53 protein-coding genes and 1 pseudogene are annotated in these 53873 nt (G+C 41.7%); 25 read left to right on the top strand and 29 right to left on the bottom strand.

All coding sequences use genetic code 11. The annotated features are described in order from the left end of the window. Positions 1-347 (bottom strand): annotated as a pseudogene (locus G2999_RS12380) (ketol-acid reductoisomerase); the annotation flags it as partial. 185 nt (positions 348-532) lie between these two features. Between G2999_RS12380 and ilvY the strand changes: the two are divergent. Further along, on the top strand, positions 533-1387 hold the full coding sequence (gene ilvY, locus G2999_RS10625; RefSeq protein ID WP_010181540.1) for an HTH-type transcriptional activator IlvY: 855 nt from the start codon (positions 533-535) through the stop codon (positions 1385-1387). 40 nt (positions 1388-1427) lie between these two features. Here ilvY and G2999_RS10620 read toward each other — a convergent pair whose 3' ends face one another. Next, positions 1428-2984 carry a YifB family Mg chelatase-like AAA ATPase gene (locus G2999_RS10620; RefSeq protein ID WP_010181538.1) on the bottom strand — a complete coding sequence of 519 codons (1557 nt, stop codon included), beginning with the start codon at positions 2982-2984 and terminating at the stop codon, positions 1428-1430. Between the two features lie 375 nt (positions 2985-3359). Between G2999_RS10620 and ilvD the strand changes: the two genes are divergently transcribed. Continuing rightward, positions 3360-5207: a dihydroxy-acid dehydratase gene (ilvD, locus tag G2999_RS10610; RefSeq protein WP_010181536.1), complete on the top strand. Its 1848-nt coding sequence runs from the start codon at positions 3360-3362 to the stop codon at positions 5205-5207. Between the two features lie 3 nt (positions 5208-5210). Then, positions 5211-6749: a threonine ammonia-lyase, biosynthetic gene (gene ilvA / locus G2999_RS10605; protein WP_010181534.1), complete on the top strand. Its 1539-nt coding sequence runs from the start codon at positions 5211-5213 to the stop codon at positions 6747-6749. A 4-nt stretch (positions 6750-6753) separates the two neighbouring features. Here ilvA and plsB read toward each other — a convergent pair whose 3' ends face one another. Then, positions 6754-9192 (bottom strand): glycerol-3-phosphate 1-O-acyltransferase PlsB, encoded by a 2439-nt coding sequence (gene plsB, locus G2999_RS10600; protein WP_010181532.1) that lies wholly within the window; start codon positions 9190-9192, stop codon positions 6754-6756. A gap of 132 nt (positions 9193-9324) precedes the next feature. Between plsB and lexA the strand changes: the two genes are divergently transcribed. The 5 genes from lexA to G2999_RS10575 all read left to right on the top strand — a co-directional run bounded on the left by lexA (position 9325) and on the right by G2999_RS10575 (position 14573). Beyond that, a complete protein-coding gene (gene lexA / locus G2999_RS10595) occupies positions 9325-9948 on the top strand; it encodes a transcriptional repressor LexA (RefSeq protein WP_010181530.1) in 624 nt (207 codons plus the stop codon). 403 nt (positions 9949-10351) lie between these two features. Then, the gene (gene coxB / locus G2999_RS10590) at positions 10352-11467 is read left to right on the top strand and encodes a cytochrome c oxidase subunit II (RefSeq protein WP_050751053.1); all 1116 of its coding nucleotides are present in this window, start codon (positions 10352-10354) and stop codon (positions 11465-11467) included. A gap of 12 nt (positions 11468-11479) precedes the next feature. Then, positions 11480-13078: a cytochrome c oxidase subunit I gene (gene ctaD, locus G2999_RS10585; RefSeq protein ID WP_010181525.1), complete on the top strand. Its 1599-nt coding sequence runs from the start codon at positions 11480-11482 to the stop codon at positions 13076-13078. Between the two features lie 25 nt (positions 13079-13103). Further along, the gene (locus G2999_RS10580; protein ID WP_010181523.1) at positions 13104-13679 is read left to right on the top strand and encodes a cytochrome c oxidase assembly protein; all 576 of its coding nucleotides are present in this window, start codon (positions 13104-13106) and stop codon (positions 13677-13679) included. A gap of 12 nt (positions 13680-13691) precedes the next feature. Beyond that, a complete protein-coding gene (locus tag G2999_RS10575) occupies positions 13692-14573 on the top strand; it encodes a cytochrome c oxidase subunit 3 (protein ID WP_010181521.1) in 882 nt (293 codons plus the stop codon). An 84-nt stretch (positions 14574-14657) separates the two neighbouring features. Here G2999_RS10575 and G2999_RS10570 read toward each other — a convergent pair whose 3' ends face one another. Continuing rightward, positions 14658-14867 (bottom strand): DUF2909 family protein, encoded by a 210-nt coding sequence (locus G2999_RS10570; RefSeq protein WP_010181519.1) that lies wholly within the window; start codon positions 14865-14867, stop codon positions 14658-14660. A gap of 38 nt (positions 14868-14905) precedes the next feature. Between G2999_RS10570 and G2999_RS12375 the strand changes: the two genes are divergently transcribed. From G2999_RS12375 to G2999_RS10545, 5 genes are read left to right on the top strand one after another with little or no spacing between them, the layout of a single operon-like run. Continuing rightward, entirely contained in the window at positions 14906-15640 is a 735-nt protein-coding gene (locus tag G2999_RS12375) for an SURF1 family protein (RefSeq protein WP_010181517.1), read from the top strand. Between the two features lie 19 nt (positions 15641-15659). After that, entirely contained in the window at positions 15660-16253 is a 594-nt protein-coding gene (locus G2999_RS10560; RefSeq protein WP_010181515.1) for a hypothetical protein, read from the top strand. A 9-nt stretch (positions 16254-16262) separates the two neighbouring features. Next, a complete protein-coding gene (locus tag G2999_RS10555; RefSeq protein ID WP_010181514.1) occupies positions 16263-17240 on the top strand; it encodes a heme A synthase in 978 nt (325 codons plus the stop codon). A gap of 11 nt (positions 17241-17251) precedes the next feature. Next, a complete protein-coding gene (cyoE, locus tag G2999_RS10550) occupies positions 17252-18169 on the top strand; it encodes a heme o synthase (RefSeq protein WP_010181512.1) in 918 nt (305 codons plus the stop codon). A gap of 23 nt (positions 18170-18192) precedes the next feature. Further along, positions 18193-18879, top strand: coding sequence for an SCO family protein (locus G2999_RS10545; RefSeq protein WP_010181510.1), 687 nt, complete (start codon positions 18193-18195; stop codon positions 18877-18879). A 51-nt stretch (positions 18880-18930) separates the two neighbouring features. Here the strand turns inward: G2999_RS10545 and G2999_RS10540 are convergent, their stop codons facing one another. Together G2999_RS10540 and nfuA are read right to left on the bottom strand one after the other, a co-directional pair. Beyond that, positions 18931-20064, bottom strand: coding sequence for a polysaccharide deacetylase family protein (locus G2999_RS10540; RefSeq protein WP_010181508.1), 1134 nt, complete (start codon positions 20062-20064; stop codon positions 18931-18933). A gap of 127 nt (positions 20065-20191) precedes the next feature. Then, positions 20192-20770: a Fe-S biogenesis protein NfuA gene (nfuA, locus tag G2999_RS10535; RefSeq protein WP_010181506.1), complete on the bottom strand. Its 579-nt coding sequence runs from the start codon at positions 20768-20770 to the stop codon at positions 20192-20194. 180 nt (positions 20771-20950) lie between these two features. Between nfuA and G2999_RS10530 the strand changes: the two genes are divergently transcribed. Next, complete coding sequence (locus G2999_RS10530; protein WP_232222452.1) at positions 20951-23665, top strand: M14 metallopeptidase family protein; 2715 nt, start codon at positions 20951-20953, stop codon at positions 23663-23665. 7 nt (positions 23666-23672) lie between these two features. On the opposite strand, the gene G2999_RS12705 is transcribed toward G2999_RS10530, so the two are convergent. Further along, positions 23673-24398, bottom strand: coding sequence for a ComF family protein (locus G2999_RS12705; protein WP_010181502.1), 726 nt, complete (start codon positions 24396-24398; stop codon positions 23673-23675). A 43-nt stretch (positions 24399-24441) separates the two neighbouring features. Between G2999_RS12705 and bioH the strand changes: the two genes are divergently transcribed. Beyond that, positions 24442-25236 carry a pimeloyl-ACP methyl ester esterase BioH gene (bioH, locus tag G2999_RS10520; RefSeq protein ID WP_010181500.1) on the top strand — a complete coding sequence of 265 codons (795 nt, stop codon included), beginning with the start codon at positions 24442-24444 and terminating at the stop codon, positions 25234-25236. A gap of 36 nt (positions 25237-25272) precedes the next feature. Here the strand turns inward: bioH and G2999_RS10515 are convergent, their stop codons facing one another. Continuing rightward, positions 25273-27645 carry a Tex family protein gene (locus G2999_RS10515; RefSeq protein ID WP_010181498.1) on the bottom strand — a complete coding sequence of 791 codons (2373 nt, stop codon included), beginning with the start codon at positions 27643-27645 and terminating at the stop codon, positions 25273-25275. A 126-nt stretch (positions 27646-27771) separates the two neighbouring features. Between G2999_RS10515 and greB the strand changes: the two genes are divergently transcribed. Continuing rightward, a complete protein-coding gene (greB, locus tag G2999_RS10510; protein ID WP_010181495.1) occupies positions 27772-28251 on the top strand; it encodes a transcription elongation factor GreB in 480 nt (159 codons plus the stop codon). Positions 28252-28315: 64 nt separating this feature from the next. Beyond that, complete coding sequence (locus G2999_RS10505) at positions 28316-28825, top strand: GNAT family N-acetyltransferase (RefSeq protein ID WP_010181492.1); 510 nt, start codon at positions 28316-28318, stop codon at positions 28823-28825. A gap of 151 nt (positions 28826-28976) precedes the next feature. Here the strand turns inward: G2999_RS10505 and G2999_RS10500 are convergent, their stop codons facing one another. Then, the gene (locus tag G2999_RS10500) at positions 28977-29729 is read right to left on the bottom strand and encodes an FKBP-type peptidyl-prolyl cis-trans isomerase (protein ID WP_010181491.1); all 753 of its coding nucleotides are present in this window, start codon (positions 29727-29729) and stop codon (positions 28977-28979) included. A gap of 239 nt (positions 29730-29968) precedes the next feature. Here G2999_RS10500 and G2999_RS10495 point away from each other — a divergent pair, with 239 nt between their 5' ends. Next, entirely contained in the window at positions 29969-30211 is a 243-nt protein-coding gene (locus tag G2999_RS10495; protein WP_010181489.1) for a SlyX family protein, read from the top strand. Positions 30212-30233: 22 nt separating this feature from the next. Here G2999_RS10495 and G2999_RS10490 read toward each other — a convergent pair whose 3' ends face one another. Then, positions 30234-30467 carry a TIGR02647 family protein gene (locus G2999_RS10490; protein WP_010181487.1) on the bottom strand — a complete coding sequence of 78 codons (234 nt, stop codon included), beginning with the start codon at positions 30465-30467 and terminating at the stop codon, positions 30234-30236. A 179-nt stretch (positions 30468-30646) separates the two neighbouring features. Then, positions 30647-30850 (bottom strand): YheV family putative zinc ribbon protein, encoded by a 204-nt coding sequence (locus G2999_RS10485; protein ID WP_010181485.1) that lies wholly within the window; start codon positions 30848-30850, stop codon positions 30647-30649. A gap of 195 nt (positions 30851-31045) precedes the next feature. Between G2999_RS10485 and G2999_RS10480 the strand changes: the two genes are divergently transcribed. From G2999_RS10480 to G2999_RS10465, 4 genes are read left to right on the top strand one after another with little or no spacing between them, the layout of a single operon-like run. Next, complete coding sequence (locus G2999_RS10480) at positions 31046-33001, top strand: ATP-binding cassette domain-containing protein (protein WP_010181483.1); 1956 nt, start codon at positions 31046-31048, stop codon at positions 32999-33001. Continuing rightward, positions 32998-33549, top strand: a complete 552-nt coding sequence (locus tag G2999_RS10475) for a TIGR02444 family protein (protein WP_010181481.1) — start codon at positions 32998-33000, stop codon at positions 33547-33549. Before G2999_RS10480 ends, G2999_RS10475 begins: the two co-directional genes overlap by 4 nt. Then, positions 33549-34550, top strand: coding sequence for a hydrolase (locus tag G2999_RS10470; protein ID WP_010181479.1), 1002 nt, complete (start codon positions 33549-33551; stop codon positions 34548-34550). The genes G2999_RS10475 and G2999_RS10470 overlap by 1 nt, the downstream gene beginning before the upstream one ends. Further along, positions 34547-34777: a YheU family protein gene (locus G2999_RS10465; RefSeq protein WP_010181477.1), complete on the top strand. Its 231-nt coding sequence runs from the start codon at positions 34547-34549 to the stop codon at positions 34775-34777. Before G2999_RS10470 ends, G2999_RS10465 begins: the two co-directional genes overlap by 4 nt. On the opposite strand, the gene cysQ is transcribed toward G2999_RS10465, so the two are convergent. Further along, positions 34778-35605, bottom strand: coding sequence for a 3'(2'),5'-bisphosphate nucleotidase CysQ (gene cysQ / locus G2999_RS10460; protein ID WP_010181475.1), 828 nt, complete (start codon positions 35603-35605; stop codon positions 34778-34780). A gap of 40 nt (positions 35606-35645) precedes the next feature. Next, entirely contained in the window at positions 35646-36224 is a 579-nt protein-coding gene (nudE, locus tag G2999_RS10455) for an ADP compounds hydrolase NudE (RefSeq protein ID WP_010181474.1), read from the bottom strand. A gap of 76 nt (positions 36225-36300) precedes the next feature. Here nudE and yrfG point away from each other — a divergent pair, with 76 nt between their 5' ends. After that, on the top strand, positions 36301-36987 hold the full coding sequence (gene yrfG, locus G2999_RS10450; RefSeq protein ID WP_010181472.1) for a GMP/IMP nucleotidase: 687 nt from the start codon (positions 36301-36303) through the stop codon (positions 36985-36987). On the opposite strand, the gene G2999_RS10445 is transcribed toward yrfG, so the two are convergent. From G2999_RS10445 to gspC, 13 genes are all read right to left on the bottom strand, one after another. Further along, positions 36984-37979 carry a diguanylate cyclase gene (locus G2999_RS10445; protein ID WP_010181471.1) on the bottom strand — a complete coding sequence of 332 codons (996 nt, stop codon included), beginning with the start codon at positions 37977-37979 and terminating at the stop codon, positions 36984-36986. The genes yrfG and G2999_RS10445 overlap by 4 nt on opposite strands. A 123-nt stretch (positions 37980-38102) precedes the next feature. After that, the gene (locus G2999_RS10440) at positions 38103-38858 is read right to left on the bottom strand and encodes a type II secretion system protein N (protein ID WP_010181468.1); all 756 of its coding nucleotides are present in this window, start codon (positions 38856-38858) and stop codon (positions 38103-38105) included. Then, positions 38855-39340 (bottom strand): type II secretion system protein GspM, encoded by a 486-nt coding sequence (gene gspM, locus G2999_RS10435; protein WP_010181466.1) that lies wholly within the window; start codon positions 39338-39340, stop codon positions 38855-38857. The genes G2999_RS10440 and gspM overlap by 4 nt, the downstream gene beginning before the upstream one ends. 5 nt (positions 39341-39345) lie before the next feature. Continuing rightward, positions 39346-40581, bottom strand: coding sequence for a type II secretion system protein GspL (gene gspL, locus G2999_RS10430; protein ID WP_010181465.1), 1236 nt, complete (start codon positions 40579-40581; stop codon positions 39346-39348). A gap of 3 nt (positions 40582-40584) precedes the next feature. Continuing rightward, entirely contained in the window at positions 40585-41574 is a 990-nt protein-coding gene (gene gspK / locus G2999_RS10425) for a type II secretion system minor pseudopilin GspK (protein WP_010181462.1), read from the bottom strand. Next, positions 41571-42290 (bottom strand): type II secretion system minor pseudopilin GspJ, encoded by a 720-nt coding sequence (gspJ, locus tag G2999_RS12365; RefSeq protein ID WP_010181460.1) that lies wholly within the window; start codon positions 42288-42290, stop codon positions 41571-41573. Before gspJ ends, gspK begins: the two co-directional genes overlap by 4 nt. Beyond that, a complete protein-coding gene (gene gspI / locus G2999_RS10415; protein WP_010181458.1) occupies positions 42290-42688 on the bottom strand; it encodes a type II secretion system minor pseudopilin GspI in 399 nt (132 codons plus the stop codon). Before gspI ends, gspJ begins: the two co-directional genes overlap by 1 nt. After that, on the bottom strand, positions 42685-43302 hold the full coding sequence (gene gspH / locus G2999_RS10410) for a type II secretion system minor pseudopilin GspH (protein ID WP_029257523.1): 618 nt from the start codon (positions 43300-43302) through the stop codon (positions 42685-42687). Before gspH ends, gspI begins: the two co-directional genes overlap by 4 nt. A gap of 18 nt (positions 43303-43320) precedes the next feature. Next, positions 43321-43749 (bottom strand): type II secretion system major pseudopilin GspG, encoded by a 429-nt coding sequence (gene gspG / locus G2999_RS10405; protein WP_010181456.1) that lies wholly within the window; start codon positions 43747-43749, stop codon positions 43321-43323. After that, the gene (gene gspF / locus G2999_RS10400; protein ID WP_010181455.1) at positions 43749-44975 is read right to left on the bottom strand and encodes a type II secretion system inner membrane protein GspF; all 1227 of its coding nucleotides are present in this window, start codon (positions 44973-44975) and stop codon (positions 43749-43751) included. Before gspF ends, gspG begins: the two co-directional genes overlap by 1 nt. Before the next feature lie 6 nt (positions 44976-44981). Next, positions 44982-46430 carry a type II secretion system ATPase GspE gene (gene gspE, locus G2999_RS10395; protein ID WP_010181454.1) on the bottom strand — a complete coding sequence of 483 codons (1449 nt, stop codon included), beginning with the start codon at positions 46428-46430 and terminating at the stop codon, positions 44982-44984. An 11-nt stretch (positions 46431-46441) separates the two neighbouring features. Next, complete coding sequence (gene gspD / locus G2999_RS10390) at positions 46442-48523, bottom strand: type II secretion system secretin GspD (protein ID WP_010181453.1); 2082 nt, start codon at positions 48521-48523, stop codon at positions 46442-46444. A gap of 42 nt (positions 48524-48565) precedes the next feature. Further along, positions 48566-49486 carry a type II secretion system protein GspC gene (gene gspC, locus G2999_RS10385; protein ID WP_010181452.1) on the bottom strand — a complete coding sequence of 307 codons (921 nt, stop codon included), beginning with the start codon at positions 49484-49486 and terminating at the stop codon, positions 48566-48568. 140 nt (positions 49487-49626) lie between these two features. On the opposite strand from gspC, the gene hslR reads away from it, so the two are divergent. After that, positions 49627-50004: a ribosome-associated heat shock protein Hsp15 gene (hslR, locus tag G2999_RS10380; protein WP_010181451.1), complete on the top strand. Its 378-nt coding sequence runs from the start codon at positions 49627-49629 to the stop codon at positions 50002-50004. A gap of 40 nt (positions 50005-50044) precedes the next feature. Further along, on the top strand, positions 50045-50950 hold the full coding sequence (gene hslO, locus G2999_RS10375) for an Hsp33 family molecular chaperone HslO (RefSeq protein WP_010181450.1): 906 nt from the start codon (positions 50045-50047) through the stop codon (positions 50948-50950). A gap of 29 nt (positions 50951-50979) precedes the next feature. On the opposite strand, the gene envZ is transcribed toward hslO, so the two are convergent. From envZ to G2999_RS10360, 3 genes are all read right to left on the bottom strand, one after another. Further along, on the bottom strand, positions 50980-52281 hold the full coding sequence (gene envZ, locus G2999_RS10370; protein WP_010181449.1) for a two-component system sensor histidine kinase EnvZ: 1302 nt from the start codon (positions 52279-52281) through the stop codon (positions 50980-50982). A 12-nt stretch (positions 52282-52293) separates the two neighbouring features. Further along, the gene (gene ompR / locus G2999_RS10365; RefSeq protein WP_010181448.1) at positions 52294-53019 is read right to left on the bottom strand and encodes a two-component system response regulator OmpR; all 726 of its coding nucleotides are present in this window, start codon (positions 53017-53019) and stop codon (positions 52294-52296) included. A gap of 124 nt (positions 53020-53143) precedes the next feature. Next, on the bottom strand, positions 53144-53873 hold a 730-nt coding region (locus G2999_RS10360; RefSeq protein ID WP_010181447.1), incomplete at its 5' end, for a phosphoribulokinase.

Genomic DNA, 53873 nt, shown 5'->3' with positions numbered 1-53873 from the left:
TCAACTACTGATGCGTGTTGCTTATCAGGAGTGAGGTTATATACGATGTCAGCTGTTGGGATAAGCTCTTGGTAAGTACCCACAGTAAACCCATTTTCTGATGCGCGCTGGAACGACTCACGTTTTTCGTCGATAGCAGCTTGGCGTAATGCATAAGATACATCTAAACCAGAATCACGCATGTTAAGACCTTGGTTAAGGCCCTGTGCACCACAACCTACGATGACGATTTTCTTGCCTTTCAAGAAATCACAACCTGTTGCAAATTCTTCTCTATCCATAAAACGGCATTGACCTAGTTGGTCAAGCTGAACGCGTAAAGGTAATGTATTAAAATAGTTAGCCATGGTGATTTCTCGTGTTGTTCAAACTAAAATGGGTTCGCTCAGGGTGGAATAATGCACCCATCAAATAATCAGTGACGATTGGTGTGGAATATAAACTAAGATTTATGTGTTGAAAAATGATATATTTGCAAAACTGTGTTGCATTAATTGCAAGATGTTGTTTATATTGATTTTTAGGTGTGTTAATGGATATTAAATCTCTCGCGATGTTCAATCATTTGGCCCAATCACTGCATTTTGGGCAGACCGCGAAAGCGATGTTTGTTACTCCTTCAACACTCAGTCGTGCGATCCAACGGCTAGAACAAGACGCAGGTGCCACACTATTTCAGCGTAATAATCGTAAGGTCTCACTGACGCCAGAAGGACGACTGTTTTTATCGTTTAGTATTGAGACAGTGCAGCAATGGCAATCACTGCAATCACAGTTAGCGCAACAAACACAGTATTTAACGGGTGAGATGAGCGTATACTGCTCGGTCACGGCGGCACATTCACACTTACCTGGTATGCTGAATCAGTTTCGTGCTCAGCACCCTCAGGTCGATATTAAACTGGTGACCGGCGATCCTGCATTATCCATTCAAAAAGTGCTTGATGGACAGGCTGATGTCGCGATATCGATAAAAACACCGCAAATGCATCCTGATATTCGTTTTAAAGCCATTGATGATGTGCCGTTAGTATTAGTCGTGCCTAAGTCGCTAGGGATCAGGCACTTACGTCAAATAAAATGGGATCAGCATCAAATAATCATGCCAGAATCTGGGCCCTCAAAACGCATTGTGCATCATTGGTTTGCTGAGCATAATATTCGACCAAAAGTCTATGCTTCCGTCGGGGGAAATGAAGCGATCGTGAGTATGGTGGCTCTAGGTTTTGGTATCGGAATTGTACCATCGATTGTGCTTGATAATTCCGCACAATCAAACCAAGTGATTGCGATAAACATTGACGATATTGAGTCATATCAGATTGGGTTATGTTGTCATACCCGAAAGCAAGACGAGCCGATGATTAAAGCCATGTTTGAGTTGTAAGTGAGACCGCGTCGGTTCTATCAACAACTGCAGATGTCATTTACACAATTTTTTCATATTGAGTATAGTGGTGCACAAAGCGATCAAATGCGCGTAATTTTAAGGCATCACGAAGATGCTCAAAATCGATGTTCTCTGCAGAATGACAATCGGCGATTGTTCGCGCGACTTTTAAAACGCGCTGGTAGACCCTCGCTGATAACTCCAATTCTTCGATAGCGCGATTAAAAAACTCAGAAGATAATTCGTCTAACTGACAAAACTCTTTGATTTGAGAGGCGTCTAAAGCATCATTCAAACAGCCTTGTCGTGAAATTTGTCGAGCTTGAGTATCAGCGACAGTGGCTTTTAAAGTCGCTGAAGATGTTCGTGATTGAGTGCTTGGAGAGGTTTGGCTAAGTGTACTAAGTTCACTGATGGGCACTTTTTTCACCTCTATTTGAATATCAATGCGGTCTAATAAGGGGCCGGAAACTCTTTGCAAGTATCGAACCGTTTGATCATAGGTACTGCGATTATTATAAATATCACCAGTAGGGCTTGGATTCATTGCTGCAATGAGTTGGAAATGAGCGGGTAGGATGAGGTGATACTGAGCGCGAGCAACGGCAATCGTATTCGCCTCTAAGGGTTGTCTAAGATGGTCTAATGCATGGGCCGAAAACTCCGCCAATTCATCTAAAAATAACACCCCATGATTTGCTAGGGTCATTTCTCCTGGGCAAAACTTCACACCGCCGCCAGTTAACGCAGGGATTGATGAACTATGGTGTGGTTGACGAAATGGTCGTCTGCCCCAGAGCGATGCAACATCTAATCCAGCCACTGAGTGAATGGCTGCATTTTCAATAGCTTGAGTTTGTGTGAGCGGTGGCATGATCGAAGCAATACGTTCTGCGAGCATTGTTTTACCAGAGCCTGGCGCACCGTAGAGGAGTAAATTATGACCGCCAGCTGCAGCGTATAAGCAGGCATTGATTGCGTGAGGTTGACCTAACACATCCCTAAAATCGGCTTCAGTATTGTCGCTGTGAAAATGCCTGGGAGTAGGCTTAGCAGGATTAGAGATAATCGTTGAACCAGCATGAGCGTGATCATTAAAAAATGTGATGATATTTTGTAAATGTGCCGCATAAAATGATTTAAGATGAGGGATGACACTTAATTCGTCTTGATGCTCGGAGCAGGTTATCAAGGACTTAGTCCGTGGTAATGATAACGCCGCAATAAAGGCACCAGCAACCGGACGTAGCTCTCCTGATAGAGCAAGCTCGCCCATAAATTCATAGTGATGTAATTGATTAATTGGGATTTGTCCACTGGCAGCTAAAACGCCCACGGCAATGGCGAGATCAAATCGTGCGCCCTGTTTAGGTAGGTCGGCCGGTGATAAATTGATGGTAATGCGCTTGGGAGGAAAGGTTAGGCCCGAATTCAGAATAGCGCTGCGGACCCGCTCTTTGGCTTCGGAAATGCTACGATGAGGTAAACCTACGACATTAAAAGCCGGTAGCCCTGCGGATATATGGACTTCAATCGTGATGAGAGGCGCTTTAATTCCAATAGCACTGCGCGCATGGATAACGGATAAGGGCATCGTCGCTCCTATGAATGGATAAATGGTATAGGGTTAAGCATAGCCAAAATGGAAGATGAAGAAGATCAGGATATGCAAATTAGGTATAAAACAGGTCATCAGTTCAGGAAAGTGAATCAACTTATCGTAAGGTGACGAATCGCTTGCAATTCTACTTAAAATAAGGCTTACTATAAAAAGAGCGTTCGCTCAATCAGTGACCACATTTAGAGAATATATTGATAAATAATCAATGTATTCACTTACATACCAAACTAAATAGATATCTTTAGTACTATGAACCTGCCCTACCGTAAAGGTAAGTTAAGGTGTATTATCATGGTAACTAATTCCAGTAATTAAACCGTTTATTCGTTTTGAAAAGAGAGATTAATTATGCCTAAACTTCGTTCGGCAACGACTACTCAAGGTCGTAATATGGCTGGTGCACGTGCATTGTGGCGCGCGACTGGAATGAAAGATAGTGATTTTGGGAAACCGATTATTGCGGTAGCCAACTCATTTACTCAATTCGTACCAGGGCATGTGCATTTAAAAGATATGGGGCAACTAGTTGCGCGTAGTATTGAAGCGGCCGGTGGTGTGGCGAAAGAATTCAACACCATTGCCGTTGATGATGGTATTGCGATGGGTCATTCGGGGATGCTTTATAGCTTGCCGTCGCGTGAAATCATTGCTGATTCGGTCGAATATATGGTGAATGCTCATTGTGCTGATGCGATAGTGTGTATTTCTAACTGTGACAAAATCACGCCTGGGATGTTAATGGCTTCAATGCGCTTGAATGTGCCTGTGATTTTTGTTTCAGGTGGTCCGATGGAAGCAGGTAAAACGAAACTCTCTGACCAAATCATCAAACTTGATTTGGTGGATGCAATGGTGGCTGCGGCAGATGATAAAGTCTCCGATGCCGACTCTGATGAAATCGAACGTTCAGCCTGTCCTACCTGTGGATCCTGCTCAGGTATGTTTACCGCGAACTCAATGAACTGCTTAACCGAGGCGCTAGGCTTATCATTGCCTGGCAATGGTTCTTTACTTGCGACACACGCCGACCGTGAGCAGCTATTTATTCGTGCGGGTCAAGAAATCGTGAAATTATGTCAACGCTATTATGGCGATGATGATGAAAGTGCTCTACCTCGTAATATTGCGAACTTCAACGCCTTTGAAAACGCCATGAGTTTGGATATTGCGATGGGTGGGTCGACGAACACCATTTTACATTTATTAGCAGCCGCTATTGAAGGTGAAGTGCCATTTACCATGGATGATATTGATCGTCTTTCTCGTAAAGTGCCTCATTTATGTAAAGTGGCGCCTGCTACACCGCAATACCATATGGAAGATGTCCATCGTGCCGGTGGTGTATTGGGTATTTTGAACGAGTTAAATAAAGCGGGTCTGTTACATGCGGATAATCCACATGTTTTAGGCACCAGCATTGGCGAAGTGATTGCGTCGATGGATATCACTCGTGATAATCCTGAAGCAGACAAATTCTATCGAGCAGGTCCTGCTGGTATCAGAACTACACAAGCGTTCTCGCAAAGCTGTCGCTGGGACGACAGTGATAATGACCGAGAAAAGGGCTGTATTCGTTCCATTGAACATGCGTATAGCCAAGAGGGTGGCTTAGCAGTCTTAACTGGTAATCTCGCCGAGAAAGGTTGTATTGTTAAAACCGCTGGGGTGGATGAATCTATCCACAAATTCACAGGACCTGCACGTATTTATGAATCTCAAGATGACGCAGTGAAAGCGATTTTAAATGATGAAGTAAAAGCGGGTGATGTCGTCGTGATCCGTTATGAAGGCCCTCGCGGTGGTCCAGGTATGCAAGAGATGCTATATCCAACCTCTTACTTGAAATCTAAAGGGTTAGGAAAAGATTGTGCATTGATCACCGACGGTCGTTTCTCTGGAGGCACTTCGGGTCTATCGATTGGGCATTGTTCACCAGAAGCGGCCAGTGGCGGCGGTATCGCCTTAGTCGAAGAGGGTGATCAGATTGCCATTGATATCCCGAATCGTACTATTGACGTGTTGGTATCAGCGGAAGAGCTTGATGCTCGCCGAGTGAAAATGGAAGCGCGCGAGCGTCCATATAAGCCAGTGAACCGTGAACGTAAAGTGTCACTCGCATTACGTCAATTTGCCATGTTAGCGACCAGTGCCGATAAAGGTGCGGTGCGTGATCCATCAAAATTAGAAGATATCTAAATTATGAGCCATGTAAGCGCCAGTGAATATTTAAAGAAGATCCTACTCGCACCTGTCTATGAGGCGGCTGTTAATTCTGATTTTGATTTAATGAATCGGTTATCGGGAGAATTGGGTAATCAGATTTATTTAAAACGAGAAGATCAGCAGCCGGTTAAATCATTTAAATTACGTGGCGCTTATAATCGTATTTGTCAGTTGTCTCAAGCGCAATTGGAAAAAGGAGTGATTGCTGCATCAGCAGGGAACCATGCTCAAGGGATGGCTTACGCGGCGAAGAAGAAACAAATTCATGCCACGATTGTCATGCCGGAAACCACGCCAGATATAAAAGTTGATGCTGTGCGCCGTTTTGGCGGTGAGTGGGTTACTATCGTCCAACACGGAACCAGTTTTGATACCGCATCGCAATTTGCACAGCAGTTGTGTATCGACAAGGGCTTAACCTATATTCCACCGTTTGACGAGCCTGATGTGATTGCTGGTCAAGGAACCATTGCCCGTGAGATGTTAGAACAACAGCCGGATTTGGATACTTTATTCATTGCGGTTGGCGGGGGTGGTTTAGCTGCTGGTATTGCGGTGTATGTTAAACAGCTCAAGCCGGATGTAAAGATCATCGCGGTTGAATCAGCCGAATCTGCGTGTTTAGCCGCTGCATTAGAAGCTGGTGAGCCAGTGATGTTACCGACGGTGGGCATTTTCGCCGATGGTGTCGCAGTCAAGATCATGGGCCAAGAAACGTTTCGTCTTTGTCAGCAATATGTCGATGAAGTCATGACCGTAAGCAATGACGAAATCTGTGCCGCAATCAAAGACATTTTTGATGACACTCGTGTGATTGCAGAGCCTGCAGGGGCACTATCAGTTGCCGCTATACGCAAGTATTGTCAAGCCAATAACATCAAAGGTCAGCATATCGGTGGCATTTTATGTGGTGCGAATATTAATTTTCACACATTGCGTTATGTGTCTGAGCGCTGCGAGTTAGGAGAAGGAAAAGAAGCCGTATTTGCGGTTAAAATTCCTGAGGTTACAGGTTCATTTAAACGTTTTTGTGAAGTGCTTGGCGGTATTAATATCACCGAATTCAACTATCGCTTTGCTAATGCCGAACAGGCTTATGTGTTTGTCGGTGTTAAATTGAAACGTGGTTTAGAAGAATATGCTGAGCTAACCGCTACTTTGGCTCAAAATGGTTATGAAGCTGTAGATTTGTCAAACGATGAGCTTGCTAAATTACACGTGAGACATATGGTGGGTGGAAAACCGCCAGTAGCGATTAAAGAGCGAGTGTTTGGTTTTGAGTTTCCTGAGTATCCTGGCGCATTAATGCACTTTTTGAATACCTTAGGTGAGCGTTACGATATTACCTTGTTCCATTACCGCAACCACGGTGCAGCTGAAGGATTAGTCTTAGTAGGTTTTGATTTACCTGAAGATGCGTCTTTAGATTTTGAAACACACCTTGATGCTCTTGGTTATATCTACCAAGAACATACCGGCAATGCTGCGTATCAATTTTTCTTAGGCAGTCACTAACTGCCTAAATCTTTTGTAAATGTTGCACGATTTCTGGCCAGACAATTTCGTTGACTAAATCGTGCAGTGCCGTTGAATTATCATTTAAATGCAGCGAACCACTTTCATCCGATTCTAATAGGTCGTTTTCACGTAAACTATTCACGAGCATAGCAAAGACATTTTTATCAGAAAATTCAGGCGAGCTGACACCATATAGGTTAGATAAACGTTCAGCAATTTTGCGCGACTCTCGTTCTAATTCTCCGCGACTGACACCCTTATTACTTCCTAATACGGTCAATACGACCGCATAACGCTGCCAGGTGTCTTGCATTACGCGAGACAACAACCAAGCACTATGGAAATGTGGTGTTGAAGCTGAAGGTGGGACAATTTTTCGACCTGATTGGATAAGTAACCCTTGGGCTTTTAGCTGTGTAATACAAGCTTCTGTATAAGTGAGTGCTTCTTCAAGCGTAAAATAAATAAATAGCTCATTACGCAGCAGCGGATAAATGGTTTTAACCGTTGTCATGATGTGAGATTTTTCACAACCATTTTTAGAAAATACTAAAGCTGTGATAAGGCTAGGCAATGCAAATAAATGAATAATGTTATTACGATAATAAGTCAACGCAACAGCTTTGCCTGCAAATGGTGATACAAGAGATCCATATTTATCTTTTTTAACTTCGAGTCGTTTTAAGGCTAGTACATCGTTGACAAGCTCTGGGGCAGAATATGCTGGAATTGACATCGTGTCTGAAAAAGGTAGCGCCTTAAATAACATTAAATAGTCATTAATCGATTGTTCTATCTCTGTTTGACTCATTGTCATCGTTTTACTGGCAAGTAAGCATAAAGAAACCATTGCCATGCCATTAAGCGCAGCTGATTTATTGATCTCTAACATAATATTATCAGCTAAACTGTTTACCGCTGGGGTCAGCCATTGTGGTTTTTTAGTTAGGTCATCTGCATCTATATTATTGCTCCATTCAGGCGCATGTTGGTCGAGAAATTTATTCAATTGAATAGGTTCACCAAAATTCAAATAACCATGACCATAATTACGTAGTTTTTTAATTGCACCAAGCACTTGTAGTGGCGATTCTTTCTTTTTAGATTTACCTTTAAGCTCTTTAACATAAGAGCTTACTTCCATGACATTTTCATAACCAATATACACCGGCACTATGCTCACAGGTCGATTAATACCTTTAGTCATTGCCTGAACAGTCATTGCTAACATACCGGTTTTAGGAGGCAGTAATCGCCCTGTTCTGGAGCGGCCCCCTTCAGGATAATATTTTACCGAATATCCTTTATTAAATAATAACTCTAAATATTCCCGAAAAACTGCTGTGTAGACTTTGTTCCCGGCGAAACTTCGACGCAAAAAGAAAGCGCCAGCACGTCTAAAAATCGGCCCTGCTGGCCAAAAATTCAAGTTAATCCCTGCGGCAATATGTGGAGTAACTAGACCTTCATGATAAATAACATACGTTAATAACAGGTAGTCCATGTGAGAGCGATGACATGGTACATAGATGATTTCGTGACCGTTACGGGCAAGTTCGCGGACTTTGGCTGCATTTGAAACAGATATACCGTTATAAATTTTATTCCATATCGGAGTGAGGATGCGATTGGCGAAACGAACTAAGCCTTCACGATAATCAGCGGCAATTTCATCAAGGTATTGATGAGCGTCTTGTTTCGCTTTTTCTGGCAAGACATTTTTGGTGCGGACTAAATCGCGCATCGCCAGTTTTACTGAGTTAGAACCGATGACTGCAGAATGTAAGGTTTGTCGTTCTAATAATGTTGGACCAATAAGTCCTTGGCGTTTACGTTGGAAATGGGTCGCGGCTACACGAAGGAGTTTCCGTGCAATTTTATTATCGTCACCATGTTGTTGCGCCATGAACTGAGAAGATACAGATCGAGAGTAGGATACAAAATTATCTCTACCTAAAAATAACACAATAAATAATTTACGTAGCCAACTCGGTGAAGCGACATCGACAATAAGATCAGAAAATCCTGGTTTAGATTTTTCGGGAGCGCGACCCCAAGTGATGTAAACAGGAACTATTTGAATGTCTAAATCTGGTTGCGCTCTATGGGTATGGAAGAGTGCAGTAAATTGCATTTCAATTTTTGTTTTCGGAGGCGTTTTGCTAAATATAGGTGTTGGAGAATACAGATATAAACACGATGGATGTTGCGAGTCTTTAAGTTTAACTGGAGATAATGGACTTGGTAATCCAAGCTTTTTAGTCGAATAGGCTAAGGCAAGTTGATCGGCGATGGAATCAGTATGCAATAAATAAATGATAGGCTTAGTAGGCTCAATACCCAGCTCACCACTGACATCGGCAGGGATCGTATGTGGTTTAACTAAGATCCTGATAGGCCAATATAATAACGAAATTAAGCATTTTTTAAAAAAAGACATGAACTACGATGTACCCTTCAATATTTTTACCAGATTATACATGACAATTTCGGTTAGGGATATTTATCAGGGGTTGTAATTTAGATAATACTGGATATACTAACAGTAACTGTATTAATTAACAGGCTGTTTATGCGTCCACTAACTCCCAGACAACAAGAAGTTCTCGATTTAATCAAAGCAAAAATGCTTGACACGGGGATGCCCCCCACTCGTGCTGAGATTGCACGGCAATTAGGATTTAAATCGCCAAATGCTGCTGAAGAACATCTCAAAGCATTAGCCCGAAAAGGTGTTATCGAAATTCTTGCAGGGACGTCTCGTGGCATTAAATTGAATATTCCATTAGATGACACACCTGAGGAGTTAGGTTTGCCTTTAATTGGTCGGGTGGCTGCCGGAGAACCGATTCTTGCGCAAGAGCATGTTGAATCTCATTATCAAGTCGACCCGAATTTATTTCATCCTCAAGCTGATTTCTTGTTACGAGTGAATGGTATGTCGATGAAAGATATTGGCATTTTAGATGGGGATTTATTGGCTGTGCATCGGACTATCGACGTGCATAACGGGCAGGTTGTCGTGGCACGTGTTGGAGAGGATGTCACGGTTAAGCGTTTAGAGAAAAATGGTCAGCATGTACTATTACATGCAGAGAATGAAGATTTTGATCCTATCAAAGTAGATTTAGCTGAAGAGCCCTTTAATATCGAAGGAATTGCCGTAGGGGTAATTAGAAATGCTGACTGGATGTAATTTTATTTATGATAAAGATTAATATGAGAAGGTAATTCACATATTTATCAATTATAAAAAGAGTGTTGGTTTGTTTGACCAGCACTCTTTTTTTTGCTCAAAAATTCGCGAACTGGTAGCTAATAAAAAAAGTTCAACGTTTATATTGAGTAGAATTAATAGGTGTAAGAATTTTTGTACTGGTGTTTTCTATGAATCCTTCTAGCTAATTGAAAATAAACAATAAAAAAGTTGTGTATTTATCATACATTGTTTAACATCATGTTTACATAAGTGGTAGTTATGCTTAACAATTGGTGTAAAACATTAACAAAATTATGATTTGCCAAGGTTTTGCTTTGTTTAATTTTCTTGGAGGTGGTTAGTGAACCTACTCACAAAAATTGGGACATCATTGTTTGCAATGTGCCTTTCATTACCTACATTGGCTCAGTCCGTTGAGTCAGAAGGAAGAAGTGACCTCAACTTACGTCAAGGTGTCACGGATATCAGTAGCCAAGTGTATGATCTGCATATGTTGATGTTTATGGTCTGTATAGGTATTGCTGTTGTTGTATTTGGTGTCATGTTTGTGTCTATGTACCTTCACCGAAAATCTCGAGGTGCTAAACCTGCAAACTTTCATGAAAGTGTCAAAGTTGAGATTGCCTGGACGGTAATACCTTTTATTATTTTGATTTTAATGGCTGTACCTGCGGCGAATACACTTATTGCAATGGAAGATACATCGGATGCCGATTTGACAGTTCTTGTTACAGGCTCCCAGTGGAAATGGCATTATAAGTACATGGACTCAGATATTGAGTATTTTTCAAATTTAGCGACTCAGCGCGAACAGATATCCAATAAATTTTCTAAAGGGGAGAATTACTTACTTGAAGTAGATCGCCCATTAGTCATTCCTACTGGACAAAAAGTACGTTTTTTAATTACTTCAGATGATGTGATTCATTCATGGTGGGTACCTGATTTTGCGGTGAAGAAAGACGCTAATCCAGGATTTATCAACGAAGCATGGACTAATGTAAATGAACCAGGCGTATACCGTGGTCAATGTGCCGAGCTATGTGGTAAAGACCATGGGTTCATGCCAATTGTAGTTATTGCTAAAGATCCAGCAGATTATGAAGCTTGGAAAAATGAAAAAATTGCCGCAATCCAAATTGCTAAAGAAGAAGAAGAGCGTTTATTAGCAATGAATATGAGCATGGATGAGTTAATGACGACAGGTAAAAAGGTATATTTGGCAAAATGTGCTGCATGTCACATGCCAAATGGTGAAGGTTTACCGGGTGTATTTCCTGCTATTAAAGGTAGTAGTCTAGCACTCAATGATCGCTCAGGTCATATTGATATCTTACTCAATGGCCGAACAGGCACCGCAATGCAGTCATTTGCAAAACAGCTCACACTATCTGAGATTGCAGCGGTAATCACATATCAACGTAATGCATGGGGCAACAATACTGGTGATATTGTACAAGCGTCTGAAGTGCATACTTATGCTAATGGTAAATAGGGGGCACTGAGAATGAGTACTGCTACCGATACACTTCATCATGACGAACATGATGACCATCACCACCACATTCCAACTGGGATTAAGCGCTGGTTATTTACAACCAACCATAAAGACATAGGCAGTTTATACCTATGGTTTTCTTTCATCATGTTTTTAACAGGTGGAGCGATGGCCATGGTAATCCGAGCGGAATTATTCCAGCCCGGTCTGCAAATTGTTGATCCTAATTTCTTTAACCAAATGACCACTGTTCATGGTTTGATCATGGTATTTGGTGCCGTTATGCCGGCATTCACAGGTCTAGCGAATTGGTTAATTCCGATGATGATTGGTGCGCCTGACATGGCGTTACCGCGAATGAATAATTGGAGCTTTTGGATCTTACCATTTGCGTTCTTGATTTTATTATCATCCTTATTTCTAGAAGGTGGTGGTCCAGCATTTGGTTGGACATTCTATGCTCCTTTATCTACTACTTATAGCAGTGATAGTACGGCATTGTTTGTGTTCTCTGTCCATATTATGGGTATTTCATCTATCATGGGTGCGATTAATGTGGTCGTGACCATTTGGAATATGCGCGCGCCAGGTATGACATGGATGAAAATGCCAATGTTTGTTTGGACATGGTTAATTACTGCATTTTTATTGATTGCAGTCATGCCGGTACTTGCTGGTGTGGTGACTATGGTTTTAACGGATAAATATTTTGGCACTAGCTTTTTCAATGCTGCAGGTGGCGGCGATCCGGTGATGTTCCAACACATATTCTGGTTCTTTGGTCATCCTGAAGTGTATATTATGATTTTACCTGCGTTTGGTATTATCTCGCACATTATCCCTACATTTGCTCGTAAGAAGTTGTTTGGGTATGCCTCTATGGTTTATGCAACTGCATCAATCGCATTGTTATCCTTTATTGTATGGGCTCACCATATGTTTACCACCGGGATGCCAGTAGCTGCTGAAATGTTCTTCATGTTTGCTACTATGCTGATATCAGTTCCAACCGGGGTAAAAGTCTTTAACTGGGTCGCTACAATGTGGCGTGGTTCTATGACATTTGAAATCCCAATGTTATTTGCCATTGCCTTTGTCGTCTTATTTACGATTGGTGGGTTATCCGGATTAATGCTTGCCATTACGCCGGTAGATTTCCAATACCATGATACATACTTTGTCGTTGCACACTTCCATTATGTGCTAGTAACGGGTGCTGTGTTCTCAATAATGGCAGCAGCTTATTATTGGTTACCTAAGTGGACTGGTGTGATGTACGACAATACATTGGCCAAATGGCATTTTTGGGCATCATTAGTGTCTGTTAACGTGCTGTTCTTCCCTATGCATTTTGTTGGCTTAGCGGGCATGCCTCGCCGTATCCCTGATTATGCATTACAGTTTGCCGACTTTAATAAATGGATAAGTATCGGTGGTTTTGCATTTGGTTTATCACAGCTAATTTTCTTAGCGTTACTCATCAAAGCATGCCGTAAGCAAGGTGAACCAGCAACAGACCAAGTATGGGATGGCGCTGAAGGGTTGGAGTGGGAAATACCTTCACCAGCGCCGTATCATACGTTTGATACACCCCCTGTAATTAAGTAAGTATTACATTTATAGGGAACAGGTAATGAGTGAACAATACAACGAAAGTCCAAATAAGAAACTAGTCATTAAACTAGTCGCGATTGTCTTTGGAATGTTCACTTTTGGTTTTGCCTTGGTCCCTCTGTACGACGTGTTCTGTGATATCACAGGCATTAATGGAAAAACGAATGAAACTGCCATTGTTTATGAAGCAATAGATATAGACAAAGATAGGCTCATCACTGTGGAATTTATAACAAAAACAACCACAGGGATGCCTTGGGCATTTGAAGCAAGAACTGAGCGTATTCAGGTACATCCAGGTGAGCTAAATACGGTTGAGTTTTATGTTCGAAATCCTGCGTTCCGAGATATTGTTGGACAAGCAATTCCATCCGTATCTCCTGGGACAGCGGCGATCTACTTGAATAAAACTGAATGTTTTTGTTTTAATAATCAACCACTTCCTTCTGGCGAGGAGGCAGTGATGCCGATGCAGTTTTACGTTGATCCACAAATTCCCGAAGAATTAACCACATTTACTGTTCAATATACTTTGTATGATGTGACTGCTGCGGCTGAAAAAGTCGCTGCTGCTCAAGCAGAAGTATCTGAGTAAAGGAGTCCTTTAATGGCACAGCAAGAACAATACGAAAAATATTATGTCCCTGAACAAAGCATTTGGCCCATTGTAGGCGCAGTTGCATTATTTTTAATTGCCGTAGGGGCAGGTAACTTCACTATTGAAGTATCTAAAGGTAAAGAAGGGTTCGGTGGATGGATTTTACTTGCTGGGATTGTGATGCTAATCGTCATGGTAACAGGCTGGTTTCGTAATCAAATACACGAATCTATGTCAGGGTTGTATTCAGCTCAACTTGGCCGCTCCTATCGCCAAGGTATGGCATGGTTTATCTTCTCAGAAGTGATGTTTTTTGCGGCCTTCTTTGGTGCATTGTTTTATGCTCGTATGATTGCCATACCATGGTTAGGCGGTTCATCGAATAATGCGATGACAAATGAAGTGTTATGGCCTGGATTTGAGGCTGTATGGCCATTATTGCAAACACCAGGTGGTACTGAATCAACACAAATGGGCTGGTTTGGATTACCACTCATAAACACATTGCTGTTATTAACATCATCAATCACATGCCATTATGCGCATGTTGGTTTAGAGCAGAATAAACGCAAACAGTTATCATGGATGTTAGGTCTTACCATCATCTTAGGTTGCATTTTCTTAGCATTACAGGTTGAAGAATATATCCACGCTTATGATATTGGTTTGACTTTAGATTCTGGTCTATACGGTAATACGTTTTTTATGCTGACTGGTTTTCACGGTATGCATGTTACTTTAGGTACTGTGATATTAATTGTATTGTGGTTTAGAGTGCAAAAAGGACACTTTACGCCTGATAACCATTTTGCTTTTCAAGCAGGAAGCTGGTATTGGCATTTTGTCGACGTAGTTTGGGTAATGTTATTTTTCTTTGTATACATTCTGTAAACAAATAAAAAGCAGCTATATCGTTTGATATGGCTGCTTTTGTCTTTAACTAAATATTAAATTTTAAAAAAATAAAGATACGACTTAATAAGGTCTAGGATTAGCTTCAATTAATCCAGTCGCCACCCCTATAATAATTAGTAATATAATAATAGCTGAGAGTAATACGCGTCGGCCAATAAACTTTGACATGTTTGTTTTCGCATGATCCCCTTGCATCATCACACGCATAGCTTGAAACAAACTGTACAACATAAGTAGTAATAAACCGCCAATAAGAATTTTTATAAGCATGAGTCACCTTAATATGACCAAATGTCAGAGAAATATGGATGCCTAATAATAGCAAGGTTTTAACAATTGTTTCACATTTAATTGTTGCTTTAGTGGTAAGCTTACTTTGTGGTCTTGGTAGTTGGCAGGTATCTAGATATATAGAGAAACAAGAACGTATTACTCAAATCAATATTCGACAAGCCCAAGGTCAGATCTCACATAGTATTTTAGCAACACTTAATTTAGCAGATGTAAGAGATGTCATCATCAACCTAACCCCGCTTGAGCATAGCGATAAATTATTATGGCTTGATAATCAACAATCGAATGGACAAGTTGGATTTAAATTAATTGTGCCGGTAAGAACGGCCGAAGGCTGGTTATTAGTTAATATGGGCTGGGTTAAAGGACGCAAAGATCGTTTGGCATTACCTAATATTCCTTCACTGGAAGAACTTTCCAGGCCATTAGCTGGTGCCATCAGTATTCCTGGGCTGAATCGATTTGTTACTGAGACTGCGCTGAATGACGGCATATTTCCTAAAATTATCCAGCAAATAGAATTTACTGAAATAGCTAAATTGTTAGATAAGCCACTATTACCTTATATGCTGACTGTGACTCAACCTTCTCAAGATTATATAAGAGAATGGACACCAGTAGTGATGGCGCCTGAAAAACATATTGGTTACGCAATGCAATGGTTTGGATTAGCGATTGCAGCGTTAATTATTTATATCGTGGCGCGACGAAAAAAACGCGTTGTAGAAGATGAGTCTAAACTAAAGTAACAACAGAAGAGCGAAACATATGACAGAAAATAAAAATAAAATAGCAATTATCGCACTTGTAGTCGTTTTTGTACTTCCCGTAATACTCGCGAAAGTGGCATTAGAAAATGATTGGTTTAATAAAGGTGCGACCAATCAGGGTGAATTACTTACCCCTCCTGTTGATTTGTCGAAAGGTTTTTCCGAATTGCCACCATTGTGGCGTTTAGTGTATGTGTTGCCAGAGGAGTGTGATGCTAAATGCACTAATGCCATATATGCTTTAGGGCAAATTCATATTGCATTAGGAAAGCACATGGATCGTGTTGAACCACTTATTATAACAACAGAAACCAGCCAGTTATCCGCTTTAGATGTAACGCTAGATACAAGTCAAAAAAGCAATAATACTCCCTTAGATAGGATGAAACAGATTAAAACGTTAAATTTAACCAAAGAAAATGTAAATGAAATGTTTAAAAGTGTATCATCTGATGGTATTTTTATTGTTGATACATTGAATAATGGCATGTTAAAGCATGAGCTGTATTCAAACAAAGAAGAAGCAGTACAAGCAAGTCGAAGTATTCTTTCGGATATAAAAAAACTGCTCAAATTATCTAGAATAGGTTGATGTAAATTAATGAAAAAATTGGCACTAGCAAGTGTTTTACTTGCTTTAATTGTTATTGTATTAGGTGCATATACCCGCTTAACTGATGCAGGTTTAGGTTGTCCGGATTGGCCAGGTTGTTATGGACTAATTGGTGTTCCTATGACAGAACAGACTATTGATGCTGCTAATCAAGCGTTTCCAGAGAGACCGGTTGAGGTAGAAAAAGCCTGGAATGAAATGATCCACCGGTATTTTGCAAGTACGTTAGGATTATTTATTTTAATCATCGCAGGTATCGCGCTGTTCAAACGTAAAATAGGTCAACCGATTAAGTTACCCATCATCTTACTAGCCTTAGTATGTTTTCAAGGCGCCTTAGGCATGTGGACTGTGACTCTTAATTTACTACCTGCAGTGGTGATGGGGCATTTGTTAGGTGGCTTTACAGTGATTTCTTGTGTGTTTTTATTGTATTTAAGGCTGACCCCTTATCAGTTGCCAATGGGCAGCGGACATATGCGTGACTATGCAAAATTTGCTCTCATCGGAACATTATTATTAGTGGGACAAATTGCTTTAGGTGGATGGACGTCTGCAAATTATGCGTCATTAGCTTGTACCGAATTACCTATTTGCCAAGGGGATTGGCAATCACGGCTAGATTTTGCTGGTGCGTTTAGCATTCCAGAGGCTGATAATTACGAGTTTGGTGTGCATTCGTATGATGAGCGCATGACAATGCATATTATCCATCGTATCGGTGCCATTGTGGTAAGTGCATATTTAATTTGGTTAGCATTTGTTTTGTTTAGTAAATCAAACTCAAATCTACTACGTAAATTAGGTGTGACGATTGTCGTTGTGCTGACAGCTCAAGTATTACTTGGTATCAGTAATGTTGTTTACTCTTTACCATTAACCGTCGCAACGCTGCATAATGCAGTGGCAGCTTGTTTATTATTGGTCATGGTAATGACCACATATACCCTTTATCGACGAGTGTAGGAGATTTTTTCATGGCCAATAGTGCATCCATAGCCAAACCCACAGCTAAAACGACTCAACGTGCCGCATGGCGCGATTATTACGAAATGACTAAACCGAATGTGGTGTTACTGCTACTTCTTACTGCACTAGTCGGGATGTGTTTAGCGAGCGAAACTTGGATCCCTGCGCAGACGTTGATCATTGGGTTATTTGGTATTGGGGCGTTGTCATCTGCTGCCGCTGTCGTCAATCATGTTGTTGATCATGAAATCGATAGTAAAATGGCACGAACAGTCAATCGCCCCGTGGCGAAAGGTCGAGTGTCGAGTAAACAAGCATTAATGTTTGCATTGGTCCTCGGGGTACTTGGATTTGCTGCATTAGACTTGTGGATTAACCGTTTAACAGCCGTACTTACACTGGCTGGTTTAGTCGGTTATGCGGGCATATATACATTATTTTTGAAACGCGCTACGCCTCAAAATATTGTTATTGGAGGGTTAGCAGGTGCTATTCCGCCATTACTTGGTTGGACAGCTGTTACCGGTGAAATTCATGCGTATCCATTATTGTTAGTATTAATTATTTTCACGTGGACACCGCCACATTTTTGGGCTTTAGCTATTCACCGTGAAAAAGACTATGCTAAAGCTAAAATCCCTATGTTACCAGTGACGCACGGTGTGGAATATACCAAAACCTTTGTATTGCTATATACCGTCTTACTTTTCCTAGTATGCTTATTACCTTATTTGGCAGGAATGGCAGATTTAATTTACTTAGTTGGTTCGAGTGCCTTAAACACTGGGTTTTTATATTATGCTTATAAATTAAAATTTAATGCCACAGAGCAAACTGCTATGCAGACATTTAAGTTTTCGATTATTCATTTAATGGTCCTATTTGTAGTGTTATTATTAGATCACTACATCCCTATTACTGTATAGGTGATAATTTCAAGGAACTAGACATGAATACGATCATTAAAATTATCATAGGGCTAGCCTTTGTGATTGGTATTGGATTTGGTGTAAGTATTTATGAAACATCGGATAGTCAACCGGTTAGTACATCGTATAATCCTGATGCTCACCCTTCCGGTACTCAATATATGCAGTGGTACCCTAAACCGCGAAAGCTCAGCGACTTCACCTTGACTAACCATAAGCAAATGTCCATGACAAATGCTGATTTATATAATCAATGGACATTGGCATTTGTGGGCTATACCTATTGCCCTGATATCTGTCCCACAACGTTAGCGGCGCTTAACCAAGCATATCCAAGTATTATTGAACAAGCGCAAGATCAGCCCATTAAAGTATGGTTTTTATCCGTTGATCCTAAGCGCGACACAATTGAGAGATTAGCTGAGTATATTGGTTTTTTTAATCCAAATTTTCTCGCCGCGACAGCCGAGCATAAACAGCTCTACCCACTAGTGCGTAGCATGGGAATGATGTATTCCATGTCACAAAGTACGGATGATCCAAATTATTTAGTGGATCATTCTGGCTCGGTTGTGGTGATCAACCCTTTAGGCCAAGTGATAGGACGTTTCAAACCTAATCATACCCCAGGTCAAATTGCGATTAGCGATACACAGCAAATCATTGCAGATATGCCAAAAGTAATTAATTTTGCTGCAGGTAAATGAAGTTTACGTAAAATACCGAATGAATGTGACTACGCAAAATAAAGCGACACATTAATCAATATACAAGCCGTTTTGATTCGCTTTGAAAAACGGCTGTGATAACCAATAATATCGGTCTTTTTCACTTTTACTCCGCGCAGTGCAATTCATACGTGAACGCCCCACAGGAATGTTATCACTTAATTGTATAATTAATACATCATCGTTAATTGTGATTGGTTGAAGTTCACCTTGGTAAAAGCAATTCACATTGCTGAGGTTAAAATCTTTAGCATCTAATGTGAGACGTAATTCATTGGGGGTACTTTCAGATAATTCAGGATCACTGATTTTAGACTCTAATACTGGCATCGCTAAACTGTTAAGTTTTATTTTTAACGTGTCTAATTTAGCGTATCTTCCTGCCGCAGGGTAGCGAGGTAATGCTGAAAAATCACTTTGACTACTTATCCCACCAGAATGCTGGGCGAATCCCACATAATCAAGCTTGTTTAACGCATCGCTCAGCGTACGATTAAACTCGCCATAAGGGTAGGCTAGATATCGTAATGAATATCCTAATCGCCCTTTTAATATGGCTTCTGCTTGTGAAATGTCATTCAGGACTCGAGTCAACCATTGTGCCTCATTCTCTATAGCTTCATACTGATTGTGACTATTATTCGATTTCAGTTTTTGCCGATTTAATAAATGTTGGTGTTCTAATGTATGATTTGCAAAGGTTACCCCTTCTTGACTCATCTGCGTAACTTCTTCCCATGTCAGCTGTTGGCTACTGCGACCAATCAGAGCTGGATTGATAAAAATTGTATAGGGGAAATCATATTTGCGTAGTAAAGGATGGGCATTTATCAGGATATTATCAAAACCATCATCAAAGGTAATCGCAACAGATTTATCTGGTAACTTAGTGCCATTTTGCAGAGCGTTGATTGCATCTGGTAATGCGACGACATTAAAATGCTCATACAAATAGGCAAGATGTTCTGCAAACACATCCGGTGGCGTTGAAGTGATCTTAGGTGTGTTGTTGGATACATGGTGGTACTGAAGAATGACTAAGTTGTCTTTTAGTGGAGTAGTAAGTGTCGTTATTTCACTTGTTTTGGCAAAAGTTAAACTGCTATAGACAAATAAGGCACTCGCCATGGTTAATAAAAAGCATGTCTTAAATGAGTGATACATGTCAATTATCCCGTAAAATTAAATGAGATGTAGTGATAAAAGATTGAGTATGCGCTGATAAGCTATACTATCAGCGCCATGTTGGTTCAACTAAACGAATGTAATGCCAAGGACTTGAATAAACACATTAATAATAAGAGTGCTCTCCTGCAGCGTGTTCCGTTGCATCACGTACGCCGGTCAACTCCCCTGCAAATTGTTCTAGCATTTGTTTTTCGATGCCATCCTTCAATGTGACATCAACCATCGAACAACCGTTACAACCGCCACCAAACTGTAAAATGGCTATGCCATCATCAGTAATACCCGTGAGAGTGACTTGGCCGTTATGATTGGCTAATTGTGGATTAATCTCCGTTTGAATTAAATACTCAACACGATCAATAAGTGGTGCGTCATCTGCGATTTTACGTGCTTTTGCGTTAGGTGCTTTTAACGTTAATTGCGAACCCATTTGGTCCGTCACGAAGTCAATTTCCGCTTCTTCTAAAAACGGCGCTGACTCTTGATCTACGACCGCGTCAAAACCATTGAAAGGCAGACGGATATCTGTCGCTTCAACAGCATCCGGTGTGCAATAGGAGACACCGCACTCTGCAGTTGACGTACCAGGATTCACAACAAATACACGAATATTCGTGTTATCTTCTTGGTTTTTAAGAAGTTTAACAAAATGCGCTTGAGCAGTTTCTGAAATATTGACCATAGGGTGCTTCCTAAATTTCCCATAAATAATAGCTAATGATAGCATTATTACCCGACTAAAACAGTCAAGTATTAATAACTTTTTGCAATACAATACGATTAAATTGCAAATATGTCATTTTTTAATGACAATACTCAATAAATATAATAACAACATTATGTTAACGGATTAAGGATTAAAATGACTAACACTATGAAGATAGTAAATTTGGCATTATTCGCATTGATCAGCGTAACAACCGCCCTACAAAATCGCGCCAACGCTTCGACCCACAATCATCATTCCGGAGAACATCAACGTGTATCAATGTACGTGCCTGGTTTTGCCGCTAATAATCCGGAACAGGTTTTTTTAGCTAGCTCTGATATGGATTATTTACCCAATAATGTCACGTATAATCAGAATATTCCAAAGCCAGAATCAATTTTAGGTTATCCCGTAGGCACTTGGCATGTGCGTCATGATCAGTTATTGGCGTATATGAAGGTGTTAGCAGAAACCTCAGAACGGGTAACATTATCTGTGACGGGGCATACCCATGAACAGCGCGAATTGGTGTTGTTGACAATCACTTCCATCGATAATCAACGAAATATTGAGGCTATTAAAACAGCACATCAGTCTACTATCGCTAAAGGCACAATGCCTGAGGCTGATGCCCCTTTAGTCATCAATATGGGGTATTCAGTTCATGGAAATGAGCCGTCAGGTAGTAATGCCTCGTTGCTAATCGCTTATTATTTAGCAGCTGCACAAGGCCCCGAAGTGGATGCCTTACTAGATAATGCGGTTATTTTGCTAGATCCATCTCTTAACCCCGATGGGCTTGCTCGTTTTGCACAATGGGCGAATATGCATAAAGGTAAACACCCATCTGCACATGCCATGCATCGTGAACATGCTGAACGCTTTCCAAGTGGGCGCACTAATCACTATTGGTTCGATCTAAATCGTGACTGGGTATTACTCACTCATCCAGAATCTCAGGCAAGAATTGCACAATTTCATGCATGGCGTCCGCATATTTTGACTGATTTTCATGAAATGGGCACTAATGCGACTTATTTCTTTCAACCAGGGGTACCATCGCGTAAGAATCCTCTCACGGGTGATGAGAATGTGGCGTTAACGAATGTGTTAGGTGAGTTCCATGCCCAGGCTCTCGACGATAAAGGTCAAATGTATTACACGCAAGAAAACTTTGACGACTTTTATTATGGTAAAGGATCGACCTACCCTGATGCTCATGGAGCGGTAGGTATCTTATTTGAACAAGCTAGTTCTCGTGGTCACCTTCAAACGTCAATAAATGGACCTTTAAGTTTCGCCCAAAGCATTCAGAATCAAGTGACGACCAGCTTTTCGACGTTTGCTGGAGCCTTGGCAAATAAGTCTGCATTTCAGGCGCATCATGCTAACTTTGTTAAAGAAACACAGGCACTACAACAAGCCGATACTATCGGTGGTTATTTAGTGCAGTTAAGTACGGATACGACACGCAACAAAGTTTTTATAGAGACACTTAATGCACATCACATTCGCACTGAGTTATTAACGAATGATATCACAGTGAATGATGTGCTTTATCAAGCAGACAAAGCAATATTAGTAAGTACTAACCAACCACAGTATCGCTTACTTTCTTCATTGTTTTCGACTCGTCAAAATTTCCCGAATAACACTTTTTATGATGTTTCTAATTGGAATATTGCCTTTGCATATAACCTAGATTATACCCCATTAACGAAACGTGAAACTAAGCGGATCAAAACTAAATATGTAAGCACTTACTTACCATTGAGGGAGGTTAATAATGATCTTGGGAATACTAAAGTGGGTTATGCATTTCGTTGGGATGAGTCCACAGCACCTGCATTATTATATCGAGCTTTAGCTCATGGTATTCAAGCACGTATAGCTAGTAAGCCCTTTAGTGCCGTCACGCAGAATAATGAAACACAACACTTTCCAGCAGGAACTATACTCGTTCCAGCAGGTTTGCGTCATGCTGATAATTGGGAAACAAAATTACGACAGCTCGCGGATCACTTGCATATTCAGCTTCACGGATTAGCGTCAGGATTAACTCCGCAGGGGGTTGATGTGGGAAGTCCAAGTATGCAAGTCGCCACTTTACCAAAAGTGATGATACTTGGCGGTTTAGGTGCGTCTCAATATGAAGTAGGCGAAATTTGGCATTATCTCGATACACGTTTAACCATACCAACGACAATTGTTGATCAAGACCGTTTGGGGCGAGTAAATTTAGCTGACTTTACCCATATTATAATTGCATCTGGTCGTTATAGTGACTTGTCAGAACATGAGATATCAGCGTTGAAAACTTGGGTAAGCGCTGGTGGTGTGATAATTGGGGCAAAGCGTGGTGCTAAGTTTCTAGCTGATCACGGATTACTAGAAGCATCGATACTGAGTAATAGTACGCTCGATGATCAATTTAGTGCTCAAGGGTTACATTTTGCCGACCAGGATACACGTTATGCACAAAAACTGGTCGCTGGTGCTGTTTACGAAGCGAGAGTTGATGAGACACACCCTCTTATGTTTGGTGTTACCAATAATGCAGGAACACTTAATGCTAATGCAAGTAACATGAATTTACCGCTGTTCAAAACCAGTAATATGGTAATGAATGCTGTAGATAAGCCATTTATTGAAGTCGCTCAATATTCTAATACACCGCTGCTAGGTGGATACAGTGCTCAGGCATTGCAGGACTTAATTGCTCAAAGTTCTGCGATTGTTGCACATCCCTACGGCCGTGGTCGTGTGATTGGTTTTGCAGACAATGTGAACTTCAGAGGGTATTGGCGCGGGACTGAGAAATTAATGGCTAATGCGATATTTATGGCACCATTAATTAAAATCAGATAAACAGAACTTACTTACCAACAGCTTTATCGTCAGCGGGCTCATAGACGCTTAAACCCATGCACCACACAGTAATACTTATGTGTGGTGCAACTTGGTAAATACTGCGACATAAATCATTTATTGTCGTACCTGTGGTGATCACATCATCGACAATAGCAATGTGAGAAACGTCTTTAAAGGCCTGTATATCCACCCTAAATACTCCTTTTATATTCGCTCGCCGAGCGTCTAAATTTAGCTCACTTTGTGGTTTTGTGTAGTGCTTGCGGATGACTGCATTTTCGAGATAAGGGATTTTTAAACAGCGACTTAACTCATCACATAATAGTTGAGATTGGTTATAACCACGACGCCACATTCTGCGCCAGTGAATAGGGATGGGGATGAGTACATCGGGTAGCGAATCCATATGGACTACTCGATGTAAGATAAACCACTGTGCCATGAGCCTGGCCAAATGCGGCTGTTGATAAAATTTCAATTTTGGGATCAATACAGATAAAGGATATTGATAAATATCCAATACCCATAATCCATCAAATTTGGCATTTACAATGACATCATGTGCAAAGTGCTCAGTGGTGTCATTTAGATTAAACTCAACTAAATCTTGTGTCAGTAATGGTGCGTTAACAAAGCCACAATCGGCAAGACATAGCGGACAAATGACCTGTTCGGTTGATTGCAAACACAGCAGGCAACGATGCCAAATTGCTTTCAATGTAGGCTTCATTTACACTCCTTTGTTGTTTGTAATGACATGAGAAGACCCTAACATGACTTCAGCGCTGCAACAGCGGATCGTGCGATCAGAAATACCGAACCCGTTAACCAATATCCCTTTAGTGATGCTCCATGGTTGGGGACTCAATAGCGGCGTCTTTGATCAAATAGCACCATTGCTAGCACAACACAGTGATGTAATACTGATCGATCTGCCAGGCTTTGGCGATAATGCAAATATGCCATTAACATCCTTGGAAGCAGTTGTTGAACAAATACATAATGCATTACCTGAACGGTGTAACTTATTGGGGTGGTCGTTAGGGGGGCTCATTGCACAGAAGTTAGTGCTTACTTATCCAGAGTGTGTCGAAAATTTAGTGTGTGTCGCATCAACGCCATTTTTTATGGCGCAAGCGCATGAATGGTTCGGTATTGCACCTAAAGTGCTGCAACAATTTGAGACTCAATTAGCCACTAACTATCAAAAAACCGTGCAGCGTTTCTTGGCCATACAGGCAATGGGCTCTGTCTCTGCTAAACAGGATATGCATGTGCTTAAAGACGCTATTGCGCGTTATCCAGAGCCTTGTGAAGCAAGTCTGTTACAAGGGTTAAAATTATTACAAACGGTGGATATACGTAAAGAAATCGATCTGATCCAATGTCCAACATTGCGTATTTATGGGCGCTTAGATGCGTTAGTTCCAAACCAAGCGGTTAATGCAATAGAGGCGTTACAACCTAAAGCAACATCGGTCGTCATGGAGCATGTTTCTCATGCACCTTTTATTTCAGATAAAAACAACTTCGTTCAAATTGTCAGAGACTTTTTACAAAAAAGCTGACCGTTAAAATAGGTCAGCAAAGCGTATGTTTGATACTTATTTTTTATTTTTTGCAAAAGCTGCAGCAAAAGCATCAGCCATGCCACCACCTGCCGGCAAATTGTTGCCTCGCTGCTGATTTTTTCGAGATTTATTCTGAGGCCCGTTATGACCTGAGTTGGATCGAAGATTGCCTTTATTTGAATGTTGGCTAGTATTGCGTTCATTGCGTTGAGCAGGTTTAGCCTTAGTGCTATTCACTTCATCACCCATGCGCATAGTAAAGGCGATGCGTTTGCGTGCTATATCGACTTCCATGACTTTCACTTTGACGACATCACCTGTTTTTACTACTTCACGAGGATCAGAGATAAAGCCATCTGTCATAGCAGATATATGCACTAAACCGTCTTGGTGAACACCGACATCCACAAACGCACCAAAGTTAGCTACGTTCGACACTACACCTTCAAGGATCATGCCTGGGGTTAAATCATTGATACTGTCAACGCCTTCTTTATAGGTGGCGGTTTTAAACTCTGGGCGCGGGTCACGTCCTGGTTTTTCCAGTTCACTAAAGATATCTTTGACGGTAGGCTCACCAAAAGTGTCATCGGTGAATTGATCTGGGGCGAGTTTGCGCAGCAAGTCTGTATTGCCAATCAAATCATTCACAGTAACATTGCTATGTTGCAAAATTTTATCCACGACCGGGTAGGCTTCAGGGTGAACTGCAGAGGCGTCAAGTGGATTATTCCCATTGACGATACGTAAAAATCCAGCAGCTTGTTCATAGGCCTTTGGCCCGAGTCGTGCTACTTTGAGTAAGGCTTTACGTGTGGTAAAAGCACCGTTTTCATTACGATGCGCCACGATATTATTCGCGAGTGTCTTATTTAAACCTGATACATTGGTTAATAACGCCGGTGAAGCTGTGTTCAAATCGACTCCCACCGCATTTACACAATCCTCGATCACACGAGTCAAAGACTGACCAAGCTGGCTTTGGGACACGTCGTGTTGGTATTGACCCACTCCGATGGCTTTGGGTTCAATTTTAACGAGTTCTGCTAATGGATCTTGTAATCGTCTTGCTATTGATACCGCACCACGCAATGATACATCCATACCCGGTAGTTCAAGTGAAGCTAGTTCAGAGGCAGAGTAAACCGATGCACCCGCTTCTGAAATCATGATTTTTTGAATACCTAGTTCAGGATTTGCTTTCATCATTTCTGCAACAAGTTTGTCTGTTTCTCGTGAGCCAGTACCGTTACCAATACTAATCAGATTCACTTTAAACTGTTTAGAAATCATGGCTAATGTGCGCAGTGATTTATCCCACGCATTTTGGGGTGGGTGTGGGAAGATAGTCGTAGTATGTAACACTTTACCGGTTTCATCGACAATGGCGACTTTGACACCAGTACGAATACCAGGATCCAGTCCCATTGTGACTTTTGCTCCAGCCGGAGCTGCCATTAGCAAATCTTGTAAGTTTTTAGCAAACACATTGATCGCTTCTGCTTCTGCTTTCTCGCGTAAGGTATTGAAAAGTTCAGTTTCCATGTGCATCAAAATTTTAAGTTTCCAAGTCGATGCTACTACAGTTTGTAACCATAGATCCGCAGCGCGCCCATTATCACGAATATTCACATGGTTCGCGATGATGTTTTCACATTCACTGCGCTCAGTAGCGTTGAAGTCGGCTTGAGGGTCGAGCGTAATATTTAAGGCTAAGAAGCCTTCATTACGGCCACGGAACATAGCTAAGGCACGGTGTGATGGCACGTTTTTAAATTTTTCTTGATGCGCAAAATAGTCACTGAATTTCGCAGCTTCTTTTTCTTTACCTGATATTAAGGTACTCCCAACATAGCCATGTTGAGTCATATGTTGCCGTATACGTTGCAGCAATTTTGCATCTTCGGCAAAGCGCTCCATCAAAATAAATTTAGCGCCATCAAGCACGGCTTTTTCGTCTGCAAATTTAGCCTCAGCATTGATGTACTTAGTTGCTTCGTTCTGCGGATCGAGTGTCGGGTCGCTATATAGAGCATTGGCCAAAGGCTCAATACCGGCTTCAATTGCGATTTGACCTTTAGTGCGGCGACGCGGCTTATACGGTAGGTATAAGTCTTCAAGTAACGTTTTACTTTCTGCATCATTGATGGCTTGAGTAAGCTCATCGGTAATTTTACCTTGGTCGGTAATTGATTTGAGAATGACTCGTTTTCTGTCATGAAGCTCACGTAAATAACTTAAACGGCTCTCAAGATTACGTAACTGAGTATCGTCTAATCCGTTAGTGATTTCTTTACGGTAACGGGCGATGAAGGGGACGGTAGCGCCTTCATCTAACAATGCAACAGCCGCTTTGACTTGAGCTGGTTGGACGGCTAATTCAGTTGCAAGTGTTTGTATGATCATATTGGGGAACGTCCATGATTAAAAGTGGGGCGATTATACGTGAAGCCTGTTGGGGTGAACAACCATTAACCTTGAAAATTTATTGTGTGATACTATCAGGTAAATAAACGAAATCTCGAATCTAAAATGACCTCAAAAGCCAATCTTATTACGCCTAATGGCTATCGCCTACTTAAAGAGGAAGAAGATTATTTATGGCGTGTCGAGCGCCATGAAATCACTAAAAAAGTCACATGGGCAGCAGGTCTTGGCGATCGCTCTGATAACGCGGATTACCAAACAAATAAAAGACGATTACGTCAAATCCATAGTCGTGTGCGTTTTTTACGTAAACGAATGGAAGCATTGACGGTGGTCTCCCCATCTCCAGAACAAGTGGGTAAAGTGTATTTTGGCGCATGGGTGACTCTGGAAACAGAAGAGGGTGAGGTCAAAAAAGTGCAAATCGTTGGTTCAGATGAGATTTATAAACATACCTCGCCATGTTCAATTGATTCGCCTCTAGCGCGAGCCATGGTGGGTAAAACAATAGATGATGAAGCGGTTGTCAACATGCCCGATGGTCCCATTTACTATACGATTTTGGCCATTGAGTATGACCAATAATGCCCCCTCAGCATGCTTTTAAAATGTTCAAATCATAAAATAACAGGATTACAGGTAATACCCCATGGATAATAGTATGCACATTCGTCCCATCGAGCCCAAAGATCATGATGCTATTCTTGCGTTAAACGAAGCTTCAGTAGCGGTATTGAGCCCGCTGAATAACGATCAAATGGTCAAACTCATTGCACAATCGTGTTTACATGCCGTGGTTGAGATAGAGGGCGTTGTAGCCGCTTTTTTGTTAGTTGTTGGCCCCAAAACAGCGTATCGTAGTATCAATTACCAATGGTTTGATGAGCAGTATGATGATTTTTACTATATTGATAGAGTTGTGGTGCATGCTCATTATCGTGCGCAAAAGATCGGTCAAACGTTGTATCAATACCTTATTGACCAAGCCTACCACAACCATGTAGGTCTGCTGTGCGCTGAAATCGACATTGCTCCACCTAATGAACCATCTTTACACTTTCATCGAAAGTGGGGTTTCAAAGAGGTGTCAACATTAACCCATAGCGCCGAGAAAAGTGCCGAGAAAATTGTATCGTTACAAGTGTGTGTCATTAATTAAGATTGCGTGAATACACCGACATACAGAGATAATATTCGCTTAGTATATCAAAATGCTAAAATTATCTTAAAATGAGCGAGCATCATGTTTAAAGGTGCATAAAAAAACCCGCCTTCAGGCGGGTTTCATATCAATATCCAGAGTCAGTTAATTACTCTTCGTCGTTGAGAATTTCAAGTAATTCTACTTCAAAAATAAGCGTTGAGTTAGGTGTAATAGAACCCGTTGCACGCTCACCATAAGCAAGCTCCGAAGGGATAACAAATTTAAATTTACTACCTTCACTCATTAACTGAACACCTTCAGTCCAACCTGGGATAACACGATTTAGTGGGAATTCAGCCGGTTCGCCTCGTGAGTAAGAAGAATCAAACTCGGTCCCATCAATTAACGTGCCTTTATAGTGTACTTTAACAATGTCGGTTGCCGCAGGTTTAGCGCCTGTTCCTTCGACCATTACTTCATACTGTAAACCTGACTCGGTCACCGTAACGCCTTCTTTTTCAGCATTTTGAGCTAAGTAAGTAGCACCGGCTGCAACATTTGCTTCTGCATCTTGCTTAGCCATCGCTTCTTGTTTGGCGCGGACTTCTTGGTCAGAATTACGAATGATTGTTTGCATTTCTTCCATGCTGAGTGCTGGCTTACCATTTAATGCGTCATTGAAACCTTGACGAACTACTTCCATGTCGAGTGACATGTCTAGGCCTTCCAGTTGCTCTTGGCGACTTAAGGCAAAAGAACCCATGCTCGCACCGATGGAGTATGATTGACGCGCGATAGGGGTTTCTAACTCAGCTGCAGTAGTGGCTGTAGCAGTTGATTGTGTTTCTTCACTTTTCTCGCCACAGGCTGTAAGCCCTAAGACAGATAATACTGCAATTGCAGCTAAAGACTTTTTCATTATTGTAATTCTCCTTGATGATAGTATGTGTTGAAAACACTGACTAATTTATTTTATTGTATTCAATCTACTTTATATTGTGCCATTTTCCAACAGTTCAAATGTATTTTGTGATTATTTATTAAATACTAACATTGTCGTTAAGAAATGATTAATGTGTTGATATCAGATGTGATGTGACTATACGCATGGGCATGGTAGACTAACGACTCTTTTTTATAAGTAATGAGCATAACGCAATGGCATCTTTAACGGACACTGCTGAATTAGTCGAAGACTTGCAAGCACGTATTGAAAACTTAGAAACAAAAATCGCTTTCCAAGACGATACGATTGAATCGTTAAATGATTCAATCGCGCAACAGCAACAGCAAATTGCGCAAATGACTTTTAAGATGAATCATATGGTAGAGCGTTTAAAATCAATGCAGCCATCTAATGTCGCATCACAAGAAGAAGAAACGCCTCCTCCACATTACTAATTATGATCTTTTACGTTTCGTTTTAATGGTTCAGCGCGGATTGAAGGACTTTGGCATGTTCAGCTAAATCATATCCTAAATTAGTTAAATACCCTCCATCTGGCTGCGTAACAATGCCTTTGTCAAATAATCGTTTGCCTGCATCAATGATGGCAGGGTCTGCGTCTTGATGGATCTTAAGGCCTTGCATGAGACTGTTGCTTGGAAATTTTAGTATTAGGTTAAGTTCAGCGGTAAGTTCATTATTAAATGGCATACAGGTCGATCCTTTTTTGGGTCTTGGTTAAGTGGGGCATGTAAAAAAATTGTAAAGAAGAATATTTAGATTAGCGCTATTTGTTTTAAAATACAAAGCATTAATCAGATTTTTTCACATATAAAAAGACCGCTAAAAAGCGGTCCTTATGTAATGATTAAACATTTTATAGTTGATATTTATGGTTTAAATACACCAATCACATCCGCACTACTTGCGACCTGTTCTGACACATCAGTACTTGATTGCACATCTTTGTAATCACATTTAACACACTGTAATTTTTCAACATTGTTTTCAAAATACAGCATAATCGAATCGATCGAACGACATTGTGGACAAGTCGCTCCAGCGATAAAACGTTTACGTTGTTTGTTACTCATGGTTATTACTCTTTATTTAATGCTGCTAATCGGGCAGTGATATAGGGTGCTATTATACGTAAAATTGGCACTACTGATAGCTTCATACGCAGGTTTGCGTCCTTTGGGTTATCCATGAGTGAAATTCTCATGGTCATACGTTGATGGATTAGTGGTATAATACGCCGCGTAAAAGTCACAGGTAATTATCCAGTTATGATCAAGCTTTCCAATATTTCCTTTATGCGTGGGACTAAAACACTACTAGAACCGAGTAGTGTGGATATATTTCCAGGTCAAAAGTGCGCAATCATTGGTGCTAATGGCTGTGGTAAATCGAGTCTTTTTGCGTTATTACAGCATCAACTGAGCCTTGAAACGGGCACTTATCATATTCCCAAAGAATGGAAAATGGTTGCGGTTGCTCAACATACTCCTAATTCACATGATCCGGCTATCGATTATGTGATCAGTGGTGATAAACATTTACGCGCATTGCAACAGCAGCTGCAGGACGCTGAGCAAGCAGAGCAAGGTGAGTTAATCGGTCAGCTTCATGCGCAATTACAAGACGCCGGTGCTTATGATGTCAACGCGCGTGCCGCGACCATCTTGGCAGGTTTGGGATTTAGTAACGAGGCGTTACAGCGTCCGGTGAGCGATTTTTCTGGTGGCTGGCGGATGCGTTTAAATTTGGCTCAAGCCTTATTATGTCCCTCAGATGTATTGTTACTGGATGAGCCTACTAACCATTTGGATTTAGATGCGGTGATTTGGTTAGAAAAATGGCTACAAAAATACCCTGGTACACTTTTACTGATTTCCCATGATAAATCCTTCATTGATGCGATAGCGCAGCATGTTTTATCCTTTGAGTCATCGCAACTTATTGCTTACAAAGGTAATTATAATAGTTATCAACGTCAGCGCGCGGAACGTTTACGCTTACAGCAACTAGAATATGATAAGCAACAAGCAAAAACGGCTCACTTACAATCTTTTATCGATCGCTTTAAGGCGAAAGCCAGTAAAGCTAAACAGGCACAAAGCCGGATTAAGCAGCTAGAAAAGATGCAAGAATTAGCCCCTGTGCATGCACAAAGTGCGTTTAGCTTTGCTTTTTTGCCGCCGGCTAAGTTACCTAATCCGCTGGTATCGATGGAAAAGGTCAAGGTCGGCTATGGTGAAACGGTTATTTTACATGAAGTAAAGTTGAATCTTGTTCCTGGCAGTCGTATCGGACTATTGGGTCGTAATGGTGCGGGTAAGTCGACGTTAATCAAGTTATTAGCCCAAGCGCATGCCCCGATGAGCGGCGAATACACGACCTCACAAGGTTTAGACATTGGTTATTTTGCGCAGCATCAAGTGGATACGTTGGATATGGAAGGCACTCCATTACTCCATTTGCAGCGGTTGGATAAAATGGCTACCGAACAAGCCTTACGTGATTATCTGGGAGGGTTTGGTTTCCAAGGTGATGAAGCGACGTCTGTGGTCAAACCCATGTCTGGTGGCGAAAAAGCCCGGCTCGTATTAGCACTAATCGTCTATCAAAAGCCGAACTTACTGCTCCTAGATGAGCCGACCAATCATCTCGATTTAGAAATGCGTGATGCGTTAAATTTTGCGTTACAGGGGTTTACAGGGGCGATGGTGTTAGTGTCGCACGATAGGACGTTGTTAGGATCGGTGTGTGAGGATTTTTATTTAGTTGATGACGGCCAAGTCGCGATGTTTAGTGGTGATTTGGACGACTATACCAAATGGGTGTTAAACGAAACGAAAAAAGAACGCCAAACACAACAAGCCCAAGCCGCGGCAGAAAAAGAATCACAGGCTCACAATATCGGCGTATCTACATCGGTGGATCGCAAAACACAAAAGCGTTTAGAGGCGGAATTTCGTCAAGCCACTGCTGCGTTACGTAAACAAATTACTCAAAGCGAAAAAACCATGGAAAGCACCCAGTCTCGTCTTGTAGAAGTCGAGGCGGCGTTGGGTGATAGCACTTTATATGATGTTGAAAACAAAGCTCAGTTAACTGAATACTTAGCCGAGCAAGCTACGCTCACACAGCGTCACGATGCAGCAGAAGAACAATGGTGTGAAGCCCAAGAAGCGCTCGAGTTGGCACAAGCAGAGTTTGATCAACAAATGGCAGCCTCATGACACATCCCAAAGTACTCAAGGCATCTTTAATAGAGGATTTATGGACGCTTTCAGGGCGTATTTATGCATTTGAAGGCATGCAGACATTACTTCTTGATTGGCAGGATCTTTATCAAGGGCATGTCAATGGGGTGTTGTTTGCAATGTGGAGTGATATTCGCGGTATTAAGTTACCTAGCAATGCGTGGCCTCATATTCACAAATGTTTAGACACCAGTCATGCTAACGATGTGGCCCCGATGCGAGCGTTGCGAAAAGCGACATTAAAGTCTGATAACGAAGCCTATCAACACGCTTTGCATGCAGAGCTTGAAGCGGAGAAACGCCAGCAGTCCTTACTCATTGAAACCCTGTTTACATGGTATGATAGTGATGTGTTAATTTTGGATAAATTGAATCTGTCGGATGAGATAAGTAAAGTTTCGAAGGGGCAGTTTCAAGCCTATATGACACATCATATTGACACATGCCTATCTAGCATTAACTTGAAAGATGCTGCATTTGCCCATACTGACAAAATTACTTCATTACTCAATGAGAATGCCTAGTGTTTACCACACAATTTGGTCAAAAGACCTTAGCCCAATATTCTGCACCACCCTGGTGTCGTAACCCTCATTTACAAACGATTTGGCCACGATTTTTTGGTCGTCGTCAATTAGTTGAGACTCAGTTAGAACGTTTAGAGACCCCGGATGGTGATTTTCTGGACTTAGCATGGGGACCAGCACCCGAGTATGTCGAGGCGGTGATTATTTTATTTCATGGATTGGAAGGTTCCAAAGACTCTCACTATATCCAAGATATGTTGCAAAGCGCTCTAGGCAAACCTTGGCAAGTAGTTTTAATGCACTTTCGAGGCTGCAGTGGTTCACCAAACCGAACACATCGTGCCTATCACAGCGGTGAAACCAGTGACCCGTTATTTACAATTGCACATATTAAGCAGCGTTTCCCTAATGTGCCATTAGTGGGAGTAGGGTATTCACTAGGTGGCAATATGCTGATGAAATTAGCCGGTGAGACGCAAACACATAACCCGTTATCTGCTTGTGTGAGTGTATCTGCTCCATTACGTCTTGATGAATGTGCCAAAGCGATTGCCGATGGTTTTTCCAAAGTGTATCAGCATAAACTGTTAAAAAGTATGCGTAGTAATTTGAAACAAAAGTTTACGCTGCTCGATTATTCGGGCAAAGTCCGAATTAATGAAACTCAAATCGATAATCTCACTACGTTTGATCAGTTCGATGAAAATGTTACTGCTCCCTTGCATGGTTACGCCAGTGCACAAGATTATTACCAAAAATGTTCAGGGATGCAGTTTTTAAGACATATCACAGTTCCTACATTAGTGCTTCATGCCTTAGATGATCCTTTTATGAATCAAGGCGTGATCCCGAATGATCAAGCGTTGTCTGAAAAAGTAGCTTATGAATACAGTCCCAGAGGTGGGCATGTTGGTTTCGCTCAAGGGGCGCCGTGGTCGACCACAACTTGGCTTGGAAAACGTATTTGTGCGTTTATTGAGGAGCAACTTAACGCATGATCATTCCCATTGCTGAACTCTCTAACGAAGTGCTCTATAACGTCGCTGAATCTTTTGTTTTGCGTGAGGGTACTGACTATGGGGAACAAGAATTTTCTACGGTAGAAAAAGTAGCACAGGTGCTTGAAAAGCTTCGCAGTGGTGAAGCGCTATTGATTTATTCCGAACTATACGAAAGCATCGATATTGTCGATGCTCAAGGGTTTAAAGAGAAATTTGACACCTAATTATGGCTGGTCATCTACATAGTAATTAACCAGTCCTTCCCAATCCACAGTTTGGTCGCCTGTAATAACAAAGTTTGGGTTTTCTAGTGATTCACGTTCGTTATAACTCATCGGTTCGAAGTCTACAGAGCGGATCAGTCCTCCAGCTTCTGAAACAATACATTGGGAAGCACCTGTATCCCATTCTCCGGTCACACCTAAACGCATAAAGAAATCTGCTTTACCTTCAGCAATGAAGCATGCTTTTAAGGAACAGCTACCCGCTGGTAAGGTTTGGTAAGTGCGGTCTTGGTCTAAGCGTTTTAAGACATTTTCGCGCTTTTGTCGACGACTAATGGCGATGACGACAGGATCATTATCTGGATCATTAAATGCTTTAACATGGATTTGTTTTTCTTCAATGGCACAAGATTTGTAGGCACCGGCACCTTTAGTCGCATAGTAAAGACTTTCGCCAGCTGGCCAGTAGATAACGCCAATCACGGGTTGATTGTTTTCTATTAGCGCGATATTCACTGCAAAATCACCACTTCGCGCGATGAATTCTTGTGTGCCATCTATCGGGTCTATTAACCAATACCGAGACCAGTTTTTACGATCGGTTAGGCACAAATGTTCTGATTCTTCTGACATGATAGGAATATCAGGCGTTTGCTCCTCAAGGAGCTGGGTGATAATTTCATTTGCTTTGTAATCAGCACTGGTTACGGGAGAATCGTCGTCTTTACTATATTCAGTAAAGTCACCACTATCGTAAATATCGAGGACAGCAGCGCCAGCTTGTTTAGCGGCATCTTGAGCAATGGCAAGTAAATTTTGATAAGGCATTTTGAGTCCTATTGGCGCCGATTACATTTCAGTAGCGCACTTATCCAGTGTGTTTTTTCTCATTCCTACGTTGTCTATCGACTAATAACAGCGCAGCTATACTTCGGGCTTCGGTAAAATCATTTCGAGCCAGCAATTCATCAATCTTCGCTAACGGCCATTTAACCACTTCTAAAGGTTCAGGTTCGTCCCCTTCGAGGGTCTCAGGGTACAAATCCTTAGCCACGACAACATGCATTCTAGCATTAAAAAAAGTAGGAGCCATACTGACTTTCATCAGGTCAGATAAGTGATGTGCGCCAAAACCTGCCTCTTCTTTGAGCTCTCGATTAGCAGCTTCAAATGGCGTTTCACCTGCATCGATTAAACCCTTCGGAAATCCGAGTTCATAAGCATGGGTGCCAGCCCCGTATTCGCGGATCAATAAAATATGTTCATCATCAGCAAAAGGGACAATCATTACCGCACCATGACCTTTACCCGCCATGCGTTCAAATTGACGTGTCGCTCCGTTAGAAAAAGTTAAATCGACTTGTTCAACATTGAAGAATCGACTTTTGGCAACAATACTCCGATCGGTGATCGTCGGTAGAGGTTTGTTCGGGTCTATTTTGCTCATCAATGAATTACGCTACACTATGACTGAAAGTAAAATTATCATACCCTGTTTCAATCCCATTTATAAGGAAAAGTTCATGTATTCCAACCCGCTAGTGCCTTGGCACGAGATTGAGACTGTGTTGCTTGATATGGACGGTACATTATTAGATTTGCACTTTGATTCATACTTTTGGTTAGAGCTTATCCCGCAAAAAATAGCCGCGAAAAATGGTCAATCTGTTGCTGAAGCTAAAGCATTTATGGATCTGGAACTAGCTAGAGTGGCTGGTACATTACAGTGGTATTGTTTAGATTACTGGCAAGATTTATTAGGGCTGGATATTATGTCTGCGAAACGTGAAATTCAGCATCTGATTCAAATGCGACCCGATACAATCCCATTTTTAGATGCGCTAAGAGATAGTGGTAAAGAAGTGGTGTTAGTGACGAATGCACATCGTGATGGTTTATCATTAAAAGTGGAGTTAACAGCGCTGGATAACCATATTACGCGCCTGATTTCGACTCATGATTATGGCGTGACAAAAGAGTCTCAGGATTTATGGGAGGCTTTGTATAAAGATATACACTTTGATCCTCAAGCGACATTATTTGTTGATGATAGCGTTCCTATTTTACATGCCGCTAAAACCTTTGGAATTAAACATTTATTATGTGTTGAAAATCCTGACAGTAAGCAGCCAAACCGAGGAATAACAGAATTTCCCAGTATTATTGACTATCGTAATGAAGTCCCTTTTATTACTCGCGAAAATGGTTAATGTTGTGTCAATGAGTGCATAGAGCTGTCTGAAATGACACCGGATCTGTCAACAGTAATACGATTTCGCCCATTGCCTTTAGCATTAAATAGAGCATCATCAGCCTTTTGAAATAATGATATTGCTTCGTGTTCGTATTGTGGCACAGTCGCGGCTACCCCTAAACTTACCGTTAGAAAATGGCCATGACCAATACCATCATGACGGATCTTAGCTTGATTAATTCCAGTCTGCATCTCTTCTGCTTTTGTTACGGCATCGGTTAAATCGCAATTAGGCATTAACATGATGAACTCTTCTCCGCCGATACGTGCAAATAAATCAGTGGAGCGTTTACATTGTCCATTAAGTAGTTGAGCTACTTGAGTCAAACAATTGTCACCCTCTGCATGCCCGTAGTGTTCGTTAAATTGTTTAAAAAAGTCAATATCGACAATAATGATGGCGATTGGCTGCTTATAACGAATACAGCGAGACCATTCATATTGGAATGTTTCGTTATACTTTCGGCGATTGGCAGTGCGTGTTAACGGATCTAAATAAGCTAAGGACTCTAGTTGTTTTGATTTATTTTTGAGTTGAATATGCGTTTGTATACGAATGTTAAGCTCAGGTAATTTTAATGGTTTTGTCATGTAATCCACACCACCTACCTCAAAGCCCCTGATGATACTAGAAGTATCGTTCGAACTAGTGACAAAAATAATGGGTATATTCTGAGTATCGTAATCATTCTTAAGCGTTGAACAGAGTGAATATCCATCTATTTCAGGCATGACGATATCAAGTAAAATTAAATCAGGTTGTGGTGATTGGTGTGCGATCCTCAAGGCTTCATTGGCATCTGATGCTATGGACACTGAGAAATTGTCTGACAAACCATTCATCATATTTTCAAGTTCAATGTTTGAATCATCTACAATTAATACGCGATATAAAGGGGCTTCTGGCTTATTTAAAACAATTTGGGGTTTACTTGTTACAATATCCATAACGTTACTTTTTACATATTAAAAAAATAAGTGTTGTAGATAAATGGTGATTTAGCAAATTATCAGTGCAAAATTTACACACTTTTTGTAAATTTTGCTGATATTAGAGTCTAATGTTAATACTTACCAAGTAAAATTCGTATACCCTGTTGCATCAGGTTGACCTAAAAACTCACCGACGCGTTGCATATCTTCAGGTAATGACGCAGGCAGTTTAAATTTCCCATTCACCGATAAATTTTGCGGATTATTACCAGTGGCAACAAAGGACAAACCTAAGCCATTAGGTTCATTTACAACAACGCGATATTGTTCGTTAGTGCATTTAACAGTAGCATCAAATTGATCTAAATTGACCATTCCGTTTGAGGCTAGTACTCCGGCATTGTTCCATGCACCTTGTGCGTCTAAGTCTAAACAAATTGGAATAGGTTGTGTGAGGTCAAAACTGCCGGAGCCTATGTCAATAGTTACTGTCCCTTTACCAATAACTGGAACTGGGAGTGGAATTTGAGCGAAAATGACTTCCGCAGGAAGACGTATTGCTAGATCATATATTTCGAGTTGACGTGATACTAATCCAAGAGTGACAGTTCCATTTAACCCAACAGGATTACGTTTGTTGGTGTTAATAGTAAGATGAGCTTGACCCGTGAGTAAGCGCCAAAAAGATAAATCCCAGGTGACATTATTTAGGATTTGATTATGCACCAATGCACTCGCTGCACGGCCTTCCCAAATTGTCCCTGAGACTTCATATAATCCCATATCGGAAGGAAAATTAATCCGGTAAATAACCTGTTTTGCAGGCATAGTCGCTATTAGCAACACTGCAAATACCGCTAAAAATCCGAATATCGATAAAATACGTAACTTCATGACTTTCCTAATTGTAATCGTCTTACTTTCACATTACCCGGCGCACCAGCCTCAGTAATGTCGACTTGTAGCACTCTAACGCCGGTGGTGTCTAAGCTGCCTAACCACGTCATGAGCGTGTTAAAACCTACTTCATCTATCCATACTTGCACTTCGTCATTGTTGGGTTGCATGCGCGTGAGGGTAATGTTACTGGCGCGAGCGGTTTGGTTGACCGCTTGGACTAGTGAACCCTTTAGGGTTGCTTTTCCCGGTCCCTGACGGCGAAACTGTAGTACTTTCGCTTGTTGTTGCACGACCCAGGTAGAAAGAGCTTGTTGTTGAGCAAGTAACTTAGTTTCACGTTCTATACTGGCATTCATAGGCGCCCAAACAAGCCCATAAAACCCCGCTATAATAAGAATGACACTGCCTACTTTTAACAATGCTTGCTCACGAGGGGCAAGCTGAGAAAACCAATCGCTAAGTGCTTGTTTATTCATTGCGATTATCCTTTAATGGTCAATGTGCCAATGACCAGATTATTACGATTATTAATCGCGCCGTCTTCGACGGTGTAACCTGCCGCTTGGGCTTGTTGTTTGAAGGTTTCCAAATCAGAGAATGCTTTGGCTTGCGCTTGTATCCTTAATTCACTGCGGTCATCATTGAATTTCAGTGACTGAGCTTTAATTTCGGAATTGGCAAATGCACTCGTTAAATTAGCTAGCATATCGACAGCTGATGATCCGCTGCCCATATTATCTATACGTTTTACATATTGTGTGATGGCTCTGCGCGCATCCCGATAGGTGCCAATATTAGGGAATCCTGACTGGATATCGGCTTTGATTTGGTTACTTAGTGTTTCATTTTGAGCCGCTAATTGTGAAATCGTTAAGCCTTTATCGATGAGACCTAATGTCAAAGCGATCACAGCCACTGCGGCTACACTGCGCCAATATTGCCACTGACCAGAGCTACGTTTGCGTTGTTGGTATTGGCCTTGGCACAAATTAAAATTAAAACTGTGAGTGGCTATTCCATCAGCCAATACATGCATAGGAAGTTCAAGTTCGGCGGTGACCGTTTGTACTTTTTGATGACTGCTAAATGCATCATCAGTGGTGTATTGCGTGAGTGAAATAGGCCCTGACTGAGCGTTAAAATATGAAGATACAACCGGTATTACCCAATCGCTTTCTCCACAAAACCCTGACCATGCACTATCACGAAGGAGAACCTGATCACGAATGGTTATGATACTAGCTGTTGCAGCGGGTTCTAGGTCTTCTTCCACAGCAGTGACCGGTGCAAGAGGTAATGCAAGTACATCCGGTAACATGATATCGCAATGTAAATTCGCGGTGGTAAGCCAATCAAGCCATTGCCTCATGGTATGATGCGCAACAATCGCTACAGCTTGTTGATCGCCTTGCTTAGGGCCAAGTGCAATAAACTGTTCATCAATATCGGTTGCTACATCATCTTCGAGCATAAAACCAATTGACTGAATGACTTTGCGAGATGCGCCTGGTGGTAGGTCAACACGCTTTAACAGGACCTCAGTAGAGGGTACTAGTACCGTTACAGGACGACCAGCAGCACGTTCTTGTAAAGAGGCTAAGGCATCAGCATCAGGTAACACCCCAGATGCTAGAATCGTACGTTCTGTGGTCTGCCAAATCGCCCAATCAATTGGCGTTTGAGCATCTGCGCCTAAGCGAAGTATGAGTTTTTCCACGTGCTACCGTCTCCCAAAAGTACGTTGTAATACACTGACATCTTCTTGTTTTGCAACATGTAACAAGCTAGTCAAAGCGAATTGAGTATTATTATACTGAGTTATTGTGGTTAAGGTAAAATACTCTGTCGTGGTATCAAACCATGCCATTTGTGATTTGGGTAATGATAACCCTGTCATCTCGGATTCACCAAAAAAATCGGCTGGATTCTCATAGCCATTTTCTGGCCGTGATTCGATCAATGACTGCGCATCTGATGTCGATAAACCCGTTAATGCTGCAAGCAAAATCGCATCATCAGTGGTGAGTGAATTTACATTGACTAACAGATTAGGATTATTTGGCAGTACGCAGACATATTCTAATAATGCTTCAAACCACTCGATATTGACGCCATTGATCAGGCGCAGTTCAGAGACTTCACTTAGTAAGGTATTCGCGCTTAGATATGGATGAGATTTGCCTAAGTAGGTATTGTCTTCCGCCCCGTTCGTGCGGGCAATGGTATCTTCATCCAAATAATCCACAATGGAATCCATGAATACATCTGCTGCATAAGTATCCCCATTAGTAAGTTCACGGATTAACGCATTGAACGCATCCATTTCTAATGAGGGACGGTCAGCGCCGAGCTCATTATTACTATCCGGTTTTTTAGATAATGCATTAATATTAAAGCAAGCTTGAGCATCAGCAATAGTCGCGGTAATTTGCCCGTTTTCAATAGGATAGACTAAAGGCACTGCCCATGGTTGATTCGCGTGGATCATGCCGTCATCTAACTCATATAAATCTTTTATGGATAGCATTGCAAAGGCTTCTGCTCCAATACTATACCAATAAGCTTGGTTATTATCTTTGATATTCGCGACACGTTGAACTTGAAGTTGCAAACGTGAGCCCATCTCAGTAGCAAGTACACTGACTAATGCCACGATAAACAGCACAATTAACAATGCCATGCCGCGTTGTTGTTGATGAGGCGCGTTCACTCTGTGCCTCCTTGATTAGCGGTAGGGCTGTTTTGACGAGGAGAATCACTATCTGAGCCGGTGGCGGTGTTAGTTGTAGAGACAATGACTGGCGGATCTAATAGTGCAAATTCGCGTCGGATCAGGCCAAAATCCTCGGTGGTGATCTCTACTGCGACACCTTTGGGCACGCTACTGTTGGTATACGTTTCATCCCATGAAATCTCATTGCGCGCATTTTTAGAGCGCATAAATTCGATATTTAAATCAGTAACACCGGTCAATAACGGCCTAATTTTAGGTTCCACACCTGAATCATTATCTACAAAGGTGGTATGCAAACGCTCTAACACTTGCTCATCATTGAGTCGATACGCTACCCCTTGCATGTTTGAACGAGGCAGACGCCACATGGGATTATGCCAGCCATTACGGACAAAACTAACACCATCATGGGTACTGTCCATTTCGCCTGCACCACCACGAAAAACAATAGTATTTTCTTCTACGCCATCTATTCGAGGTGGACGATTGACTGCTTGAAGTAAGTCTCGTTCCATAGTAGTCATAGCCCGTTGCAACATTTGTAAACGCTCAATACTCGCAGTGGACTGCTCTGAAGCTTGGATAACATTATTGAGCACCGCAGTCGATGCTGAAGCGATTAAGGAGAATATCAAGATTGCTACTAAGATCTCGATTAGGGTAAATCCATGTGCGGAGGTTGGCGCGCGCATTAACGACCTCCTGAGGTCGAAGGTTTACCAAAAAAGCTGACGACATCTGTCACCATTTGCTGATATTCGGCATCGACTGCGACACTAATACGCACTTGTACTAAGTCGTCTTCTTGGGTTTTAGTGACGGTTTGTTGCCAATACCAAGTCACTTCTGCCATTTCCATGTCACCTTTTTGATTATTACGGATGGGCCACTCTTGTTCGAGGTGCAATTGAGCAAGGCGGTTATTCGCAACAAAGGTCGCAAATGTAATGTCTTGTAGTTGATTAACACTAGATAGGTTTTCGGTTGCTGCTTTCATGACAGCCGTACCGGTTAAACCGAAAATTAGTAAGGCGACCATGACTTCGATTAACGTCATACCATGTTGACGCCTAATTGACACAATACTCATGATGCATCTTCCAACAGCGCAATGTCATTGATTAACGGTAAGTATCCTTTAGAACTCACAGTAAACTGAGCATCAGAGATGACAGGATCAAAAAACGCAAACTGTAAGGTAAATTCGGTTAAATCACCGCTAGAAAGGAACATTACTTGAGGGGGAGGCGGTGGAATATCTTCTTCATTGCCAATTTGTACGCTGTCATTGGCGACCGACAGTTGTTCATCGAACAATGAACCACTGGAAAAAAGCGATTCCTCAGATGCCCACTCAAAACCATCGAGTACTAATGTCATCACCATTTCTTCCGGTAGCTCACGCTCTACAAAAGCTTGATTTTCAGGCACATCTACCCATTCATCATTGTCGTCTAAGAATACGAACTTATAAGAATTGCGTTTATCATCAATCACCAGTCCAAATTCCATTTGGTTTAAGACAGCGAAATCAGAGGCTAATGTTGCCACCGCATGAAAGCGTTGAGCTTCACTTTTAAGCTTATCTTGAGGGTCATTACCGAAGGCATTCACCACGACATAGCCAGCCACTAAACCCATAATCACCAGCACTAACATAATTTCGATCAGCGTGAATCCGGATGAACGTTGGCGTGATAGCATGGGCTAAATTAAATCAGTTTAATTTAAGTAGTCATTCAGGTTCCAGGTACCGATGTCATCATCTGTACCGGGTTCCATATCAGGACCATTAGAAAAGATATCGACCGCACTGACTTCTCCTGGAGAGATGAGTTGGTAATCATTACCCCAAGGGTCGGTTGGTAGGCGTTGAATGTAGCCACCTTCGCGATATGCACGTGGAATAGGATCAACAGTAGGCTCGGTGACTAAAGCTTCTAGTCCTTGTTCAGTAGTAGGGAAGCGATTGTTATTGAGCTTATACATTTGCATCGCACCTTCTAAAGTTTGGATATCTATAGCGGCCTTTTTGAGCTGAGCTTCTTCTTGATTGCCAAGGATCTGAGGCACAACCATTGAGGCCATGATCCCGATGATCACTAATACGACCATTACTTCGATAAGGGTAAAACCCGCTGACTTTTTCATTACATATTCACCATACTATTAAGTGCAATTATAGGTTGGAGGATAGCCAGTACAATAAACAGCACTATGCCGGCCATGGAAACGATCAACAATGGCTCAAATACTTTGAGTGACACGCTGACCAAAGATTCAAATTCACGGTCTTGATTATCGGCTGCCCGTGCTAACATTTGTTGTAATTCACCAGAGCGTTCACCGGATGCAATCATGTGCATCATCATGGGTGGGAACATTTTTGTTTTATCTAGTGCCGCCCTGAGGCTTGCGCCTTCTTTGACCATAACCGCTGATTCAGCGACTTGGGCTTTGATATGACGGTTAAGTAATACATCGCTAGCAATTTTCATTGCTTCTAATAAAGGTACCGCACTGGCAGTCAAAATCGATAGTGTGCGGGCAAACCGAGCCGTATTTAAACCGCGGTTCACTTTACCTAACAAAGGGACTCCTAAGAGCCATTTGTGAAAGCGCAGTTGCATAGCAGGTACAGCAAGTGCACGTTGCGCAACAATCACACCGAGGATTAATAAGCCCACCACCCACATCCAAGAGGCTTGCAGGAAAGTTGAGATATCCATAACTAGCTGAGTAATCGGGGGTAAACCTTGGCCCATGTGCTGAAATTGGGTTACGATTTTAGGGACGACCACAGTGAGTAATAATACGGTAATCGCTACAGCAAAAAACATCATGAGTGCAGGATAAATCATCGCTTGAACCACTTGGCTACGCGTTTTTTCTCGATTTTCGGTGTAGTCTGCTAATCGGTTTAAGACGATATCTAGATGACCCGATTTTTCACCTGCCGCGACCATTGCGATAAATAAAGTATCAAATACACTTGGAAAATCTCCGAGTGCTTCGGCTAGACCAAACCCTTCTACGACTTTTGAACGTACTGCCATCATCATGTTTTTTTGGCGCGGTTTTTCACTTTGTTCAGCAACTGCAAGTAACGCTTCTTCGATTGGTAATGAAGCTTCTACTAAGGTCGCTAATTGACGCGTGAGTAAGGAAAGTTCGCTAGCAGAGATACGTGGCTTGAAGAAAGTAAATTCAAAGGAGGTTGAGCTTTTCTTTGCTTGTTCTTTAACTTGTTCGACAGTCACTGGGATGAGTTTTTGTTCCCGCAGTTGTTGGCGAATTTGACGCGCATTATCGCCTTCAAGTACCCCTTTTTGGGTCTTGCCTTTGGCATTGACTGCTTCAAATGCAAACGCGGCCATTATCGCTTATTCCTCACGCGTCACGCGCAGGACTTCTTCTAAAGAAGTCTCGCCGCTCAAAACTTTATCGATACCATCACCACGTATACTCGGTGTATGTGCGCGGATATGCTTTTCGATAGCTTGTTCGCCTTTACCACTATGCATGATCTCTCGCACTGAATCATCTACTTTAAGCAATTCATGAATACCAGTACGACCACGATATCCAGTGTGATTACATGATACACAATCACCCGGCGAGTAAATGGTGCGCGGAGCGCTAATACCTAATACTTCACATTCTGTAGTCGTTGCTTCATGAGGCTGTTTACAGTCGTTACATAAGGTACGTACTAAACGTTGCGATAGTACCGCGAGTAAACTTGATGAGAGAAGAAATGACTCAATTCCCATGTCTTCAAGACGAGTAATGGCGCCGGCAGCAGTATTGGTGTGCAAAGTCGATAAGACTAAGTGACCAGTCAAACTCGCTTGAACGGCGATTTGTGCAGTTTCTAAGTCACGTATCTCACCAATCATGACCACATCAGGATCTTGACGTAAAATTGCGCGTAAACCGCGAGCAAAGGTCATATCGACTCGTGTATTAACTTGAGTTTGTCCAATGCCTTGTAAATCAAATTCAATGGGATCTTCGACGGTCAAAATATTCCGGTCTTTGGAGTTAATCTCCGTTAACCCAGCATATAAGGTGGTGGATTTACCCGAGCCGGTAGGACCTGTGACAAGTATAATGCCATGGGGTTTACGGATAAGCTCGGAGAAAACATCACGGTTAGCTTCCGTCATGCCTAAATCTTCAAGGTTTAAACGAGCATTGTTTTTATCTAATAAACGTAATACCACACGCTCGCCATGACTAGAAGGCATGGTGGACACCCTGACATCAACTGCGCGGCCTGCAATTTTTAATGAAATGCGGCCATCTTGTGGGACACGTTTTTCAGCAATATCAAGTTTTGCCATGACCTTGATTCTGGACACAAGCATTGAAGACATTTTACGATTCGGTTTTAAAATTTCTCTTAGTACGCCATCGACTCTGAAGCGCACAACAAGCTGATTTTCAAACGTTTCGATATGTATGTCTGAAGCACCCTCTTTAATCGCTTCGCCTAGCATTGCGTTAATCAGTTTAATGATAGGGGCATCATCTTCACTATCGAGTAAGTCTTCGGTATCGGGAAGATCTTCTGCAAGAGCAAATAGGTCACTTTCATTACCTAGGTCTTCCATTAGCTGTTTAGCTTCAGATGAATCACGCTGGTAAAAAGTGGTCAGCAGAGTCTCAAATTTATCGCTGGCAACTTGTTCTAAATTAAAGCCTTGCCCAAATACACGACGAATTTCAGCAAATACAGTTAAGTCTGTATCCGCGGTATAAAAAACAGTAGGAGCTACCGGATCGAGCAACACCTGATGACGTTTGGCAAAGCTAAATGAAATGTCCATATGCAGCCGCCTTAGTTATTCTCTTTCGTTTGCTTATCTTTTTCCATCAAATAATCTTCAAATGATGGTGGTAAAGTGAGCGCATCGTTCCACTCTGGCAAACTTGGCCCTTTTGAATTAGGCATTAAAGGGATTCCATCAGCTTGACGCTTGAGCTGTTCAGCTCGGATAAAGTTATATTTACGATGAGAAATTTCGTTCATGGTCACGCCATCACGCACAATCGTTGGGCGCAAAAAGACCATTAAGTTTCGTTTGCGTTTACTGGACGTCGTGGTTTTGAATAAGTGACCGACAAACGGAATGTCCCCGAGTAATGGGACTTTTGAGACACTTTCTTGGACATCTTCATCAATCAAGCCGCCGAGAACGATAGTACCGCCGTCATCAACAATGACAGTGGTTTTAATTTCACGTTTATTAATTGAAATATCGACAGAAGTTGCACCTGACACGCTAGAGACTTCTTGTTCGATCAATAATTGTACCGCATCTCCTTCATTGATTTGCGGCGTGACCTTAAGTTTGATGCCCACTTCTTGGCGGTCGACTGTTTGGAAAGGATTCGAATTATTTGAGCCGGTGCTAGTACCCGTAATAATAGGGACTTCTTGGCCCACAATGAAAAAGGCTTCTTCATTATCCATCGTGGTTAAATGTGGAGTTGCTAAGATATTGGAGTTAGTGTCGGTGGATACTGCTTGGACAACGGCACCCCAACCATTTTCAATAATACCTGCAATCATGCCGTTAGCGCCGCCAAGGATATTTGCCAATGCGGTAAAATCACCTTCAATCGTATCTATCGCTTGCACCGCAGAGCCATCTTGCGCAGTAGTTGAGCGGTTTACTTCACGATCTTCTGCTTGACGCAGAGCTACCCCTAAAGAGCCGACCCCGGCAACGCCATTGGTAAACTGAGTGCCACCACCTTCTTCAGAGACAAGTTGTACCCCTAATGTGGTGCCATCACCTTCAAAGACTTCAACGATAATGGCTTCTACTTGTACTTGAGCACGGCGGACATCGAGTTGACGAATAACTTCCTCAAGTGAACGCATCATGTCTGGTTCAGCAGTGATGACGAGAGAATTTGAATCTTCATGCGCATCAATGCTGACATCGCGAGTGTTTGCATTTTTTGAGCGTGAATTACTAGATGTCCCTTTTTCTTCAGCTTGGATACTCTCAGAGACGCCTTTTAGGACTTTGACCAAATCATCCGCTTTGGCGTAATTTAAGAAGATAACACGAGTATTTCCGCTAGTTTCAAGTTCTTGATCCATGCGGGTGATAAGATTAATTAAGCGTTGACGTGCTTTGACATCACCACTGACTATCACAGAATTAGTTCGATCATCAGCAACTACGCGAGGCTCAGATTTGGCACTAGTTTGTGCAGCCTTGCCTTGAGATTTATTGATACTTTCAATGATACGTACCATTTCCGATGCAGATGCGTACTTAAGTTTCACGATTTCTACTTCTTCGTCACCGGCTCTATCGACACGTTCTATGATTTCAACTAGACGATTTATGACGGCAGCACGACCGGTCAACATCATGACGTTTGATGCGTCATGGCTGACGACGTTACCACCACCAGCACTGTCATTAAGCTGGCGCAGTAAAGGTGTTAACTCGCGAACGGGAACGTTATACACAGGGATGACACGGGTAATCATTTCATCGCCATTAGGGATGTTACCTTCGACGACTGGTAGGTTTGAGCTTTTGGCATCCTTGGAACGGATCACTTTAAGGATACCATTAGGCATTTCAACTACCGCAAAGTCATAGACTTGGAGTACGTTTAAAAAGAACTGGTAATACTGTTCTTCATCGAGTAAATCATAACTACGCACCGAGATTTTTCCGCGGACATTGGGATCAACAATAATGGTGCGTTGTAAATTTTTACCGACAATTGCAATGAATTCATTGATATCGGTATTTTTAAAATTAGGGGAATATTGAGCTGCCTGGACAACAAAGGATGTTGTCGATACTGGGATTACCGCAGCAAAAATAGCAAACGAAAGTACGCTTGCAATAGAGACAGTTTTACAATGTGAAACCAAATTAGACAACATAAACATAATACCTTGTGATGTGTTCACCTAAAGACGTCATCGTTATGGTAACGAGAGTGATAACGTCATGGGTTGATCGTTGCGTAGCAATGTTAACTCTAAGCTATCTGCTTCTCGTAAGGCTTGCATGGCTTGCACCGCTTCGCGCGGCTGCGTTAAATCTAAACCGTTAATATACGTAATGATATCACCGGCTTTTAATCCTGAATCGTTAAATAAGGCTGTTTCTTTGCCAGGGCTAACGCGATAGCCTCGTAGTTCATCGTCCTCTCTTACAGGAGCAACTTTGATGAAATCAATGAATTTTTCTGGTGCCGCCCGTAATTGCGCAATGCTATCTGCACTGGGACCTTCAACTTGTTTGACTACGCTTTTAGGTATACTGGTATTGGCAGGGAAAAATACGGTGTCATTTACCGAGCTCGATGATGATGACATTTTGCTAAAATCGATACCATCGAGCATTAACGTTTCTTTCGTTCCACGATTACTAATAATAACGCGGTCGGCAAAAACCCGATTAAGGGTTGCTTGTGTCCCTTCGATTTTGTCGCCAATACCGTAGGTGTTTTGTTTGTTGCGGTTGGCGATAATCGCTGCCCCATCGTCTTCAGTGGTAGATGCGACAACACCGGTGAGTACCAAATTGAGTTTAGTTTCGGGCGCATCGGTCACCGTTGATATCGGTTGCGCAGTTATTTTGTCAGCTTCACCAAAAATGTTCAACGCGATCAAATCGTTAATGCTGTTGGTCTGAACAGGAGTGCCACCTTGTTTTTGCGTTACTTGAAGAGGAATTGTCGGTGATGCTGGAGAGGGAGCAATTTGCCAAACCATATTCGCTAATGCAAATATGATATAAATGAACAATAGCATCAACGCCAAGGTCTTCAATAATACCTTGTTTTTTGGTTGGTTAAGCACGTTTAAGAATGCTTGAAAATTAAGTTGATGTGTCGTCATTATTCTTATTGTAAAATGTAAACTGCAGTTTTGAAATGATAGTATCTTTCCGAATGTATGAATATACGCTGAATAGGGTAAAATATACAGTGTCCACATTAATTTTTTATAACTTAATATATCAGTAAGTGTAGTAATGAATGGAAAATGTCCGAATTGATAAATGGCTATGGGCTGCAAGGTTATTTAAAACGCGTGCAAATGCACGTGAAGCTGTGCAGGCAGGTAAAATCCATTATAATGGACAGCGAACCAAGCCAAGTAAAATTGTAGAGTTAAACGCGACGTTAAAAGTACCTGCGGGATTTGATACAAAAGAACTGGTTATCCGTGAAATATTCGATAAACGACGTTCGGCAGCCTTAGTTTTAGGAATGTATGAAGAGACACTTGAGAGTATTGAAAAGCGTGAGCGCAATGCTGAGGCACGAAAATTATCGGCTTTTCATAGTCCAAAGCCTGACAGCAAACCCGATAAAAAACAGCGCCGACAAATAATTCATTTAAAACACCAATAATGCCCTTATATAGGGTGTAACTAATTTAAGAGAACCTGTTATGTCTGAGATTGCCAGTGTTGACCAACTCCAACGATTTTTATTTAACCAAGCCAACGTGCGTGGAGAGTTGGTTCAGTTAAAATCTACTTATCAGCATATTTTGGATTCCTATGCTTACCCTCCTGTCATTCAAACGTTATTAGGCGAGCTAATGGCAGCCACTGCGTTACTTAATGCAACGTTAAAGTTTGAAGGTGAGATTGGTTTGCAAATCCAATCCGAGGGCATTGTTAAGTATGCTGTCGTCAATGGTACCCATGATTTGAAACTTCGCGGTGTAGCGCGTTGGGACGAGACGTTAACTGAATTACCGGAGTCATTTAGTGCGCTATTTAGCAAAGGTTATCTAGTGATCACTATCACCCCGAAAGATGGTGAGCGTTATCAAGGAATTGTTGGATTGGATCAAGATAGCTTAGCGGCTTGTATTGAAGAATATTTCCTGCAATCAGAGCAGCTTATGACACAAGTGCGTTTATTTGCTCAACAGGGCGAGAAGCCAATGGCAGGCGGTACTTTATTGCAAGTCTTACCGACTTCAAGTGAAGCGACAAACGTTGCTGAATCAACCGAGTTTGGTCATATTGCGGCGTTAACTGATACGTTAAAAGCCGAAGAGTTATTTTCACTCGAAGCGAATGATGTAATGTATCGCTTATATCACCAAGAAGAAGTCGAAGTATTTACGCCTGCTGATGTCAAATTTGAATGTCATTGTTCACGCGAGAGCACTATTGGCGCATTACAAAATATAGCGAAAGAAGAACTTCTTAGTATCATTGCTGAAGAAGGTGCTATCAAGATGAATTGCCAATTCTGTCATACCGATTATGTGTTTGATGCTATGGATGTGGAAACGATTCATTCAGGATTTGATCCTGATGCGAGTAAAACAGCCCAATAAGCGAATAATGTATTAATGGATAGCCAAACTTAGGTAATAGAATCGGTTAGTGGTAATTTAAATACCACTAACAGTCCTCCTTCAGGGTGATTTGTAAAGGCTACTTCGCCATGATGCATATCGATTATGCGTTTAATAATGGCAAGCCCTAAGCCTGAACCTGAACTCCCTCGAGCACGGTCCCCTTGGGTAAAGGGTTGGAGTAAGTTAGGTAGTTGCTCTTCAGGGATCCCTGTACCAAAATCACGAATATGGCAAATAATGCGTTTTTCCTTAGCGGAGAATCCAGTATATATTTCCAAATGATCAGATCCATAGCGGAAGGCATTCTCAATTAAATTATCCAACACCCGTTTGATAGCAACACGCCGTAAACTGATCTCGGGAAGAGGGTTTAGTCGCTGTGCAATGGTATGGTGATCATCAAAATGTCGAGCTTGAACAACTTCTTCAATAATTGTATTGAGATTCACTGTTTCGCGCTGTTCTTCTCGATCTTGTCGAGCGTAATTAATAAATTGATCGATAATATCGTTCATATCTTCAATATCTTGGACAATTCCCTCTTTGACCCATTCATGCTGCTCATCAATCATTTCAGTTGCTAAGCGTATACGGGTGAGTGGAGTGCGTAAATCATGCGATATACCCGCTGTCATAAGATTTCTATCTTGCTCTAAGCGCTTGATACTACTAGACATTTGATTAAATGCTTGCGTCACTGCTTTCATCTCACTCGCGCCAGAGGGTTCGATGGGTTCAGGGAACTCACCTTGTCCTACTTCTTTGGCTGCAATTTGTAAGGCTCGTAAAGGTCGTGTCATTCTTAGGACAAAGATATAACCACCAATCACGCTTAATATACCGATCACTAACAGAATGACGGTTAAAGGTGAAAAGTTAGTTTCACCTACTCCGGGCATAGGTATAACGATCCATATTTCAGGATTTTGGGGTGGATTTATCCAAATGCGATAAGGTATGTGAGTGCTCAAACGAACGTCTGTCTTTCCACCAAGTTCTTCTGCAATTTGATTGGACATAAACCGGTAGTAGGTCGCGTTATTTAATCCTTTTAAAACAGCTTCACTATTACTGTAAAATTCAATGCCAGTTCGCTGCGTAAAGCGTGCTCGGCGTTTGGGGACTGTTACGATATCTTGGTCAAAAATGGTGTCAACTTGGGTGGCGACTAAGGAATTAATTTGTTGATAACTAGGCTGAATAAAATAATAAGTCACCGATAAATAAGATACCACTTGGTTTATTAATAGCAGTACACCTACCAATAATACCGTTTGGCCAAAGGCACTTTGCGGAAATAATCTCATAGTTTGCTAGTACTAGCTTACATCTGAACCATCTGGAACAAAGACGTAGCCTAATCCCCAGACAGTTTGAATATAACGTGGATTAGTAGGATCTTGTTCTAGCATTCGACGCAGACGTGATACCTGAACATCGATGCTTCGCTCTAAGGCTCCGTAATCACGACCGCGAGCAAGATTCATTAGTTTGTCCCGTGATAACGGTTCACGGGGGTGTGTCACTAATGATTTAAGTACTGCAAACTCGCCGCTGGTTAATGTCATCGGTTTACCATCTGCTGACATTTCGCGAGTAGCTAAATTTAATTTATAGTGCGCAAATTCAACAATTTGCTCTGCTTGAGAGGGAGCTCCAGGCGCTTCGGCTGATTTTCGTCTAAGAACAGCTTTGGCTCGGGCTAGTAATTCACGTGGATTGAATGGTTTTGGCAGATAGTCATCGGCCCCCATTTCAAGCCCTATGATACGGTCTATTTCATCTCCTTTAGCCGTCAACATAATAATAGGAATTGTATTTTCCTTTTGACGCAAACGACGACAGATTGACAACCCATCTTCACCTGGAAGCATTAGATCAAGGACAATTAAATGGAAGTTTTCGCGTTCGAGTAAGCGGTCCATTTGTTCGGCGTTTGCTGCAGAACGAACTTGGAAACCTTGTTCAACAAGATAACGTTCCAATAAACTACGTAACCGCATGTCATCGTCGACTACTAGAATTTTAGATGTTTCCTGACCCATATACACATACTCCGTCATCATTTATTCATACACTATAATGTAAGTGATTAAAAAGCCAAATGATTTTATGTAAATCTATACTTGGATGATGTTACAAAGTTTGTCTAAGAAATAATCTCAAATGTTATTGATCTTGGACCCAATCCATTTGGATTCTTGAACGACGTTTAGCTTCTAAAATGTCTTCAATTAATGGGGTTAATATCAATTCCATTGCTAATCCCATTTTGCCACCCGGAACGACGATAGTGTTCATGCGCGACATAAACGAACCATCAATCATTTTAAGGAGGTAAGGGTAGTCAACATTGGTCATTTCTTGGCGGAAACGCACAACGACAAAGCTTTCATCTTGGCTTGGGATCTCTCTAGCACTAAAGGGATTAGAGGTATCGACCGTTGGTACGCGTTGGAAGTTAACATGTGTTTGTGAAAATTGTGGGGTGATATATTGGAAGTAATCATCCAATGATCTAACAATGCTACTCATTACCGCTTCGCGGCTATGGCCTCGATCAGTGGTGTCACGCACAATTTTTTGAATCCACTCTAAATTAACTATCGGTACCATGCCCACGAGTAAATCGACATGCTTAGCGACGTTGTGATCTTCCGTCGCGATCCCTCCATGTAACCCTTCATAAAACAATAAATCAGTATTTGTTGGTAGGTCTTGCCATGGTGTAAATGTACCAGGCATTTGATTAAAAGGAACGGCTTCATCAAAAGTATGTAAATACTGACGGTATTGCCCAGAGCCATCGTTGGCATATTGAGTAAAGAGATTTTCAAGTAGCTCGAAATCATTAGCAATAGGGCCAAAATAACTAATATGCTTACCTTGGTCTTGGGCG

The organism is Glaciecola sp. HTCC2999 (genome assembly GCF_000155775.1).
In the GTDB taxonomy this organism is placed as follows: domain Bacteria; phylum Pseudomonadota; class Gammaproteobacteria; order Enterobacterales; family Alteromonadaceae; genus Opacimonas.
The sequence above is the reverse complement of the archived record's forward strand: the minus strand, read 5'-3'. Positions and strand labels throughout refer to the sequence as shown.

Coding starts and splice junctions, on each gene's coding strand:
- ilvY (WP_010181540.1), top strand. CDS start 533: ATGGATATTAAATCTCTCGCGATGTTCAATCATTTGGCCCAATCACTG.
- G2999_RS10620 (WP_010181538.1), bottom strand. CDS start 2,984: ATGCCCTTATCCGTTATCCATGCGCGCAGTGCTATTGGAATTAAAGCG.
- ilvD (WP_010181536.1), top strand. CDS start 3,360: ATGCCTAAACTTCGTTCGGCAACGACTACTCAAGGTCGTAATATGGCT.
- ilvA (WP_010181534.1), top strand. CDS start 5,211: ATGAGCCATGTAAGCGCCAGTGAATATTTAAAGAAGATCCTACTCGCA.
- plsB (WP_010181532.1), bottom strand. CDS start 9,192: ATGTCTTTTTTTAAAAAATGCTTAATTTCGTTATTATATTGGCCTATC.
- lexA (WP_010181530.1), top strand. CDS start 9,325: ATGCGTCCACTAACTCCCAGACAACAAGAAGTTCTCGATTTAATCAAA.
- coxB (WP_050751053.1), top strand. CDS start 10,352: ATGTGCCTTTCATTACCTACATTGGCTCAGTCCGTTGAGTCAGAAGGA.
- ctaD (WP_010181525.1), top strand. CDS start 11,480: ATGAGTACTGCTACCGATACACTTCATCATGACGAACATGATGACCAT.
- G2999_RS10580 (WP_010181523.1), top strand. CDS start 13,104: ATGAGTGAACAATACAACGAAAGTCCAAATAAGAAACTAGTCATTAAA.
- G2999_RS10575 (WP_010181521.1), top strand. CDS start 13,692: ATGGCACAGCAAGAACAATACGAAAAATATTATGTCCCTGAACAAAGC.
- G2999_RS10570 (WP_010181519.1), bottom strand. CDS start 14,867: ATGCTTATAAAAATTCTTATTGGCGGTTTATTACTACTTATGTTGTAC.
- G2999_RS12375 (WP_010181517.1), top strand. CDS start 14,906: ATGCCTAATAATAGCAAGGTTTTAACAATTGTTTCACATTTAATTGTT.
- G2999_RS10560 (WP_010181515.1), top strand. CDS start 15,660: ATGACAGAAAATAAAAATAAAATAGCAATTATCGCACTTGTAGTCGTT.
- G2999_RS10555 (WP_010181514.1), top strand. CDS start 16,263: ATGAAAAAATTGGCACTAGCAAGTGTTTTACTTGCTTTAATTGTTATT.
- cyoE (WP_010181512.1), top strand. CDS start 17,252: ATGGCCAATAGTGCATCCATAGCCAAACCCACAGCTAAAACGACTCAA.
- G2999_RS10545 (WP_010181510.1), top strand. CDS start 18,193: ATGAATACGATCATTAAAATTATCATAGGGCTAGCCTTTGTGATTGGT.
- G2999_RS10540 (WP_010181508.1), bottom strand. CDS start 20,064: ATGTATCACTCATTTAAGACATGCTTTTTATTAACCATGGCGAGTGCC.
- nfuA (WP_010181506.1), bottom strand. CDS start 20,770: ATGGTCAATATTTCAGAAACTGCTCAAGCGCATTTTGTTAAACTTCTT.
- G2999_RS10530 (WP_232222452.1), top strand. CDS start 20,951: ATGACTAACACTATGAAGATAGTAAATTTGGCATTATTCGCATTGATC.
- G2999_RS12705 (WP_010181502.1), bottom strand. CDS start 24,398: ATGAAGCCTACATTGAAAGCAATTTGGCATCGTTGCCTGCTGTGTTTG.
- bioH (WP_010181500.1), top strand. CDS start 24,442: ATGACTTCAGCGCTGCAACAGCGGATCGTGCGATCAGAAATACCGAAC.
- G2999_RS10515 (WP_010181498.1), bottom strand. CDS start 27,645: ATGATCATACAAACACTTGCAACTGAATTAGCCGTCCAACCAGCTCAA.
- greB (WP_010181495.1), top strand. CDS start 27,772: ATGACCTCAAAAGCCAATCTTATTACGCCTAATGGCTATCGCCTACTT.
- G2999_RS10505 (WP_010181492.1), top strand. CDS start 28,316: ATGGATAATAGTATGCACATTCGTCCCATCGAGCCCAAAGATCATGAT.
- G2999_RS10500 (WP_010181491.1), bottom strand. CDS start 29,729: ATGAAAAAGTCTTTAGCTGCAATTGCAGTATTATCTGTCTTAGGGCTT.
- G2999_RS10495 (WP_010181489.1), top strand. CDS start 29,969: ATGGCATCTTTAACGGACACTGCTGAATTAGTCGAAGACTTGCAAGCA.
- G2999_RS10490 (WP_010181487.1), bottom strand. CDS start 30,467: ATGCCATTTAATAATGAACTTACCGCTGAACTTAACCTAATACTAAAA.
- G2999_RS10485 (WP_010181485.1), bottom strand. CDS start 30,850: ATGAGTAACAAACAACGTAAACGTTTTATCGCTGGAGCGACTTGTCCA.
- G2999_RS10480 (WP_010181483.1), top strand. CDS start 31,046: ATGATCAAGCTTTCCAATATTTCCTTTATGCGTGGGACTAAAACACTA.
- G2999_RS10475 (WP_010181481.1), top strand. CDS start 32,998: ATGACACATCCCAAAGTACTCAAGGCATCTTTAATAGAGGATTTATGG.
- G2999_RS10465 (WP_010181477.1), top strand. CDS start 34,547: ATGATCATTCCCATTGCTGAACTCTCTAACGAAGTGCTCTATAACGTC.
- cysQ (WP_010181475.1), bottom strand. CDS start 35,605: ATGCCTTATCAAAATTTACTTGCCATTGCTCAAGATGCCGCTAAACAA.
- nudE (WP_010181474.1), bottom strand. CDS start 36,224: ATGAGCAAAATAGACCCGAACAAACCTCTACCGACGATCACCGATCGG.
- yrfG (WP_010181472.1), top strand. CDS start 36,301: ATGTATTCCAACCCGCTAGTGCCTTGGCACGAGATTGAGACTGTGTTG.
- G2999_RS10445 (WP_010181471.1), bottom strand. CDS start 37,979: ATGGATATTGTAACAAGTAAACCCCAAATTGTTTTAAATAAGCCAGAA.
- G2999_RS10440 (WP_010181468.1), bottom strand. CDS start 38,858: ATGAAGTTACGTATTTTATCGATATTCGGATTTTTAGCGGTATTTGCA.
- gspM (WP_010181466.1), bottom strand. CDS start 39,340: ATGAATAAACAAGCACTTAGCGATTGGTTTTCTCAGCTTGCCCCTCGT.
- gspJ (WP_010181460.1), bottom strand. CDS start 42,290: ATGCGCGCGCCAACCTCCGCACATGGATTTACCCTAATCGAGATCTTA.
- gspI (WP_010181458.1), bottom strand. CDS start 42,688: ATGAGTATTGTGTCAATTAGGCGTCAACATGGTATGACGTTAATCGAA.
- gspH (WP_029257523.1), bottom strand. CDS start 43,302: ATGCTATCACGCCAACGTTCATCCGGATTCACGCTGATCGAAATTATG.
- gspG (WP_010181456.1), bottom strand. CDS start 43,749: ATGAAAAAGTCAGCGGGTTTTACCCTTATCGAAGTAATGGTCGTATTA.
- gspF (WP_010181455.1), bottom strand. CDS start 44,975: ATGGCCGCGTTTGCATTTGAAGCAGTCAATGCCAAAGGCAAGACCCAA.
- gspE (WP_010181454.1), bottom strand. CDS start 46,430: ATGGACATTTCATTTAGCTTTGCCAAACGTCATCAGGTGTTGCTCGAT.
- gspD (WP_010181453.1), bottom strand. CDS start 48,523: ATGTTGTCTAATTTGGTTTCACATTGTAAAACTGTCTCTATTGCAAGC.
- gspC (WP_010181452.1), bottom strand. CDS start 49,486: ATGACGACACATCAACTTAATTTTCAAGCATTCTTAAACGTGCTTAAC.
- hslR (WP_010181451.1), top strand. CDS start 49,627: ATGGAAAATGTCCGAATTGATAAATGGCTATGGGCTGCAAGGTTATTT.
- hslO (WP_010181450.1), top strand. CDS start 50,045: ATGTCTGAGATTGCCAGTGTTGACCAACTCCAACGATTTTTATTTAAC.
- envZ (WP_010181449.1), bottom strand. CDS start 52,281: ATGAGATTATTTCCGCAAAGTGCCTTTGGCCAAACGGTATTATTGGTA.
- ompR (WP_010181448.1), bottom strand. CDS start 53,019: ATGGGTCAGGAAACATCTAAAATTCTAGTAGTCGACGATGACATGCGG.